The following is a 54,715-nucleotide window of genomic DNA, read 5'->3' as shown; positions in this document are numbered from 1 at the left end:
GGCAATTTCTGTCGCGAGTGTTGCGCCTTCGATACGATAACGCTCTTCGGCGGTCCTTGCTGCATCCGTGCAGGATGTATGCACGGCGGCAAACGATCGATACCCCCGGTTGAAGGCCGCCGTCAACCTCTCGCGTCGCTTCGGCTCAGTGCCGGTATCGGCATCCAGCAACTGCTGCATCGAGGCCCGCCATTCGGATGTCGGGACGCCGCACAGCGTGCGAAGATACTGGATCGAGCCGAGCACTTCCGCAAGCCGCGTCAGTTGCACGTCATAGGGCGCCGGCTTTTCCTCGGCCGGGGGAGGCGTGGGCGGTGTGGTCGGCTGCTGCCTTGTAGACTGGGCGGCAAGCGGGGTGGCCGCAGAAAGTGCCAGCAGCGTCAGGCAGCCAAGTCGCGGAATGAGCTTCATGAACGGGTCTCGAGAGGGCGCGATTGTTTTCGTCTTAGCGGGCATTCATCTCCGCCGCCAGCCTCTCGGCGCATTCGAGCACACTTGCCGGAACCGGCAGACTGCGGATCTCCTCCACCGTATACCAGCCCGCATCCGCCGCATCGTCGGCGGCGGTCGCTTCGAGATCCGCATCCGCCTCCACCCGAAAGACCGACAGAAAGAAATGCCGCCTGTCCTCTTTCTCGCTCTTCAGGTCGTAGGTCGCGAAGAGGACGGGATTGCGCACCGGAATGCCCGTCTCCTCCAGGAATTCCCGCACTGCCGTCTGGTCCGGCGTCTCGCCGGGCTCCGCCCGCCCACCCGGAAAGGCAAACAGATCCATCGACGGCGGATTCATCCGGCGAATCAGCAGAAACCGGCCGTCCCGTTCGAGAATGGCTGAGGACGCGGCTTGGGGGGAAGGGGGCATGTTGACGTAACCATTGGCCGGATCGTGACATCCCCGAAGGCTTTCAGGGCGGCGAGCCGATATTGTAAAAGTATTGTATTTCATCGTATGCTTCAAGCAACGGAGCTTGCCATGGCGCGTGCGAAAACATTCTCCCTCGGCGATGCCTATGACGGCATTTTTGGCCGATCTCGTCAAGAAAGGCCGCTTTGGCACCGAGACCGAAGCCGTTCGTGCAGGTATCCGCATGCTTGCGGACTATGAGATGCGCATTCAGTCGCTCCGGCATGCGATCAGTGCGGCGGATGCGCAAATCGAGGCGGGGCTCGGCAAGGAATATGCCTCGGGTGTCGACCTGCTGGCCGACGTCATGAACGAGGGAGAAGGCCATTAGTCCCAAGTGCCTCATCATCGCGCCTCTGGCACGTGAGGACTTGCGCGGCATTCGTCGCTTCATCGCAGAAAGCAGCCCCTTCTACGCGGGAATTCCTGGCGGACATCACTGAAAGGATCGCCTGATCGCCGAGTCTGATTTCACCGGCTCGCCGCGCGACCATATTTCACCGGGCTTCGCGGTTTCCCCTATCGGCAGCGCTGCATCTACTACCGGTCCTATCCCGACCGGATCGTGATTCTCCGGGTCATGCATGGGGCGCAGGATGTGAAACTGCACGATTTCGAATAGGCAATTGATGAAAACCTACACCCTCTACGCCGTCGCCGCGCTTGCCGAGATCGCTGGCTGTTTCGCCTTCTGGGCTTGGCTCAGGCTGGAAAAGCCTGTCTGGTGGCTGGCGCCGGGCATAATATCGCTGGTCGTCTTCGCCTGGCTGCTGGCGCTGGTGCCGAGCGAGGCGGCGGGACGTACCTATGCGGCCTACGGCGCCATCTATATCCTCGCCTCGATCCTCTGGCTCTGGGCTGTCGAAGCCCGGGTGCCGGACCGCTGGGACATTCTCGGCGTCACGGTGTGCCTGGTCGGCGGCGCAATCATCCTATTCGGCCCCAGAAGCGCGTGAGATCAGCACCTGATCGAAGCTTGACCCTTCCCAAGCCCGATGCCACATAGTTCGCATGTGCGGACGCTACGCCCTGACGGCGACTCCCAAGGATATTTCGGAATTCTTCAGCCTGGCGGATCTCGATGATTTCCCGGCCCGCTACAATATCGCGCCGACCCAGCCGATCCTCGTCGTCATGTCGTCGGAAAAGCGTGAGCCGGGCAGCAACCTGCCGGAGCGCCGTGCCTTCCTCGCGCGCTGGGGCCTGATCCCCGGCTGGGTGAAGGACATGAAGGAGTTTCCGCTGCTGATCAACGCGCGCTCGGAGACGGCGATCGGCAAGGCCTCCTTCCGTGCCGCCATGCGCCATCGCCGCATTCTGATCCCCGCCACCGGCTTTTACGAATGGCGCCGGCCGCCGAAGGAAAGCGGCGTCAAGCCGCAGGCCTACTGGATCCGCCCGAAGCGCGGCGGCGTCATCGCCTTTGCCGGCCTGATGGAGACGTGGTCCTCTGCCGACGGTTCCGAAGTCGATACCGCCGCGATCATGACCACGGCGGCAAGCGGCGGCATCCGCCACATCCACGACCGCATGCCGGTCGTCATCGAGCCGGAGGACTTTTCCCGCTGGCTCGACTGCAGGACGCAGGAACCGCGCGCAGTGGCCGACCTGATGCGGCCGGTGCAGGAGGATTTCTTTGAGGCGCTGCCGGTCTCCGACCTCGTCAACAAGGTCGCCAACATGGGGCCGGACCTGCAGAAGCCAGTCGCGGTCGCCCCGCCGGAAGAGGAGCCGCCGAAGAAGCCGAAACCCGACTCCACCCAGATGTCGCTTTTCTGATCCTTCGGCTTTCTTCCTTGAGACGGACAATCCCATGAACCTGCTTTCCGCCGGACTTTCCGGCCTCGCACTCGGGGCTTCGCTGATCATCGCAATCGGCGCCCAGAACGCCTTCATCCTGCGCCAGGGGCTTATCCGGTCCCATGTCTTCATCCTCTGCCTGATCTGCGCCCTGTCGGATGCGACGCTGATCGCAGCCGGCGTTGGCGGGCTCGGCACGGTCGTCTCGCAATCCCCGGTGCTGATCTTGGCGGTCACGCTGGGCGGCGCGGTGTTTCTCGGGCTTTATGCCTTCATGGCCTTCCGCCGGGCGGTCAAACCGGCCGCGATGGTCGCCGGCGCGCCGGAGCCGATGGGGCTGAAGGCGGCTGTTCTGACCTGCCTGGCCTTCACCTTCCTCAATCCGCATGTCTATCTGGATACGGTCGTGCTGCTCGGCAGCCTGTCTGCGGCCTTCGAAGGGGCTGAACGGGTGGCCTATGGCGCCGGTGCGGTGATAGCCTCGTTCGTCTGGTTCTTCGGGCTCGGCTACGGCGCCCGTTTTCTGGCGCCCCTGTTTGCCAGACCCGCCGCCTGGCGGGTGCTGGATGTCGTCATCGGCATCGTCATGAGCCTTCTCGCGCTGGGGCTGCTGTGGAGTTTTCTCAGCGGCGAATGACCGGCCGGGTTCGCCTGGTCCTTAAGACCTAAATCAGCCGGCAGGGGTAAGCTTCGGCTTGCGGTTCAGCATCAGGGCGGCGGCAACTACGGCCTTCAAGCCCAGGGGACGATAGGGCGTGGTCATTTCCGGTTTGGATTCAATCTTCTTCTCGGTGCTCATGGCTGTCTCCTCAACACGCGAATCTCTTGTTTGCATTTTGCGATCGCGGCTTTTCCCATAAAAGCGGGCGGAATCGTGGCCGGCAAGCCGGCACTGCCGCCCGGTATTCGTAGAACTGTCATCTTGCGGGAAACTGTTGCGCGGAAGTTGCAACTTACCGAGTGCGCCTGCCCTCAGACGTTCGCACTTTCATCCTCGATGGTGATCGTGCCGTAGCGGCGATGCCAGGCACGCGCGCTGAACGGCAGGACGAGGAGGTATCCGACGACGGTGATCGACAGCACTTCCCACGTATAGCTCATCAGCAGCGCCACATAGAGCACCACGCCGAGCATGATCGGCAGCATCAGGTCGCGGCGGATGCGGCTCGACTTGCCGGACCAGACCGGCAGGCGGGAGACCAGCAGGTAGCCGATCAGCAGCGTATAGGCGACGCTCGCATAAACGAAGATCGGCGTGGCCTCGAGCCCGAGGAAGCCGAGATAGACCGGCAGCAGCACCAGCATGGCGCCCATCGGCGCCGGCACGCCGACGAAGAATTCCGATTGCCAGTCGGCCTTGATATTTCGGTCTTCCATCACGTTGAACCGCGCGAGGCGCAGGCCGGCCGCGATCGCATAAAGCAGGGCTGCGATCCAGCCCATCGAATGTGCCTGATCGAGCAGGAAGGCGTAGGAGACCAATGCCGGCGCCACGCCGAAATTGATGATGTCGGCAAGCGAATCCATCTGCACGCCGAATTTCGAGGTGGCCTTCAGGAGCCGTGCAACGCGCCCGTCAATGCCGTCGAGGAAGGCGGCCAGCAGCACCATGGCGACGGCCAGCTCGTAACGCCCCTCGAAAGCGAGCCTTATCCCGGTCAGGCCGGCGCAGATGGCAAGCACGGTGATGAGGTTCGGCACCAGCAGCCGGAGCGGGATTTCGCGCAGGCGAGGCCCGCGGGCCTCGTCGTTGGGGCGATGAGGCTCCCGGTGAAACTCGCCCTGCGAAGAGGGGGGCTGGGAAGAGGGTGGCGAGGCGGGCGTCTCCATGAGGCTTTGTCTTCCCTTTACGTGCGGCGGCTGATGATCGGGCCCTTGGTCGAGCCGAATTCCGCAAGCACGGTTTCGCCGCCGATGGCGAGCTGGCCGACGGTCACGCGCGCCTGGCCGCCGGCCGGCACGAAGACGTCGAGCCGCGAGCCGAAGCGGATCAGGCCGAATCGCTCTCCGGCATTGACCGGTTCGCTCGGCTTCACCCAGCAGACGATGCGCCGCGCCACCAGGCCGGCGATCTGCACGACGCCGACCTTGCCGTGGCGGGTTTCGATGACGAGGCCGTTGCGCTCGTTGTCCTCGGAAGCCTTGTCGAGTTCGGCATTGATGAACTGGCCGGGGCGGTATTCGATGCGCGACACCTGGCCGCGCACCGGCGAGCGGTTGATGTGGCAGTCGAACACGTTCATGAACACCGAGATGCGCAGCATGGGTTCCGAGCCCAGCTGCAGCTCGGTGGGCGGCACGACCATGGCGACATGGCTGATGCGGCCGTCGGCAGGGCTGAGGATGAGGTCGTCGTCCTGCGGCACCGCCCGTTCCGGATCGCGGAAGAAGTAGGCGCACCACAAAGTCAGCACCAGGCCGATCCAGAACAGCGGCTCGGCGATATAACCGAGGATCAGCGAGGCGATGAAGAAGGCGGCGACGAAGATGTAACCTTCCTTATGGATCGGCACGAGCGTGTTGCGGATGGTGTCGAAGAGGTTGATCAACGTTTTCTCCCGTATGTCAGTGCCATCTGACTACAGCGAAACCGTTTTTGCGGCAATGCGGTTCCGTATCGCCGCAACCGCAGCGCGGATATGCCGGAAAAAATGCCGATCCTCATTTCCGCCCGGCCTGCAGATGCAATGCGTATTCGCTCGGCGGACAGCCGACCCGGTGGCTGAAGGCAGTGCTGAAGGCGCTGGCTGACTTGTAGCCGACCGTCTCGGCGATCTCCTCCAGCGAGCCGCGGCCGCGCAGCAGCACGTCTTTCGCCAACGCCATCCGCCAGCTGAGCAGATATTCGACCGGCGCGACGCCGACGGTCTCGGAAAAACGGCGGGCGAAGACCGAGCGCGACATGCCGACCCGTCTTGCCAGTTCGCCGACCGTCCAGCCGCGGGCGACATCGGCATGGATATGGCCGAGCGCTTGGGCGAGCTGCGGATCGGCAAGTCCTCCCAGCAGGCCCGCATGCGGCGCCCAGGCCGCCTCGCGCCGCAGGGTCTCGATCAGCATCACCTCGATCAGGCGGCAGAGGACAGCCTCGCGCCCGGGCCGGCTGTCGGCGGCCTCCTCCAGGATGATCGAGACCAGCGCCCGCAACCGTGCGGCCGTCTTCTCGGTGGCCGGCACATGGACGAGGCGCGGCAGCAATCCGATCAGCAGGTCGGCATTGGCGGGATCGCATTGGATGAGCCCGCCGAGAACGCGTGTCACCGGCCCCGATCCCTCATAGCCGACCCGGATTTCCCCATCCACGGTGTGGCGGGCCTTGAAGGCATCGTCCGACAGTTCGGTCTGCGCATTGATTTCGCTCAGGAACGAGTCGGAAAGCGGCTTTGCTGAGAGGAGATAATCGCCCTCCTCGAGCTCGACGGGTTCGGCGTCATTGGTCCTGAACCAGCAGCGGCCCTCCGTGACGAAGTAGAAGGTCGGTCCCGGCTGTTCCGGAACGCGAACGCCCCACCGTCCCCTGGCCGACATGCTGCCGAGCAGAACGGTGGCGGGGCGAAGCAGCTTGATGAGGTCGGCAAGAGCATCCATCGGGACGATCCATAATGAATAACGGAGTTTCTATTATAGAGTGTTCCGCTTGGCCGAGCTAGTGAGCGCTCATCAGCAATTTGGAGCCAAGCACATGACCAAGACTATTCTCATCACCGGCTGCTCGTCGGGCCTCGGAAAGATGACCGCCCGCCATTTCGCGGAAGAGGGCTGGAACGTTGTTGCGACGATGCGCAGGCCCGAGCCGGAACTTGCCAATCAGTATCCCGACCGCATTCTGGTCGCAGCCCTCGACGTCGCCGATCCGGCGAGCATAGAGGCCGCCATACAGGCCGGCGTCGAGCGCTTCGGCGGTCTCGACGCGGTCGTCAACAACGCGGGTGTCACGATGGTCTCGATCTTCGAGGCAACACCGGCGGAGGCCATCCGCCATATCTTCGAGACCAATGTCTTCGGCATGATGAATGTCATCCGGGCGGCCCTGGCGCATTTGCGCCGGCGCGGCGGCGGCACGGTCATCAATGTCGGCTCGGGGGTCGGCATCGCGGCCATGCCGCTGCTGTCGCTCTACAGCGCCTCGAAACAGGCTGTCGAAGGCCTCTCGGAATCGCTCTCCTACGAACTGTCGTCGCAGAACATCAAGGTCCGGCTGATCCAGCCCGGCGCGATGCGCAGCACCAATTTCACTGCCACCGGCATGGCGGCTTCGCAGGCAGCACCGGTGCCGGAAAGCTACAAGCCCTATTTCGACCACATGCTGCAGTCGATGATGAACTACCCCTTCGCCTCGACGGAGGAGCAGTCGGTGGTCGAGGCGATCTACGCCGCCGCCGTCGACCCGACTGATCGCCTTCGCTACCAGGTTGGTCCGGATGTCGAAGAATATGCCCGCCTGCGCTGGTCGACCTCGGAAGATGAATATAGCGCCGGCATGCACCGGCTAACCGGACACACGGCCTGGCACGACATGGCAAAGTGATCGCCGAGGCAACCCGGCTCATCCGAGCCTGGTCCCACAACTACCCGTCTGCGGTTTCATTGACATCCCGCAAGGCGCAATCGTCGAGCGTTCTGCTCCCGCATTTTCCGGATGCGGGTTGCTCTACCGCCACCCCAGCCCCGGCGCCACATGCTTCAGGATGCTCTCCAGCACATGGGCGTTGTAGTCGACGCCGAGCTGGTTCGGCACGGTGAGCAGCAGCGTATCCGCCTCGGCAATCGCCTCGTCGGCCTTCAACTGGTCGATCAGCCTGTCCGGCTCCGCGGCATAGGAGCGGCCGAAGATCGCCTGGGTCTGCGGGTCGATATTGCCGATCTGGTCCTGGCTGTCGCCGCTGCCGCCGAAATAGGCGCGGTCCGTGTCGTTCATCAGCGCAAAAATGCTGCGGCTGACGGAGACGCGCGGTTCATGGGCGTGGCCGGCTTCCTTCCAGGCTTCGCGATAGATGCGGATCTGCTCGGCCTGCTGGATGTGGAACGGCTTGCCGCTCTCATCGGTCTTGAGCGTCGAGCTCTGCAGGTTCATGCCGAGCTTGGCGGCCCAGACGGCAGTTGCGTTGGAGCTGGAACCCCACCAGATGCGGTCGCGCAAGCCCGCGGAATGCGGCTCCAGGCGCAGCAGGCCGGGCGGGTTCGGGAACATCGGCCGCGGATTGGGCTTGGCGAAACCTTCGCCGCGCAGCACGTCGAAAAAAACTTCCGCATGGCGCCGGCCCATCTCGGCGTCGGTCTCGCCTTCCGCCGGCTGGTAGCCGAAATAGCGGAACCCGTCGATCACCTGTTCCGGCGAGCCGCGGCTGATACCGAGCTGCAGGCGGCCGCCGGCAATCAGGTCGGCGGCACCGGCGTCTTCCGCCATGTAGAGCGGGTTTTCATACCGCATGTCGATGACGGCGGTGCCGATCTCGATCCGCTTCGTGCGGGCGCCGACGGCGGCAAGCAGCGGGAAGGGCGAGGCAAGCTGCCGGGCAAAATGGTGGACACGGAAATAGGCGCCATCGGCACCGAGTTCTTCGGCGGCCACCGCGAGATCAATGGATTGCAGGAGGACATCGGATGCCGACCGCGCCTGCGACTGCGTCGAGGGCGTCCAGTGCCCGAAGGAAAGAAAGCCGATCTTTTTCATTGCGTTACCACCGTGAATTTACTGTGTCTGAAGTTACACATTAGATGGCATCTCAACCGCGATACGAACAGTCGCCGCCCTGTGAACAGTGCGTCCGCTTACCGCGCCGCCTGAGGATCGACCCAGCCCATCCAGGTGGTAAAGGCGAGCAGCGGCGAGCCGAAGAAGACCAGCACCAGCATATAGGCGATGGCAATGCTGCCAAGGAGGAGCATGCGGGGAGTGAGGTAGCGTTTCACGTTGAGATCTGTCTTGTCCTGGAGTTCGTTCCGCCGCCGGCCTATTCCGCCGCCGGCACGCCGCGCAGCACCACGCCGAGATCGTCGCTCTCGCGCACCTTGCGCAGCTGCTCCTCGGCCTGCACCGCCTCGCGCTGGCGGTTCCACATCGAGGCATAGAGCCCGTTCTGTTCGAGCAGTGAACTGTGCGTGCCGCGTTCGGCGATCAGCCCGTCGCGCAGGACGATGATCTCGTCGGCGCCGATGACGGTCGAAAGCCGGTGGGCGATCACCAGCGTCGTGCGGTTCTTCGAGACCACGTCGAGCGCCGACTGGATCTCGTGCTCGGTCGTGGTGTCGAGCGCCGAAGTCGCCTCGTCGAGGATCAGGATCGGCGGGGCTTTGAGGACGGTGCGGGCAATCGCCACGCGCTGCTTCTCGCCGCCCGAAAGCTTCAGGCCCCGTTCGCCGACCTTGGTGTCGAAACCGTCGGGCAGGGCGCTGATGAAATGGCCGATCTGTGCCACTTCAGCGGCGGCCAGCACCTCTTCTTCGCTGGCCGTTGGCCGGCCGTAGCGGATGTTGTAGGCGATTGTGTCGTTGAACAGGACGGTATCCTGCGGCACCATGCCGATCGCCGCGCGCAGCGAATGCTGCGTGATGTCGCGCACGTCCTGCCCGTCGATGGTGATCGAGCCGTCCTGGATGTCGTAGAACCGGTAGAGCAGGCGGGAAATGGTCGATTTGCCGGCGCCCGAAGGGCCGACGATCGCCACCGTCTTGCCGGCCGGCACGTCGAAGGAGACGCCCTTCAGGATGGGCCGGGCCGGATCGTAGGAAAAATGCACGTCCTTGAAGGAAATCGTGCCTTGCGCGATGTCGAGGGGCTTCGCATCCGGCCGGTCGACGACCTCGGGCTGCACTTCCAGCAGTTCGAACATCTGCTCGATATCGGTCAGGCCCTGGCGGATTTCGCGGTAGACGAAACCGATGAAGTTGAGCGGTACGGAAAGCTGCAGCAGCAGCGCGTTGACGAACACGAAATCGCCGATCGTCTGCTCGCCGCGCTGTACGGCCAGCGCCGACATCACCATCATCACGGTCGTGCCGAGGCCGAAGATCACGCCCTGGCCGAAGTTCAGCCAGCCGAGCGAGGTCCAGACGTCGGTCGCCGCCTTTTCGTAACGCGCCATGGAGCTGTCGAAGCGCTTGGCTTCCATCTCCTCGTTGCCGAAATATTTGACCGTCTCGAAATTGAGGAGCGAATCGATCGCCTTGGTATTGGCGTCGGTGTCGCTGTCGTTCATCGAGCGGCGGATGGAGATGCGCCAGTCGCTGGCCTTCACCGTGAACCAGATATAGAGCGCCACCGTGACGGCGGTGACGAGAACGTACCAGAAGCCGTAGCTGACCCAGAAGATGATGGCCGTCAGCAGGAATTCGAGCAGAGTCGGTACGGTGTTGAGAATGGTGAAGCGGACGATCGTCTCGATGCCCTTGGTGCCGCGCTCGATGATCCGCGACAGGCCGCCGGTCTTGCGTTCAAGGTGGAAGCGCAGCGACAGCTGGTGCATATGCACGAAGGTGCGGTAGGCGAGCTGGCGCACCGCGTATTGGCCGACGGAGGCAAACAGCGCGTCGCGAAGCTGGTTCAGTCCCACCTGCAGGATGCGGGTGAAATTGAGCGCGATGACCAGCACCACGGCGCCGAGCAGGAAGGCGGGCAGGAGGCCTGCCATATCCAGCTTGCCGTTCAGCGCGTCCGTCGCCCATTTGAAGAAATAGGGCACGGTCAGGAGCACGAACTTGGCGAGGAAGAGGTAGAAGGTCGCCCAGACGACGCGGGCCTTCAGATCGGCGCGCCCTTCCGGCCACATATAGGGCCACAGGTTGACGAGCGTGCCGAGCGGATTGCTGGCATCCGCCGAAATGGTCTTCTTGTTATTCGCCATCAATGTCTCCGGAGCGGGCGCGTCGAAACGCCACCCGGCACATAAGGTCCGGCGCGGAATGTTGCAATGACGGTTTGATGAAAGATGCCCGAAGCGGCACCTCGTGGGGGAGGGCCCGCCTTTTTGGTGCTGGCCTAAGGCGGCATCCTCTCAACGCGCCAAAGGTCTGATATGCTCGTAGGTGACTATGGCCTGGTTGCCGGTGCCTTCGTCATAGATCTTGGCAAGGGTCACGTGAAGATCGGGTGAATAAAGCACGCTCAGGTTTTCGGTCGTCTTGCCGTTCTGCTTTGTTTCCTGTTTTACACGAAACACGTCGTATTTGCAGCGACCGACGCTGACGGTCTCCTCTGCAGTAACGGTGAGTTCCAGAACCCAGTCATCCGCCGATCTCTTCGCATCAAAGGGCACGAAATTGATGGTGTGACGATCGCCCTTCTTAAGGGGAAGGATGTTGCTCAGATCCGATAGAGGATATCTTGCATACTTTTCTTTTCGATCCTCACGGGAAAGATCGAACAGCCCCTCGAACGAATAAACGACCTGCTTGTCCGGCCCACCGAAAGAGGTGATTACCTGAACAAGTGGTCCTTTGGCTTTGCGAAATTCGCTCAGCGCTTCAAGCCGTCCGAGGACGAAGCCGTTCTTTGCCGTCTTGGACGACGGGCAGTCGGCTGCTTGGGCGATGGCTGGCAATAACGCGGCGGCCAGAAGAGTACGCCTGAAGAGGCTCATCATTGTGCTCATAGGTTGTAAGAATAGCAGACTGATACATGCTCACCCGTGTCAATGTCCAGTCGTGCCATTGCTTTAACTGCAAATTCAAGCGCCCAGGAACGGCAATGCGAAGCCTGCTTGGACGCCGGCTTTGGTGGAGGTTCAGGCTCTGCCGTCGGCGAACTCGACCAGGTCCCACAGGTTGATAGGGGTGCCGAGCGGATTGCTGGCATCCGCCGAAATGGTTTTCTTGGTATTCGCCATCGATGTCTCCGGAGGGCGTGAGGGCTGCCGGGTATGGAATTGCCCCTCGCACCAGCCGCTGCCCGCAGCGGGGCCAAGGGCCGGGAGCCGACGACCTGCGTCCATCCCCCGTGCGAACCGGGAGACGATGCCGACAGGCGGATCAGGGACATTTCCATAAACGAGGCCCCCTGGAAAGGGCGCGTTAAAATGCCTCCCGCACATAAGGTCCGGCGGCGGATGCGATGAGGTTTCGTGAAAGTTCAAGGCGGCCGCGGAATGGAGCAACGCGGGGCGGGATGTTACCCGCCCTGGCTGATCGCCTTACTTGGTATTGGTGGAGGAGGCGGGCGTGAGGCCCGCGGCCGGCTTGGTGGCTGCCGACGCGGCCCAGGAAATGTAGTAATAGGCCTCGCCGACCATGCCGAAATAGGAGCTGGCCCCGGTCGCCTTCTCGATATAGCTGCCGTCGGCGTTGCGCACGAACTTGCCGCTTTCGTCCCGCGTCAGGCGGTCCTTGAGGAACTGGGTCCAGTCCGATTTGTCGACGGAGGTAACACCGGCCGAGGTCTGCTTGCCGTCGGTAATATCCCAGGCGGTGATCTGGTTGCCAGCGACCGCGTCGGTCATCTTCAGCGTGCGGGCATCGAGCGCCTTCTGCATAGCCTCGGCCATCGCCTTGCTGTCCGGGCTCGCCTTCAGCGCGTCCAGCTTTGCCTGCAGCGCCTTCATGAACGCCTTGCTGGACATGTCACCGACCGATCCGTCGTTTGCGGTGTCCGGGGCGTTGCTGTTCATGGTCTGCTGCAGCGAGGCAATCAGCGCCGCGATCCTGTCGTCCTCATAGTCGTCGTCACCGCCGCTGGAAAACAGCACGTCGGCAAGCGACGAGGAGGACGAGCCCGGCGCCGAGTTGCCGGGCGCCCTGTTGTTGGAGACATCATTGAATGCATTGAGGGCCGCCTGAGAGGACCAAGTCCGAATGGAATTAATGCTGGAAACCATTTTTTCTCCTGTCCGTGCGGCATGGATCAGAGCCGGAGATAATATGCGAGCACGCCGCCTGATCACCGCGGTATTCCTCCTAACCTGCGCGAAGCTGGCCGAACCGGATCCGGCGCGGCCATTGGCCGCCCAAAGGCATTTGGGACGGTGGAATTGAGATGGCGGCGGTTTCGGACAGACGGGATGGACGGGGAAATGAATATGGCTAAGGGGTTGGGGGGGCTGGATGCGTTTTTTCTAACCAGATGAAATTATCCCCGGCAAAACCCCTCACGGCCTGCGGCCACCCTCCCCACAAGGGGGAGGGAGATATGCCGGACGCTGATCGTTCTCCGACGAAGCGCTCGTTGTTCAGTGAAGCACTCATCTCTCAACAGACCGGCGAATAGGCGGACATTGACGCGTGGTTGCGCGACATCGCTGCTGGGTTTCCCTCCCCCTTGTGGGGAGGGTGGCCGGCAGGCCGGGAAGGGATCTTCTAACCCACCCCGTAAGCCGGGAAAGCGCCTCGCAGCCCCTTACGACCGGCGCTGTATCATCCGCTGGCGATGGAGTTCCTCAGCGTCGGGCCGCGCCGCGTCCGGCACGCCAAAGATCTGGCCGGGCTGGATGACGTCGGGGTTGCGGATCTGGTCTTCGTTGGCGAGGTAGATCGTCGTGTAGCGCACACCCTGGCCGTAGACGCGCCGGGAGATCTGCCAGAGCGTGTCGCCGCGGCGGATGATCACGGAGCTGCGTTCGCTCTGGGTCAACGGTTCCTGCTGGATGGTACGGGTGCCGCTGGCATCGGTGACCGTCATCGGGGCGGCTGGGGAGACCTGGACGCCGTGCAGTTCGCGGGCGATGGTCGGGCCGACGGCGCGGGCGATCATTTCGCCGATCCGCTTCAGGCCGGCGCCGACGCTTGCGACATCCTTGGGAAGTGCGTCGAGCGCGGCAACCGCCGCCGCGGCGTTCTGGACAGTGGTTTCGGCAAGCACCCGGGTGGAGCCGGCCGCATCGGCCGGCAGCCGGTATTCGGAGAGTGATTTCAGGGCGATCGAGGTGGCGGAGCGGGCGGCTGCCATCTGTTCCGCGGAGGGTACCCGGCCGTCGTCGTAAAGCCCGCGCAGCAGGTTGAAGGCGCGTACCGTTTCGTTGCGCAGCTTGTCGAAGGCGCCGCTATCGGCTGCCGACATGCCGTTATTGGCGGCCTGCGGCGCTGCGACGGCAGCGACCTGGTCGCCGGCCGGGCGGTTGAAGGGCACTTCGACCCGGACCAGAGCCTGTCCGCCGGCCCCGACAACCTCGACGCCGATCCGGTGGTCGCCGACGGCAAGGTCGATCGCCCCTTCGATCACGAAACTGCCGTCCTGGCCCGCCTGGGCGGTGCCGATCGGCCGGCCGTCGGCCTGGCCGCGCAGCATGGTACCGGCCTTGGTGTTGCCGGCGACGAAGATCTTGTTGCCCTCGATTTCGACAGCGGTGATGCGCAGCTCAGGCGCAGCGGATGTCGCCGCCGGAGAGGCGGGCGTCGAGACCGGTATGCTCGGCGCGGAAGACGCGAGATTGGACGAACCGGACGGCGGCGCCGGCAGGGCAACGGATGTATTGGCCGATGGCGCGGCCGAGGGAGCGGCAAGCGCGGGGCTGGCCGGAGCAGGATTGGTCGCGGGCGAAGCTGCCGCGGCCTGGGCCGCCGGCTGCGCAGCGCTCGCGCCAGACGAAGTTGCGACCTCCGGGGTCGGCGTAGCGATCAGGCGGCTTGCCTTGCCGGGCTTGGTGACCATGGCGAGCAGCTTGCCGTTCTTGTCGGCGGGCACCGAGACGGTCGCCGTTTCTTCCGAGAGGATGGTCTTGCCATCCTTGCCGATCGCCTTGAGCACGAGCTGGTGGTCGCCGGGCGGCAGCGGCTTGTCGAGGATGGCCGCGAAATCACCGGTCGGCCCGACATCGACCTTGGCGACAATTGCGGCGCCATCGCTGACTTCGAGCTTGGAATGGGGGGCGGCGCGGCCGGCGATCACGGTCGATCCGTCCGGCTCGACGCGCAGCACGTCGAAGGAGGGCGGCGTCATTCCCGCGGCCTGAGGCGTGGTCTGGCCTGCTGCGGGGGGAGTCGTCTGCGGCGCCGTGGCAGTTGCCTGGTCGGCCGGCTTTGCGGCATCGGGCGCTCTGGCCGTCGGCTGCGGTTCCGTCACCGCGTCCTTGACGGCATTGCCTGCGGCATTGATCGCGTCGCCGATCGGCTTGGAATCCTTGTTTATCGCAGGCATTACCAAGAACACCATCAGCAGCGATGCTATAGCCAATACGATCAGAGCCAGCCAGCCGGCGCGGTTTTTCATCATCAATGCCTCTCCCGACAGCTATAGCCATCGCATATTCGGATTAACCTTTTCCTCCCGCATTCACAAGCTTTTCACACGATAAACCCTTGCTCTTCCGGGCATTTCCCGTCAATTTTGACGACCGGGGCTCGGTTTGGCCCTCCACTTGAAATGCGTTGCGGAGAAAACTGTGCCGATTCGATCCATCTGCGTTTACTGCGGCTCGCAGCCGGGACGCGATCCCGCCTATATTGCAGCCGGCCGTGCGCTCGGAAAATCCATCGCCGCCCATGGGCTTCGGCTTGTCTATGGCGGAGGCACCAAGGGCATCATGGGTGCGGTCGCGGCCGGCGTTCTGTCGAACGGCGGTCAGGTCACCGGCATCATTCCAGAATTCCTGGTCGACATGGAGGCCACGCGCCATTCGCTCGGCCAGCTCGACGAGTTGATTGTGACCGAGGACATGCATGCGCGCAAGCACAAGATGTTCGAGCGCGCTGACGCTTTCGTGACCCTGCCGGGCGGTATCGGCACGCTGGAGGAGATCGTCGAGATCATGACCTGGGCGCAGCTCGGACGGCATGAGAAGCCGATGGTGTTCGCCAATATAGGCGGTTTCTGGGATCCGATGCTCGACCTCATCACCCACATGCGCGAACAGGGTTTTATCCACCGTGCCCATCTGGTCCAGCCGCTGGTCATCGCCGATGTCGAGGACATCGTTCCGGCGATCCTGGAACAGGGTGAGGAGCGCCCGCCGTCGAGCGGCGAGGGCGAGGTGATCTCGAGGCTCTGAGCGCCGGCGCTTGAGCCCTAGTCGACGATGAAGAGTTTTGCGCCGACCGATGTCGAGGAGCGGTGCGGCTCGGCATCGTCGGCCACCTGGTAACTCATGCCGGGCGTAAGCACGAAGATCCGGCCGTCGGCGAGTTCGGTCCTCAACTCGCCTTCGAGGCACAGCAGGATATGGCCTTTGACGCACCAGTGGTCGGCGAGATAGCCCGGGCTATATTCGACCATCCGCACCCTGATCCCGCCGAAATGGCAGGTCTGCCATGTTGCCAGCCCCGTGTCACCCTTGTGCTCCGTCTTGGGAATGGCGCTCCAGTCGGTGGTGCCGAACGGGATATCGCTGATTTTCATGGGAATGCTCCGGGAAAGGCCTATCGGCCGCGCGCCTGCTTCAGAAGCGACCAGGTATAGATTGCCAGCGCCGTCCAGATCAGAATGAAGGCCCCGAGCTTCACGGGGCTGAGCGGCTCGTGGAAGGCGAAGACCGCGATCAGGAAGATCATTGTCGGCGCGATATATTGCATGATGCCGATGGTCGAGAGCTTCAGGAGTTTTGCGCCGTTGGCGTAGATCATCAGCGGTGCGGCGGTGACGATGCCGGCGGCCATCAGGATGAACGTGTCCCAGCCGGTCGAATTGAGGAGATGGCCCTGGCCGGTCGATTCCAGCCAGATGACATAGGGCAGGCAGGGAATGCTGATCAGAAGCACCTCCAGGAAGAAGCCCTGGTTCGGGCCGATCGGCAGGGTTTTCCGGAACAGCGCGTAGAACCCCCAGGTCACGGTGAGCGCCAGAGAAACCCACGGCAATCCGCCCGCGTCATAGGTGAGGATCGCCACCGCCACCACCACAAGGCCGATCGCGGCGAGCTGAACAGGCGCCAGCCTTTCCTTGAGTAGGACCGCCGCCAGGAAGATGCTGAACAGCGGATTGATGAAATAACCGAGCGCCGCATCGAGCGCCCGCCCGGCGGCGACCGCCCACACATAGATGCCCCAGTTCGCCATGATGATCAGGGCGGTCAGGCATGCCATCGCCAGCATGCGCGGGTTCTGCACCGCCACCTTGAGATCGCCGGTGCGGCGCAGGACCAGGAGAATGATCCCCGCGACCGGCACCGACCAGATCGCCCGGTGCGCCAGCACTTCGAGCGAGGGAATATGGGCAACCGCCTTCAGGTAGAACGGCAGGAAGCCCCAGAGGAAATAGGCCGTCAGCCCGAAGGCGAAGCCGCGGGGCGTGTCTTCGTTCTTCACTGGCGCCGGGGCGATGTCGGTGGTCATTGGGGGTGTTTCCGGTATGTTGTTCTGGTTGTTCTTCGGTCTAGACGAAGTGGCCGGGCCGGACCAATTCATTTCGTTGAAGAACCTATCGTTTGTCGCGATTCTGTCGGCTTGGCTTGCGATAGTGAGCCCTTGTCAGAACGGAGGAGTTGGATGGATTTCGAAAACCAGCCGTTGCACCGGCAGATCTACGCCCGCCAGATCCTGGCGAAGGCCGGCGTGAGTGCGGACGCGCGCCTTTTCGCTGCGTTCGCCAAGGTGCCCCGCGAACAATTCGTCGGCCCGGCGCCGTGGGTCTACAACGATTTCCGCAATTATCGCGAGCTCGCCTCGACCGACCCGCTGGTGCTCTACCAGGATGTGCTGGTCGGGCTGGATACGGCGCGCGGCGTCAACAACGGCATGCCGTCGCTGCATGCCGGAGCCTTGCACACGCTCGGCATCCGCGACGGCGAGACGGTCGCCCATCTTGGTGCGGGGACCGGGTATTACACGGCCATCATCGCCGAACTGGTGGGGCCGTCCGGCCGGGTGATCGCCGTCGAATACGACGAGGCTCTCGCGGACAAGGCGCGGCAGAACCTAGCGGGTTACGCGAATGTCGAGCTCGTCCGCGGCGACGCGACCGAATGGCCGAAGCAGGATGCAGACGTGATCTACGCCAATTTCGCGCTCGACCACCCGCCGGCCGCCTGGATCGACAATCTGGCGGTCTCGGGGCGCACGCTCTTCCCGCTCGGCTTCCCGGCGACCGACCACGGCCGGGCGAGCGGCTTTACCCGTTCCGCGGGCTTCCTGATGATCGACCGACGAGCGTTGGGTTTTGGCGCCAGGTTCCTGCAGCCGGTCTCCTTCGTCTGGGCGGAAGGGCAGCAGCCACCTCCGCCGGGTCGTCACGAGGGGCTGGCGGAGGCCTTCCGCTCCCGCCGCGGCTATCAGGTCCGCAGCCTGCGCTGGCGGCAGCCGCCACAGGGCGATGAATGGTACGGCGAGGAGGATTGGGGACTGAGTTTTGAGGAGGTGTGAGGGGGCGGTGCGAGGAGCCCCACAAGGGGGAGGGGTTAGGGATGCCGCACCGCTCACGTCCCGTAAATAATCGCCCTGCCAAGGGTGAGATCATTGAGGGTCTGCTGTGCCGTCCCCCTCCCGTCCCAGCGGTTGTTTCCAACCCGAATCTCTGATCAATCACCCGAGCAACTGTCGGCGGAGGCGAATGTCATGGCGGAGCAGGATCCCATCGAGGTTTCCGAACAGCGGATCGGACGCGCGGACGTGCTTGGCTTTACAGCCGCCGGAAGCACTGTGATCCTGAAGGGTTGCTCGCTGGAGGAAGCGGACCTGTCGGGGCTTGATCTTCAGCGCTGGGAATTCAGAAACTGCAGGATGACGACCGTCAATCTGCGGGCCGCCGACCTCGAAGGAGCGAAGTTCGACGGGTGCCGTGGACCGTTCGCCAATTTTACGGGCGCCAACCTCGCGGAGGTGGAGTTCCGGAATTGCGACTTTAACAACGCCGCTTTCCTGGAAGCCAAAATGAACGACAGTCGGTTCGTCGGCTGCAAGCTGACGGGTGCCAACCTGACGCGGATCACCTCGCTCGGCCTGTCGTTCAAGGAGACCATCCTGGCGCAGGCGAGGCTTCCCGCACTGTCGTTCCGGAAATCCCGGATCGAGCGGGTCGATTTCGGCATGGCCGATCTATCGAAATGCGATTTTCGCGACGTCGTGTTCGACGGCTGCAGCCTGCGTGACACGGGCCTCGTCGATGCCAGGTTCGAAGGGGCCGATCTGCGCGGCGCGGATCTCGGCGGCCTGAAGCTGATCGACGCCAGGAAGTTCAAGGGCGCGACGATCTCCCGGCAGCAGGCCGGAGATATCCTGGCGGAACTGGGACTGAAGGTTCAATAGCCGGGTGCGGCATCCACTCAGTCTCCGGTTCTTTCAGTTGTCTTAGAGGTGAACAGGGTTAGACGGCGACGCGCCGTGCTTCCTTGTCGGCCGACTTCCGGTCTGCGCCGTACTTTTCGATAATGGCCTTCGCATCCTCAACCGATATGCGATGCTTTTTGGCAAAGGGGATGGGTTCGTAAGGCTGGTCCGAGGTGTTTGCTTTCTTGTCAGACATGGGACGTCTCCGATCTCGATGCTCCGGCAGGATGCCGAAGCCTCTTGGATTAATGGATAGTGAGGGGGTTGGTTGCCAGGCGCTGCTGCGTCATAACCGCGAGCGGCTGCCTCAATGTGCCGTCTATATGGTACGAAAGCCCCTGAAAGACAATGGCCCGGATCGGCGCCACGGCATTCGGGGCCGCCTGTTACCCCCGGCAGGGACGGTATTCGCGCGAAATCTTCAGTATTTCTTCTTGCGGACGATCTTGTTGCCCCGTGGCCCGCTCAGCACCGGCGTTCTGTCGCGGTTTTCCGCAAGCAGGCTGCGCCAGCGTTCCAGGCGATCGGCGGAAAGCTCGCCCTTGGCAACGGCTGCCTGCACGGCGCATCCCGGTTCGTGGGCGTGGGTGCAATCGCGAAACCGGCAATTCGGCGCCAGATCGGTGATTTCCGCAAACAGCGTATCGATGCCGTCGGTGACGTCGCTGACATAGAGCGTTCTGATGCCCGGCGTGTCGATCACCCAGCCGCCGCCGGCAATCGCATGCAGCGAGCGTGCCGTGGTGGTGTGACGGCCCTTTGCATCACGTTCGCGGATGCTTCCGGTCTTCTGCATCGTGTCGGACGCGGGCCCGGCCAGGGTGTTTACCAGCGTCGACTTTCCGACGCCGGAGGAGCCGACCAGGGCTACGGTCTGCCCGACGCCGCACCAGGGCTCCAGGAGAGAAACCGCATCGTCGGACCGCGCGTTCAGGACGACCACCGGCAGGTCGCGCTGCAGCGCCTTGGCCTGTTGTTCGAACAGGCTGGCATCTTCGACCGTGTCGGCCTTGGTCAGCACGATCACCGGATTGGTCGCGGCCTGGTTGGCCATGATCAGGTAGCGCTCCAGCCGTCCGGGATTGAAATCGGCATTGCACGAGGTGACGATGAACAGCGTATCGACATTGGCCGCTGCAAGCTGCTGGCCATGCCCGCCTTCGGCACGCCGTTGAAACACGGTTTTCCGTTCGAGACGGCGCACGAACATGCCGGTCAGCGGGTCGGCAAGAACCCAGTCGCCGACCGCAAAATCCGCGGTATTGCTATTGGGCGGAAGATCGATCCCGACCGGTCCGCTGATGTCGATCGCATCGATGCGCGCCCGATGAACCGAGGCAATACGCCGGACCAGGAGTTCCGTTTCGTCCGGCTCGACCTGAGCCGCAAAGAAATCGGACCAGCCAAGCAGTTCGAGCGAGGAGGGCAGGTTGGAGCCGGTCAACGTTCGGTACGAAAATTCGGGGACGCCGTCATGGGCAGGCTTTCCGCAGGTTGCGATTGCGCTCCTCCAGGGAGGAGCCGCAGATCGGGGTGCAAAGGTGCCGGTTCTTGGCTCGACCAAAACCTCTGGCTATTCGTCGCTATACCGGAGCATTAGCCCAGCATGCCGCCGAAGTCGAGGAACGATCGACCCGCGCCCCCCATATGATGGTCTAACCGGGCCGATCGAGCCGCAGCGTTTTGCAAACCTTATTCGGCCGCGATCTTCCCCGCCAGCTCCCGGTTCTTCATCAGCTTGTAGATGACCGAATCCATCAGCGCCTGGAACGAGGCGTCGATGATGTTTTCGGAGACGCCGACCGTCCACCAGCGCACACCATCGCCGTCGGTCGATTCGATCAGCACGCGGGTGATCGCCTCGGTGCCGCCGTTGAGGATACGCACCTTGAAGTCGGCGAGCACCAGGTCGTCGATCTCGTGCTGGTACTTGCCGAAATCCTTGCGCAGCGCCCGGTCGAGCGCGTTGACCGGGCCGTCGCCTTCGGCGACCGACATCAGCGTCTGGCCGTCGACGACGAGTTTGACCACCGCTTCGGAAACGATCTTGATGCGGCCATGGCTGTCGAACCGGCGCTCGACCATCACTCGGAAACCTTCGACCGCGAAGAACTCCGGAATGGTGCCGAGCGTGCGGCGGGCGAGCAGCTCGAAGCTCGCGTCGGCGCCCTCGTAGGCATAACCGGTCGCCTCGCGTTCCTTGACGATCGAGATCAGCTGGTCGAGCTTCGGATCGTCCTTGCCGACCTCGATGCCGCGGCGCTTCAGCGCGTTGATGAAGTTCGACTTGCCGCCCTGGTCGGACACCATAACCTTGCGCAGGTTGCCGACGCTCTCCGGCGTCACGTGTTCGTAGGTGCGCGGGTCCTTCAGCAGCGCCGAAGCATGGATGCCGGCCTTTGTGGCGAAGGCAGACGCGCCGACGTAAGGGCTCTGGTGATTCGGCGAACGGTTGAGCAGCTCGTCGAAGGCGTGGCTGAGGCGGGTCAGCCCGGTCAGCCGCTCCGCATCGATCGCCGTCTCGAACCGGCTGGAGTAAGCGTCCTTCAGGGCGAGCGTCGCGATGATCGTCACGAGGTTGGCGTTGCCGCAGCGTTCGCCGATGCCGTTGAGCGTCCCCTGGATCTGCCGACAGCCCGCCTCGATCGCGGCGAGCGAATTGGCGACCGCCTGGCCGGTATCGTCATGGGCATGGATTCCGAGCGAAGCGCCCGGAATGCCCGACGCGATGACGGCCTCGACGATGGCGCGGATCTCGCCCGGCTGTGTGCCGCCATTGGTGTCGCAGAGAACCACCCAGCGCGCACCGGCCTCATAGGCCGTCCTGGCGCAGGCAAGCGCATATTCCGGGTTCGCCTTGTAGCCGTCGAAGAAATGTTCGCAATCGACGAGTGGCTCCTTGCCCGCGCCGCGGGCGGCCTCGACGCTGTCGCGGATGGATTCGAGGTTCTCCTCGTTCGAACAGCCGAGCGCGACGCGCACGTGATAATCCCAGCTTTTCGCGACGAAACAGGTGGCGTCGCTTTTCGCCTGCAGCAGCACGGCGAGGCCGGGATCGTTGGAGGCGGAAATGCCGGCCCGCTTGGTCATGCCGAAGGCGACGAATTTGGATCTCGACGTCCGCTTCTGCGAGAAAAAGGCGGTGTCGGTGGGGTTGGCGCCGGGATAACCGCCCTCGACGTAATCGAGGCCGAATTCGTCGAGGAGGTTGGAAATGGCGATCTTGTCCTCGACGGAAAAATCGACGCCGGGGGTTTGTTGCCCGTCGCGCAGCGTGGTGTCGAAGAGATAGATGCGTTCGCGTGTCATGGGTGCTCCTCCTGGAGCGGTGGTTCTAATTCTAGGCCCGTCATCCTCGGGCTTGACCCGAGGATCCAAGGCCAAGCTCACGGGTTTAATGGAGGCGACCCGCCGACCGAAGAGATGGATCCTCGGGTCAAGCCCGAGGATGACGGAAGTACGGTTCTAAACCTTCCCCGCAAACCGGTCCGTCGCGCGGATCAACTGGTCGGTAATCCCAGGTTCCGAGACCGCATGTCCCGCACCTTCGATGATGTGGAAATCTGCGTCCGTCCAGACCTTTGAAAGCTGCCAGGCATATTTCAGCGGGCAGGGCATGTCGTAGCGGCCGTGCACGATGACGCCGGGAATGCCCTTGAGCTTCACCGCGTCGCGCAGGAGTTGCCCATCTTCCAGCCAGCCGGCATTCATGAAGAAGTGGTTCTCGATGCGCGAGAATGCGAGCGCGAAATGGTCGTCGTCGTGGTCCGACGCCAATTCCGGGTTCGGCAGAAGCGTGATCGTCGAGCCCTCCCAGACGCTCCAGGCCTTGGCGCAGCGGATCTGCTCGGCCTTGTCGGTGCCGGTGAGGCGGCGGTGATAGGCGGCCATCATTTCGTGGCGCTCGGTTTCCGGAATGGGGGCGACGAAGGCCTCCCACTTGTCCGGGAACATTTCCGAGACGCCGAACTGGTAGTACCAGTCGAGTTCCGGCCGGGTGACGGTGTAGATGCCGCGCACCAGAAGTTCGCTGACGCGCTCCGGATGGGTCTCCGCATAGGCGAGCGCCAGGGTCGAACCCCAGGAGCCGCCGAACACCTGCCATTTGTCGACGCCGACCATTTCGCGCAGCCGCTCGATATCGGCGACCAGGTGCCAGGTCGTGTTGGCCTCGAGGCTTGCGTGTGGCGTGGAGCGACCGCAGCCGCGCTGGTCGAACAGCACCACGTCGTAGAGGTCCGGGTCAAAGAGCCGGCGCTGGTTCGGATTGCAGCCGCCGCCGGGGCCGCCATGCAGGAAGACGGCCGGCTTGGCGCCCGGCTTGCCGACCCGTTCCCAATAGATCACATGGCCGTCGCCGACATCGAGCTGCCCTGTCGCATAGGGTTCGATCTCGGGATAGAGGGTACGCAGAACTTCGGTCATAGATGGAGACCCTTTGCCGGCCAGTTTTCGGTATCGTGATCGGGATGCTGGAAGGAGATGATCTGCTCCTGCTTGACGGCGTCCTCGCCTGAGTCGCGCACCGGCTGGTCGAAGATCGTCGTCACCCACGGGATATGCGAGGCATAGTTCACCTGGATCTTCGGGGCGAGGTCGCTGCGGTCGTCGAAGGCGCCGATCGCCAGTTCAAGCCCGCCGGGATAACGGTAGGTGAGCGGCGTGCCGCAATCCGCACAGAAGCCGCGGTCGATATTGACGGAGGACTGGAAATATTTCGGCTCGCCGCGGGTCCATTCGACGCCGTCCTTCGGGGCCGAGACGAGCGGCCCGAAAAAACCGCCGAAGGCCTTCTGGCACATGCGGCAATGGCAGATCGAGGCGCGGCCGAGTTCGCCGTGGATCCGGAAGCGCACGGCGCCGCATTGGCAGCCGCCTGTTCTAAGGGTTTCGCTCATGGCTTGTTCTCCGGTGGCTGGTTTTCTGGCGGACCGTTCTCCGGCGGCCAAGTTTCGGTGTCGTGGTCGGGATGCTGGTAGGAGACGATATCGGCCAGGAAGGGGGCGGTGTCGATATCGTCCATTGTGTGGCGCGCCGGCAATTCGGACAGCCGGTCGACGAAGGGAAGTTTGCCCTCGACGCCGAACTGCACGACCGGTGGCAGCAGGGCAGGGTCGTCGAAGCTGCCGGCGGAGATCGCGACCCCGTCCGCCGCCTCGTAGGTCATCGGCGTGCCGCAATTTCCGCAGAAGCCGCGCCGGACGTGGTTCGATGACTGGAAATATTTCAGTTCGCCGCGCGTCCAGGTGAGCTTCGCCTCGCCAGTCGCCACCAGCGGCGCGTAATAGGCGCCGAAGGCCTTTTGGCACATTCGGCAATGGCAGACCGAGGAATCGAACGGCTCGCCTTCAAGCCGGAAGCGGATCGCGCCGCACTGGCAGCCGCCGGTTCGGATGGTATCGTTCATGATTGCCCCTCCGCATGTCGATTGCCTCGAGGCCAGACCTCGGTGTCGTGGTCGGGGTGCTGGTTGCTGCTGGCCGAGACAGTCTTTTCCTGTTCCTCGGTCATGTCCATGCCGACGTCGTGCTGCAGGTGGTCGAGCTCGCCGAACCAGGACATCTTATGGGCAAGATTGGTCTGCAGCTCCGGCTTGACCGATTGCGGATCGTCGAGCGAACCGAGCGTGATGCTCATATGATCGCTCGACCCGTCATAAAAGAGCGGCGTGCCGCATTTCTCACAGAACCCGCGCCGCACGGTTTCCGACGACCGGAACCACGCCGGCTCGCCGCGCGTCAGCGTGAAATTTTCATGCGTCACCCCGCCGAGCGGCATGAAGTAATTGCCCGCCGCCTTCTGGCACATGCGACAATGGCACAGATGCGGAAACCCGAGGGCTCCTTCCGCCCGGTATCTCACGGCGCCGCACTGGCACCCGCCGGTGTGGATCTGGGTCATGGGCTGTCTTCCTCCTCAAGCCGGGTCGATGACACCATCGTCTTTCCAGCTGTCGCCGGCTCGACGATGAGCCGATCGCCTTCCTTGCGCATGATCGCGTCATCGCAGGATAGTTCAAACTCCAATGGAATCACTACGTATTGGCCACTATCGTCCCGCAGAAGTGGTACGCGGCATTCCTCAGCCATTTCAACCTCCTACGTACGTTCCGCGACCGTCAAAATGTGCAGGCAGACATTATCGATGTCTTTGAGAACGTCGTCGTTCCAGAAGGGCAGCACCATCCAGCCATCCTTTTCCAGGCGTCGGGTTCGGTCATAGCCATCCTACCGCTCCACAACTATCATGCACCCTCCGGGCTATGACACACCGCCTCGATATTGTTGCCGTCGGGGTCGAAGACGAAAGCGCCGTAATAGTTCGGGTGGTAATGTGTCCGCAGGCCGGGCGGACCGTTGTCGCGGCCGCCCGCGGTGATCGCGGCTTCGTAGAAGGCGTCAACCTCGGCGCGGCTGTTGGCGGTAAACGCGACGTGCTGGGAATGGCCGGGGACCGGCTTATCCTCATGCAGCCAATAGATCGGTCGCTCGCGCCCGTAGCCGCCGACCTTGACCCCACCCGTATACTCGGCCGGAACCATGTAAAGCAGCGAGGCGCCGAGCGGCGCGAAGGCTGCGTCGTAGAATGCCTTAGCCCGGTCGAAATCCGCGACCTTGATGCCCATGTGATCGATCATCGCGTTGCTCCTCGCCTTTGTCGGAGAGGTGAAGCTTACCGCTTCACCTCCCAGGTCGTCACCCTCTCGCCCGTCGCCGGGTCCTTGCCGTCCTTGAGCTGGATGCCCTTGTCCGACAGCTCGTTGCGGATCTTGTCGGCCTCGGCGAAATTTTTCGTCTTGAGCATTTCGAGCCGCAGGGCGACCAGCGCATCGACGGCGGATGCCAGCGCCTCGTCGACCTCGGTTTTCTCAGGCAGCACGCCGAGAAACGCCGCACTGGCGGCAAACACCGCAAGTGCGTCCGGGTCGCCATGGGCCTCCTGCGCCAGAGCGTGCAGCGCCTGCACGGCGGCGACCGTGTTGAGGTCGTCGGCAAGCGCATTGATCACCGTATCGCAAGGCGCGGCACCGGAAGCCTCCGCCGCCGGCCACTTTGCGAGAAGGCGTTCGGCCTCTTCCAGCCGCTTCACCGAAAAGTCGATCGGCTCGCGGTAGTGCGTCATCAGCATGGCAAGCCGCAGCACTTCGCCTGGCCATTTGCGGCCGCCGAATTTTTCGGTGTGCAGCAGGTCATAGATGGTGATGAAATTGCCCTCGGACTTCGACATCTTGCGGCCTTCGACCTGCACGAAGCCGTTATGCATCCAGACATTCGCCATCACCTCCGTGCCGTGAGCGCAGCGCGACTGGGCGATCTCGTTCTCATGGTGCGGGAAGATCAGGTCCAGCCCGCCACCATGGATGTCGAACACTTCGCCGAGATAACGCCGGCTCATCGCGGAGCACTCGATATGCCAGCCCGGACGGCCGCGGCCCCAGGGGCTTTCCCAGCCGGGTTCGTTGTGGGAGGAGAGCTTCCACAGCACGAAATCGCTCGGGCTTTTCTTGTGCGCATCGACCGCGACGCGGGCGCCGGCCTGCTGTTCGTCGAGCGGACGCTTGGAAAGCTGGCCGTAGTCGGCCATCGACTTGGTATCGAAAAGCACTTCCCCTTTTGCCACATAGGCATGACCGTTGCCGATCAGCTTCTCGATGATCTCGATCATCTCGGCAATGGTGTCGGTGGCACGCGGCTCGATCGTCGGTTCCAGATTGCCGAGGAGGGCGACGTCCTGGTGGTACTGCCTCTCGGTCTTTTCGGTGACGAGGCGGATCGCCTCGTTGAGAGGCAGGCCGGGATGGTCGCGCAGCGCCCGTGCATTGATCTTGTCGTCGACGTCGGTGATGTTGCGAGCATAGGTGACGTGGGCCTCGCCATAGACATGGCGGAGCAGCCGGAAGAGCACGTCGAAGACGATGGCCGGTCGGGCATTGCCGATATGGGCGTAATCGTAGACTGTCGGGCCGCAGACATACATGCGTACGTTCTGGGGGTCGATCGGCGCGAACGCCGTCTTTTCACGGGTCAGCGTATTGTAGAACCTGAGCGAAATGCTCATCGAAAAATCTCCCCAAAAGTCTCGCACGGCGAGCATCCGGCCGAGCGGGATGCCGAAAAGTGTACGCGGTTTTCGGACGACATCCCGCTCCCACTATCAACTAGGAGGCGGATGCTCTCGCGTTCACGAAACACGAAAGCATCCGGCTCCGGCCGGGTCGTTTGTCTTCAAGGCTTTTCGAGAGACGAAAACGGCCGGGCCAGCGCGAACGCTAGCGGATAATGATCCCACAAATGGAAATCGCCGTTTTCATGGAGGTGGTTATGGCGCGGGCAAGCCGTTTGGTCAAGTGGGCTTGACCCGCGCGGGATGCCCATAGCCGGCCCTACGCCGTCTTGCGGCCGATGCCGTTCCGGGCGACGGTGAACAGAAAGATCAGCATTGACACGACGGTGAGGATCGAGCCGATCGCGGCAAGCGCCTCGCCGCCCGCGGACACCGCCATCGCGATGCCCGGCACGATACAGAGCACGCCGAGAACCGCAAAGCCGAGATGGACCTTCGACAGCAGGGTGTCGGCAGCCGATGGCGTCACGGTGTAATAGAGGCCGAAAAGCCCCATCGTCGTCCAGCCGACCAGGTTCAGGTGCGCATGCGCCGGCGCCATCAGATGATCGCCGGAGATGGCCATCTGGATACCCCAGAACATGCCAACGGTGACACAGAGCACGGCGGCGCCGAAGAAATAGAAAGCGATGTTTCTCATCCGATTTCTCCTGAAATATGAAGTTCCTGCGCCCTATCGTAGGACCCGCAGCATAACGGGAAATCGATTCTTATCCATGGGGTAGAGGTCACGGCAATTCGGAGGAGGAGGCAGGGTTGGCGGATGTCGGCATTGGCCGATATGGGCGATTGCCGAAGCTGCTGCCGTGATAAACAAAGCTGATCGCCAGGTTCCCAGACGGCGGCGGCAGGCTCCAGGCGGGCAGGGAGGAGGATCTTTCCGCTGCTTCTGACGGATGCCGCCGCGTCAGCGACCTTTCTCGGTCGGTGGATTGCTGTTGTCGAGCAGGGCCTGGGCGATGGACTTGCGCCGCGCGTCGTCGGTCATGGCGGAACTGATCAGCCGCATCGCTTCCATGACGGCCGCTTCGCCATGCTCGCGGTGAAGGCGGGCCATCGCTGCGGCGACCAGATTGGCGGTTGCTGTCGCCTGTTCTCTTTGCTCTTCGGTAAGGTGCGGTTGCATGGACGTCCTTGCATTGCGGTGGCCGTTCTGGGGCGTTTCCTATCGACCTCCAGAATTGACCAATGTCAAATCCAAGTGCGCCCATGCGGCAAGGGGTCGCTTCTATTCTGGCGCGCGGAAATCCACGAACTTGTTATCGCGCACCACGAACAGGCGGCCGGTATCCTGAAGATCGGGGGAGGCGAGGAACAGGATTTTTTCGGCGACCTCCGACGGATGCGGCAGGGTTTCCGGGTCTTCGCCGGGCATGGCCTGGGCGCGCATGGCGGTGCGGGTGGCGCCGGGATTGACGATGTTGACCTTGAGCGGCGTGTGGGCGGTCTCCGCAGCCCAGATGCGGGCCATGTTCTCGACCGCCGCCTTGGAGATCGAATAGGCGCCCCAGAAAGCCGGCGCCTTGGAGGCGACGCCGGACGACAGGATCAGCGCGCGGCCGGCATCGGATTTGGTCAGCAGCGGCTCGACCGAGCGGATCAGCCGCCAGGTGGCGGTGACATTGGTCAGCATCACCTTTTCGAACACCTTTGCCTCGATATGGCCGAGCGGTGAGATGACGCCGAGAATGCCGGCATTCGCCACGAGGATGTCGAGCTTGCCCCAGCGCTCGAAGATCGAGGCGCCGAGCTTGTCGATCGCTGCCATGTCGGTGATGTCGAAGGGAACCAGCGTGGCGGTGCCGCCGGCCGCCTTGATCGCGTCATCGAGATCCTCGAGACCGCCGACGGTGCGCGCGGTGGCGATCACATGCGCGCCGGCCTTCGCGAGTGCCAACGCCGTGAAATAGCCGATGCCCCGCGATGCGCCAGTCACCAGCGCGATCCTGCCCTTCAGATCGATTGTCATGAATTTCCGCCCTCAAAAAGCAATGCGCGCAACGGTCGTTACAGTCGCCGATGGATGTTGGAGGAGGAGGCGACTGCTGCTTTTTGCACGAGTCCTGCCTCGATCTCCGTTGTCCCTGTGCTTGTCACAGCGATCCGGTGCGCGCAAGTCCTTGCGCGCGGGAGCCTTTTCACGGCTCCCGATATGGCTCGACGTTCCATTTCAGCTTCAGGGAAGAAGCTCACCTCACCCGTTGCTGGCCAGTACCGAAACCTTGCGGCCCATCGTCTCGCCGTCCTTGTCGAGTAGGCGGGTGGGGTAGTCGCCGGTGAAATAATGGTCGGTGAACTGCGGGCGGGCGTTGTTGCGGTCTTCGCCGCCGACGGCGCGATAGAGGCCGTTGAGCGACAGGAATGCGAGCGAGTCGGCGCCGATATACTGGCACATGGCTTCCAGGCTGTCGTACTGGTTGGCGAGCAGCTTGTCGCGGTCCGGCGTGTCGATGCCATAGAAGTCCGGATAATAGATCATCGGGCTGGCGACGCGCAGATGCACTTCCTTGGCGCCGGCATCGCGGATCATCCGCACGATCTTCAGCGAGGTGGTGCCACGTACCACCGAATCGTCGACCAGCACGACGCGCTTGCCCTCGATCATCGCCCGGTTGGCGGAATGCTTGAGCTTGACGCCGAAGGCACGGATCTGCTGGGTCGGCTCGATGAAGGTACGGCCGACATAATGGTTGCGGATGATGCCGTATTCGAACGGGATACCGCTTTCCTGCGCATAACCGAGCGCAGCCGGCGTGCCGCCATCCGGAACCGGCACCACGACATCGGCGTCGATCGGGGCTTCCTTGGCGAGGTTGATGCCCATGTTCTTGCGCGCCACATAGACGCTGCGACCGCCGACGACGGAATCGGGGCGGGCGAAATAGACGTATTCGAACAGGCAGAGCCGTTCGGCCTGGCCGTTGCCGGCCTTGCGGGCGTCGATCGAGATCGAACCGTCCGGCTGGATCTCGCAGATGATGACTTCGCCATTCTCCACGTCGCGGATGAACTTGGCGCCGATGATGTCGAGCGCGCAGGTTTCCGACGCGAAGATCGGCTTGCCGTCGAGTTCGCCCATGACCAACGGCCGGATGCCGGTGGGGTCGCGTGCGGCGATCAGCTTGGTGCGGGTGACGGCGAGCATCGAATAGCCGCCTTCCATCTGCCGGATCGCGTCGATGAACCGGTCGGCTGTCGACGAATAGCGGGAGCGGGCGATGAGATGCAGGACGACTTCGGTATCGGAGGTCGACTGACAGATGGCGCCGCCGGCGATCAATTGCCGGCGCAGGGTCAGGCCATTGGTGAAATTGCCGTTATGGGCAACTGCGATGCCGCCGACTTCGAGTTCGGCAAACAGCGGCTGGACGTTGCGCAGCGCCACTTCGCCGGTGGTCGAATAGCGGTTGTGGCCGATCGCGATATTGCCGGGCAGGCGGGCAAGAGTGACGGGATCGGTATAATGGTCGCCGACGAGGCCCATGCGGCGTTCCGAATGGAAGCGCAATCCGTCGAAGGAGACGATGCCGGCCGCTTCCTGACCGCGATGCTGCAGGGCATGCAGCCCGAGCGCCGTCAGCGTCGCAGCCTCGGGATGGCCGAGAATGCCGAACACGCCGCATTCTTCATGCAGCGTATCGCCATCCCACTCGTTGACGCTGTCTTCGGCGAACGTCTCGGAAACCGCCTGATTCATCTTGGCCCCTTATCCCTTTGGACAACCTGTCCCTGTCGGAAAAATGGAAAGGCCGGCCGGGGAGAACCTCCCCGGAAACCAGCCTGTTTTTTACTTGAATGCGAATGATACCACAAATGGTGACGTTTTGCGCTGCATCAAGCGCAAGATCGCGTCAATTATTTGTCGCAGGCGCGTCGTCTGCCGCCGGTTGATCCTGAGCCGGAGCGCCATCGGTCGGCGCTGCTCCGCGGCCGAGGATGCGGGCGCGGATCTGCGGCTCGATATCGGCGGGCAGCACGGCTTCGAGGCGGGCGACGAGCGTGTCGAGGAACGGCTTCGATTTCGCCTGCGTCACCCAGGTCGGCTGGGCGCTGGGGATCACCAGCCAGTTCCAGAACGCGACGGCCACGACGAGCAGCAGGATGCCGCGGGCGGCGCCGAACAGGAAACCCAGCGTCCGGTCGAGCGCGCCGATGCGGCTGTCGATGATGAAATCGGCGATCCGTGTGGTGATGAACGAGATGATGATCAGCGCGATGATGAAGATGGCGCCGGCGGATGCGGCGATCGCGATGCGCTCGTCACTGACGTGGGGCTTCACGTAGGGCAGAACCAGCGGGTAGAGGTAATAGGCTGCGGCAACCGAGCCCGCCCAGCTTGCGATCGACAGCACCTCTCGCGAAAAACCGCGAACCATGGCGAGCACGGCGGAAAACAGCGTCACACCGATGACAATACCGTCGAAAATCGTGATGGGCATAAATGATCTACTCCAGACTTGCCGACTTCAAGACTTGCCGGCTTTAGCCCGGCGCCCCGCCTTACCGCAGCCGTCATACATCAGCGGGCTTGTTAACGGAAGATCAATCATCTTCCGGCGTTTGCCTCAGCTTAGAAGCAGAACCGGCGATGCGTGACACCAGGTCCGGCAGGTCCTCGATCGTCACCCAGCGTCCGTTCGCACCCTTCGGCACCTCTGCGGACGTGGCCGGCAGCATCGCTCCTGCAAAACCAAGTTTCTCAGCTTCCTTAAGGCGTTGCGCAGTCTGCGAAACCGGCCGCACCGCGCCCGAGAGGCTGATTTCGCCGAAATAGACGCAATCGGCCGGCAGGGCAAGACCGGCCAGCGAGGATACCAGTGCGGAAGCGACCGCAAGGTCGGCCGCGGGCTCGGTGATGCGGTAACCGCCCGCGACGTTGAGATATACGTCGTGCTGTCCGAGCTTGACGCCGCAATGGGCCTCCAGCACCGCGAGAATCATCGACAGGCGCGACGAATCCCAGCCGACCACGGCGCGCCGCGGCGTGCCGAGCGAGGTGGGCGCCACCAGCGCCTGCACCTCGACCAGAACCGGCCGCGTACCCTCCATGCCGGCAAAGACGGCGGCGCCTGGCGATTTCGAGTTGCGCTCGCCGAGGAAGAGTTCGGACGGATTGGTGACTTCGCGAAGCCCCTTGTCGGACATTTCGAAGACGCCGATCTCGTCGGTCGGCCCAAATCGGTTCTTGACGGTGCGCAGGATGCGGTAGTGGTGGCCGCGGTCGCCTTCGAAATAGAGGACCGCATCGACCATGTGCTCGACGACGCGCGGGCCGGCGATCTGGCCTTCCTTGGTGACGTGGCCGACAAGGACCATGGCGGCCCCGGTCTGCTTGGCAAACCGGATCATTGCCTGCACGCCGGTGCGCACCTGGGTGACGGTGCCCGGCGCCGAATCGGCGGTATCGCTCCACAGCGTCTGGATCGAGTCGATGATCACGAGGTCCGGGCGCTTGCCTTCGCCGATCGTGGCGAGGATGTCCTCGACATTGGTTTCGGCGGCGAGCAGCACCTCGGTATCGGCCGCATCCAGCCGCTGGGCGCGCAGCCGCACCTGCGCCACCGCCTCTTCGCCCGAGACGTAGATGATCCGGTGGCCGCGGCGGGAGAGGGCGGCGGCCGCCTGCATCAGCAGCGTCGACTTGCCGATGCCCGGATCGCCGCCAACCAGCACCGCCGAACCGCGCACGAAACCGCCGCCGGTCGCCCGGTCCAGCTCGGAAATGCCGGTGAAGATGCGCGGCGCTTCCTCGGTTTCGCCCGACAGCGTGGTGAGCGCCACGGCGCGGCCCTTCTTCGGCACCTTGCCGGGGCCTCCGCCGATGCCGCCCATCATGTCGTCTTCGATAATGGTGTTCCACTCGCCGCAGCCGTCACACTTGCCGGCCCAGCGGTTATGCACCGTGCCGCAGTTCTGGCACACGAATTGGGTCTTTGCTTTTGCCATGGGATCAGTTGCCGCCTTCGATATTCACAAATTCCACCGTGAACAAAAGCGGAACCATTATTCTCTAGTCCGAAAATGCGGCGGATGGCAAGGAGGGAGGCAGCTATTCGGTTTCGATATACCTGCGCTCATAACGCAGGCCGAGGCTGGTGAGCAGCTCGTAGCCGATCGTGCCGGCGGCGCGGGCGACGTCGTCGAGAGCGACGTTCGGCCCGAACAGTTCGACATAGTCGCCGGCCTGGATCTCCGATGCCGGGATGTCGGTAACGTCGAAGATCGTCAGGTCCATGGTGATGCGGCCGATCACCGGCACCTTGCGGCCGGCGACGAAGCCGAAACCGCCATGGGCGACCGTCTGGCGCAGCGGCACGCCGGAGCCGGAGAGCGCCCGGCTGTAGCCGTCCGCATAACCCGCAGACACGATCGCCAGCCGGCTGTCGCGGGAAAGCTGATAGGTTCCGCCGTAGCTTACCGTCTCGCCCTTTTTCCCGTCGCGGATCTGGATGATGCGCGCTTCCGCCTTGGCGACCGGCTTCATCGGGTTCGGCACCCCGACGACCGCCTCGCCGCCATAAAGCGCGATGCCGGGACGGGTGAGATCGAAATGATAGTCCGGCCCCAGAAAGATCCCGGCGGAAGCCGAAAGGCTGGTCTCGATGCCTTCGAAAGCCTCCGCGACCCTCCGGAAAGCCGAAAGCTGTTTCTGGTTGAGGGGCGAGGAGGGCGTATCGCCGCTGTGAAGGTGCGAGAGTACCAGGACCGGCGAAAAACTCGCCGGCCGCGACACGTCGTCGGCAAAGGCGATCGCGTCCTCGAGCGGCAGGCCGAGCCGGTTGAAGCCGGTATCGACCTGCAGCGCGCAGGGGTGGTCACCGTATTCCGCCATCACCGACATCCAGAAGGCAAGCTGTTCTTCCGAGACGAGAACCGGCACCAGATCGTGTTCGAAGAACATCGGCTCCTGGCCGGGCCAGATGCCGGAGAGAACATAGATGCGGGCATCCGGCGCATAGGCGCGCAGCGTTACGCCTTCCTGCACCACCGCCACGAAGAAATCCCGGGCTCCGGCCTCGTAAAGCGCGGTGCCGCAATCCTCCAGCCCGAGGCCATAGGCATCGGCCTTGACGACGGCCGCTGCCCGCGCCGCTCCCGAGCGCCGCGCCATCTCCCGCCAGTTGTCACCAAGCGCACCCAGATCGACTGTCAGCCGGACCGGCGCGATATCGAAATCGTCGGGATAGGAAAGCTCGCTGTCGAAATCGGTCATGTCGGCTCGTAGGCATGAGGATGGTTGCAGCAATCCTACCGGTTTCGAAGGCAGGAAAAAGACCACGCCCGCAAAATCTTTCGCGCTGCACAATCTTTTGGGGGGCTACACGTCAGGCGACGCTGCGCAGATCGAAATCCGCATGAATGACGTCGTAGGGCACGTAGATCCGACCATCCTCGTTCACCTCGACGAGTCCCCATTCGATCAGGACCGCCGTGTCCTCGTGCACCCGCTTCACGTCGCGGGAAAGTGCGGCGGCCAGAGCCCGGTAGGTCGAGGGGCCGAGGCCTTGCAGTGTCTCGATCAAAGTCCAGCGTTTGGGAGCGAGAACGGTGAAAAGCTGTTCGGGTGAGGAGAAGCTGAAGACGTGATCTTGAGTTTTTCCGGTTTTCCACGCGGCGAGAAACCCTCCGGCGGCATTCTGAAGCACGGTCTCATCGTCTCGTTGAATTCGGATCGTGGCTGTCGTCATCGGCCGCGTTGCCTCCTTATGTGCACATCCCCGAGAAAATCGGCGATCAGCTTGTCAACTGTTGAGAATTCGTATGCTTCCTCGTGGCCCTTTATATGCCTGTGGTCACCCTTGCCTCTTTCGTTATCGTAGCCGACAACCCGCTGTCCTTCATAACCGTAGAACAGGCGATATTTGTAGTCGTGCCGGCTCCCGGCTACGGGATGCGGAAGCTTCCAGATGACCATCTCGACGATAGCGCCATCCGACAGGACATTCTTGGAGCGGTAAAGCAATTCCGCCTTCATGTTGGCGACAATGCCAACATGAAGGTGCTCTGTCAAATCAGACCGATCAATGCTCTTCGTACTGCGTGAAGCTCGGGTCGGCCAAATCGGCGAATCGGGTGTATTCCGACTGGAAGGCGAGCTTGACGGTTCCGGTCGGTCCGTGGCGCTGCTTGGCGATGATCACGTCCGCCGTGCCCTTGACCTTGTCCATCAGCACTTCCCATTCGGGATATTTCGGGTCGGCGATGTCGCGGGGTTCCATGTTCTTGACGTAATATTCCTCGCGGAACACGAAGAGCACCACGTCGGCGTCCTGTTCGATCGAGCCCGATTCGCGAAGGTCGGAAAGCTGCGGGCGTTTGTCGTCGCGGCTTTCCACCTGGCGGGACAGCTGCGACAGTGCGATGATCGGCACGTTCAGTTCCTTGCCGAGCGCCTTCAGGCCGGTGGTGATCTGGGTGATTTCCTGGACGCGGTTCTCGCCGGATTTGCCCGACCCGGTCATCAGCTGGATATAGTCGACCACCAGGCAGTCGAGGCCGCGCTGGCGCTTCAGGCGGCGGGCGCGTGCGGAAAGCTGAGCGATCGAGATACCGCCGGTCTGGTCGATGAACAGCGGCACCTTCTGCATCATCTGGCTGCAGGCGACGAGCTTTTCGAAATCCGCCTCGGTAATGTCGCCGCGGCGGATCTTTGACGAGGAGACTTCCGTCTGCTCGGAAATGATACGGGTGGCGAGCTGTTCGGCCGACATTTCGAGCGAATAGAAGCCGACGACGCCGCCATTCTTGGCCTTGAACGAACCGTCCGGCTGCACTTCCGGCTCGTAGGAGGCCGCGATATTGTAGGCGATGTTGGTGGCAAGCGAGGTCTTGCCCATGCCGGGGCGTCCCGCAAGCACGATCAAGTCGGAGCGCTGCAACCCGCCCATCTTGCTGTCGAGCGACATGATGCCGGTCGAGATGCCGGACAGGTGCCCGTCGCGCTCGAAGGCCTGGCCGGCCATGTCGATGGCAAGCGCCACCGCATCGTTGAACGACTGGAAGCCGCCGTCGTAGCGGCCGTTTTCGGCGAGCTCGAACAGCCGGCGTTCGGTATCCTCGATCTGCGTCTGCGGCGGCATGTCGAGCGGCGCGTCGAAGGCGATGTTCACCATGTCCTCGCCGATGGTGATCAGCGCGCGGCGCAGGGCCAGGTCGTAGATCGCCCGGCCGTAGTCTTCCGCGTTGATGATCGACACGGCTTCGGAGGCGAGGCGCGCGAGATATTGCGCCACCGTCAGATCGCCGACCTTGTCGTCGGCGGGCAGGAAGGTCTTGATCGTCACCGGATTGGCGGTCTTGCCCATGCGGATGATGTCGCCGGCGACCTCGAAGATCTTGCGGTGCAGCGGCTCGTAGAGATGGACGGGCTTCAGAAAGTCGGAGACGCGGTAATAGGCGTCGTTATTGACCAGGATTGCGCCGAGAAGCGCCTGTTCGGCCTCGATATTGTTCGGGGCTTCGCGGTAATGCGGCTCTGCCGGCTGGATATTGGCAAGCTTGCGTACTGCGTCGTTCATGGTCTTTTGTCCGTCCTGTCCTGCTGCCAAGCCGTCGGTTCTAACGGGTTGCGAGGCGTCCTGAAATGATTCAGTTCGCTACACACAGTGATTCACAGGCTGCTTACAAAATTACGGAAAACGGCACGAATCCGTTTGACTGTGGCAATCGGCGAATCGTTGGCGCGAGGCTTCATCCTACACGCTGAAAATAGACAAAAAAACGCCCAGGCCTTGTCGGCCCGGGCGCTCTTTGAACAGTCTTTGGAACGACGCTTATTCGTCGTCGCCGGCGCCGTCGGCTTCCGGATCGAAGAAGTCTTCCGGACGGAGCGCATCTTCGTCGACGCCGTAGATGGCGTCGGCGGAGGTGAGGCTTTCGCCCTGGGACTGGCGGCTGGCTTCTTCAGCCGAGCGGGCAACGTTCAGTTCGATCGAAACTTCGACTTCCGCATGCAGGTGCAGCGAGACCTTGTGCAGGCCGATTTCCTTGATCGGCGTGTTGAGGTCGACCTGGTTGCGGCCGATGGTGAAGCCTTCGGCAGCGAGCGCCTCGACGATGTCGCGGGCAGCGACGGAGCCGTAGAGCTGGCCGGTTTCGCCGGCGGCGCGCACGACGATGAAGGACTTGCCGTCGAGAACTTCGGCGACCTTGGCGGCTTCGCCCTTGCGCTCGAGGTTGCGTGCTTCAAGCGTGGCGCGCTCGGATTCGAAGCGCTTCTTGTTGGCTTCGTTGGAGCGGAGAGCCTTGCCGAGCGGCAGGAGGTAGTTACGGGCAAAGCCGTCGCGAACCTTGACGGTTTCGCCCATCTGGCCAAGCTTCGGTACGCGTTCAAGCAGAATGACTTGCATGGTTGTATTTCCTTTCGATCAGTCAGTTCTTGTTTTTTCAGTTCTTGTTTTCGGTGGTCTTGTTGTCGGGGCTCGCGCCGGTCTTGAGCGGAGTGAGCGCGATCGTCCGCCTCGTATCGGAAAGCCCCAGGATGAGGATCGCGATCGCCGGCAGGACGAGCATTGAAGAGAGGTAGCAGAGCACGAGGGCTGGGATGCGCCAGTCCTTGCCAAGGCTGCGGAAATGCAGGGAGGCGAAACCGGCCATCAGGAAGCCGGCGCCGAACGTGCCGCAGATCGTCGCGCCGATCATCGCCGGAACGCCACCCAGGAATGCGAGCACGATGCCGCCGAGGAAGATGAAGATCGCGTGCCGGTTCATCCGCAGTGCCGACGGCATGTCCTCGCGCGGACGCAGCGCCCGGCCGGAGCGCGACACGATGCGCACGGCGATGTAGAAGGCGGCAAACAGCAGTGTCACCCAGACGCCGCCCTGGACGAGCGGCAGCATCAGCACCAGCAGCGACTTGGTCTGCGCCAAGCCCGCCGGTTCCGGCGTGAAGGCTGGTTCCTGGGCCTGCAGAGCCGCGATCATCGCGTCGACCATCCGGTCCGTGAGCTCCGGGCCGTAGCCGATTGCGACCCCGAGCGCGATGACGGCGAGCGTCACCAGGCCGCAGAGATGCAGGAGGATATCTGAGATCGGGTACCAGGCCATCAGGTTGTCCGGGCCGCCGAGTTCGGAGGCGGGACGCGCGAGGTTGGCGAGATGCGAAAGCCAGCCCGCCGGGATCAGCGTGAATACCGCCATCGCGACGGCGAACATCGGCGAGACGAGGATGGCGCCGAGGATGCCGGCGGTCACGATGCCGATCGCGGCGGCGCGATTGCCCCAGCCGAGGCCGGCAATGAAGATCGGCAGCGAGGAGGCGGCGTAGAGCACGGACGCAAACGACAGCTGCGCATTCGCACCCAGCACGAGCAGGGTGGCGGCAATGCCGGCAAGAATGCCGGTCGGGAGCACTGTCTGAATCTTGTTCGTCACGGTCTCGCTGTCCTGCTTTTTGAAGCAGTTAGGGGACAAGTCCTGAATCGATCTCTCAGGCGCTTCATCCCCAACATGGGGTTTGGGAGGTTCCGATCCGCGCCCATCGCGGAAGGGATGAACCCGCTGACTTTTGATCAGCGGGTCCGGTGTTCTGAATTACGCTACGACGTAGGGCAGCAGGCCGAGGAAGCGGGCGCGCTTGATCGCCTGGGCGAGTTCGCGCTGCTTCTTCTGGGAAACGGCCGTGATGCGCGACGGAACGATCTTGCCGCGCTCGGAAATGTAGCGCTGCAGGAGGCGTACGTCCTTGTAGTCGATCTTCGGCGCATTGGCACCCGAGAACGGGCAGGTCTTGCGGCGGCGATGGAACGGACGGCGTGCCTGGGAGGAGGATGATGATACGTCAGCCATGGTCTTTTCTCCTTAGCCTCTATTACGCACGGTCTTCGCGCGGACGGCGCTCGAAGCCGCCTTCACGCGGACCACGGTCCGGACGGTCGCCGAAGCCGCCTTCGCGGCGCGGCGGGCGGTCGCCAAATTCGCGGCGCGGACCACGGTCGTCGCCATCACGGCGCGGGCGGTCGTCACGGTCGCGCTTCTGCATCATCGCCGACGGACCTTCTTCATGCTTCTCGACGGCGATCGTCATGTAGCGAAGAATGTCTTCGTTGATGCGCATCTGGCGTTCCATCTCGTGCACGGCCGGAGCCGGTGCGTCGATGTCCATCAGGGCGTAATGAGCCTTGCGGTTCTTGCTGATGCGGTAGGTGAGGGACTTGAGGCCCCAGTTTTCAATGCGCCCGACTTTGCCGCCGTTAGCTTCGATGACGCCCTTGTACTGTTCGACGAGGGCATCAACCTGCTGAGCGGACATATCCTGCCGGGCAAGGAATACGTGTTCGTAAAGAGCCATGTAAGCTTTGCCTTTTCTTGCGGTTGTCTACCCGGACCTCGGCGGCTAAGCCTCAACGACTGCTCCTGAACGGGGAAACCCCAGGCAAGAAAAGTGTTGTATCGAGACGGTCGAGAGCGGAGACACGGGAGGCTTGGACCCTGTGGTCCCTGCGGCGTCCTTTTCGAGGAAGCCTGCCCTCCGTTCAGCCACCAGCCAGAAGACCGGGTGTTGCGAACAGCGCGCTTATACGGATTTTTGGAGAGAAGGCAAGGGTGGTTCCTGGAATGTAATCAATTAGCGGCGCCTAAATTATACTTAAGGTAGAGTTAACAGGTATGCAGGTTGAAAATTCGAGTAATTGGAGTATAGTCCGCCGCGGGAAAAGTGCTGGAGGGTATTCAGTCAAAGTGGAGGGGAATTTGTCATGCATCATGGAGAGAAGAACTTTGAAGTAACCGCACCACGTTCTCGATTTTACCAAGGGGGTTTCGGGCGGTTGTTTCCAGAACTTCCAGGCTGGGAGCCGGATACAACCGGTTTTACAGGTGCAGGGATAGGTAGTGCTGCGGCACTTGAAGCCTATTTCATGAATTTCGTCGCGACCAAGATGGTCGATACGACGGCGCCGCCTGCGGGCGACTCCAAACTTCCGTCCGGTTACGTCTATTTCGGTCAGTTCATCGACCATGACCTGACGCTGGACACGACGCCGCTCAGCGAGGCGGAACTCGATCCGAACCGGCTTCATAACTTCCGGACGCCGCGGCTCGATCTCGATTGCATCTACGGGCAGGGGCCGGATGCGCAGCCCTATCTCTACGACAAGGCTGCGCCGGGCTGTTTTCGGATCGGGGAGATCGCGGGCACGGCGTTCAAGGATCTGCCGCGCGCCGCAGGCCAGGATACCGCTCTGATCGGCGACCCGCGCAATGACGAGAACGCCATTGTCGCTCAGCTGCACCTGGCTTTCCTCTTGGCCCATAACACGCTCGTCAAGGCGGCGATCAAGAAGGGCATGCCGTCCAGGAGGGCTTTCGAGGCGGCACGGAAGACGCTGCGGCGTCTCTACCAGTGGATTATCTGGCATGACTACATGGCCCGCATCTGCGATCCCTCCGTCCACAAGCGGGCGCTTCGCAAGGACCGCGACGCCGGCAACGGGCGAACCTCCTGGGAGCTCGGCTACGAAGATGTCTATGACTGGAAGAACAATCCGTTCATGCCGCTGGAGTTTTCGGTCGCCGCCTACCGGTTCGGGCATTCGCTGGTCCGCAACGGCTACCAGACGAATTTCGCCAAGGGCGTCGGCGTCTTCACGCCGACCTTCAAGTTCAATGCCGAGGATCTGCGAGGGTTTCGCGCGCTGCACGCGGACCGGGTCGTGCAGTGGGACTGGTTCCTCAGGATGTCGTCCTCCGTTCGGCCGACATTCCCGCAGGTGGCCCGAAAATTCGACAGCGTGCTGGCGAATGCGCTGCGTGAACTGCCGGAGGATCCCGACAAGCCGGGTGACAACACCAGGATCCTCAACGTGCTTGCGGCCCGCAATCTGGTGCGCGGCGTCAGGATGCAACTGCCGTCGGCCATCGAGATCGCCAAGCTTTTGGACATCCCGATCATCAATATCGCCGAAACCGAGCGGGAAGCCCTCTGGTATTATATTCTGAAGGAGGCCGAATTCGACGCTCAGGTCGAAGGCTCGACGCTGACCGTCGGCGGCGCCGGCGATCGCCTGGGAACGCTCGGCTCGATCATCGTCGCGGCGACGTTCGCAGGTCTCCTGAAGGGCGATCCACTGTCGTTCTTCAATCTGGAGCCCGGATGGACGCCCGACAAGGACGAGCTGCTCGACAGCGTCGAGGCGGACCTGATCGCCGCCGGCAAGCCCGGCCTCAATGCCGATGAACAGGTCAATGGCCGCAAATGGGGGCTGCCGACCATCATCCGCCTCTCGGGCCTGCCGGTCGACGCGGCGCCGTTCCGGCCGACGCCGGTACCGGTTCCCGAGCCCGTCGTCGAGCCCGCGGCACCGCCGACGGAATGATAACCATCGGGGATATCGCCGGGAGAACCGGCGATATCCCCGATCATGTCCCGGGAGGGCATGCTTTTGCTTGGCGGGTTGGATCAGCCGATCTTGAGGACCGTCTGTCCCTTTTCGAAAGCGAAACCATAGGTGAGGGCACCATTCTTCAGCGCCTTGCCGTCGAGCGTCACGGTGATCTTGTCTTCGGAGCCCTTGAACGAGGCGGTCAGCACATTGTCCTTGACGGAAATGCCGACATCCTTCTCGAAATAGCCGTCGAACCGCAGCGAGATCGGGCCGTCGGTGGCAATCGTATCCTCGCCGCCATTCTTGCCGAACGTGTATTCGACGACGCCCTGGCCGGACGGTTTGCCGGTCTGGTGGATGGTAACGGTGTCATTGCCTGCGCCGCCCGAGGCAAAGATGCGGCGTCCTTCGAGGTAGAGCGTATCGTCGCCGTCGCCGCCATCGATGCCGGTCATCGTCTCGGCCGAGATCCGGATGCTGTCGGCACCGTCGCCGCCCGAAATCTCCATCGCCAGCTTGCCCGCAAGCCGGATGTCGTCCTTGCCGGCGCCGCCGTTTATGGCGCGCAAGAGGGTGGCCTTTGCCTCGATCTTGTCGGCGCCGTCGCCGGCCTCGACACCGGAGACGGAAGCTGTCTTGATCTTCAACGTATCGTCGCCGGCACCGCTATCGACATTGTAGACGGCACGGCCGGTCATCGTCAGGCTATCGTCGCCTTCGCTGCCGGAAGCGTGGGTAATGTAGCCGAGGCTCTCGCTGACGTTCACCTCGGACGTATCGTCGGCCTTGCCGAGTGCGAGGATCTCGACGATCCGCGCAAGCGCCCGCTGCGCCGGCCCCTGCGTGTCGGGCTCGATGCCGCCCGCGCTGCCCGAAGTGAAACCCTGGGCATTGCCGGATGTGTGGCTTGCCGAAACGGACGGACCGGAAAACAGCAGCGATGCGTAGCTCGCCGCATTGGAGTTCCGGTAGAAGGCGTTGGTGATGCTGGTGATGGCTCTGTCCTCCGGCACGCGGCCCGTCAGAGGCCGCAAGTCCCGTCTTTCACATGCCGCCATCATACCGGACATTGATTGAGAACAGCTTATAGAAGCTGAGGGCCGCGAGACAGCGGCATCGCTTTGCGCGGTAAGCGCTTCGTAAAGAAAAAGGAGCGGTTTTCGCAACGGCGGACTATTGCCCGATTAAGCCGGGAGGAGGCGTTGCCGCATCATGCCGAAAGGCCTCCGCCAGCGGACGTAACCTTACCGGTGGAAGGAGCCGACGTGATTGTCTTCACTCCGGTCGAAGACCGGCGGGGCTGGCGTGTTCTCCGCAATATACCGGTCGTCGGCAATCAGCAGCGACTGTGTTTCCGGCCTGTAGACCAGATGGATGTTGCCGGCATCGGCCATCCGCCCGCCGAGCTTCACGGTGATGCTGTCCGTGGTGCCGGCAAAGCCGATCGTCATGGTGTCGCCGTCCACGGTGATGCTGGCCTTGCTCATGTCGAGCCGCCGGGTGCCGTCCTCGCTGAAGCCGTTGATTTCGAGCGGGCCCTTGGTGACGATCACATCGCGGCCATCGCCGGCGCTGAAATAGTAGCTGGCCTCAGTCCGGCCCTTGTTGTCGAGCACGACATGGTCATCGCCCTTGCCGCCCGAAATATTTCTGAGGAAGCCTTCTGTCGTGACGATGATCGTATCGTTGCCGTCACCGCCATCGATGTCGCTCGCATGGGAGGCATTGACGACGATCATGTCGTCACCGGCGCCTCCGTCGAGAACTGACATGTCTTTTGCCTGCGCGGTGATCGTGTCGTTGCCGTCGCCGCCGTGGATCCCGTCAGCCCTCCCGTTGGCCTTGATGTCGATGATATCATTGCCGGCGTCACCATCGACATTGCTGACCCAGCCGCCGGCCTTGATGTCGACGATATCATTGCCGTCGCCGCCGCCGATCCGGCCGATGCCCGCGGAACTGACGAGTTCCAGCGTATCGTTGCCGGCTCCGCCGTAGATATTGTCTACACCCTGGTTCATCGGATTGTAGTATCCGGAGCCGCCGCCCGTGCCGGAAATCGTCACAATGTCGTCGCCGGCACCGCCATAGACGCGGGTGACTGGCCCCTGGGCGTCGATCAGGACCTGATCGTTGCCGTCGCCACTGTCGACGTTGTCCACCGCCGAGTAGAGATCACTGGGTTTTTTGAATTCGGTATTCGTCGCCACGATGTCAATGAGGTCGTTGCCGCCGCCGCTCGATACGCCATAGGCGGCTCCGGCGCGGATTTGGATCGTGTCGTCGCCATCGCCGGTCTTGGCCGTCGCCATCCCGCCCTCGGCATCGATCTCGACCTGACTCTTGCCCTGGGCATCCATGATGATGCGGATCAAGAGGTCGACCGCCGCGCTGGCGGTGTGGTTGGACGTGAGGGCCAGACCCGCGGAGGCGGTATAGGATGAGCCGTCGGTGCCGGTCTGACCCATCGATACGGATTGGAGAAGCAGCAGCGCGGAGCTGCCCGAATAGGCGGCGCTCAAAGACGATACGGCGCTGAGCATGCTCGTTCTCCCAAGTCGAGAATGGCAGGAGGCGACCGAGATCCTCGAATGTGATCGCCTGTAAGATTGCGATCGAAAGTGTGGGAGGAGCGTTAAGAAAGTCTTAATCCGGGTTGCAAGATATGTTATTTCTTCATCCCTGGATTGCAATTCCGTGGGGTCTTTAGGTCCGTTCAGCCGGGCATGGTTGCAAGCGTCAGCACGACGCTCAAGAGCGATTTCTGGTATTCGGCCAGCGACGAGCGGAAATGCCGGTCAAGCCAGGGAGCGATGCTCGCCTTATGCCCGATCTAAGTCGTTCCGGCTCGTGACATGGCTGCGCTCCCTGATGTGATGCCGCGATCTTACAGCGGCATCGGCCACTGCCGATGAACCTCGGCGATATCCGCAAACACCTCGTCCGAGAGTGTCAGGTCGGCAGCCGCCATGTCGTGCTTCAGCTGGGCCATCGACGTCGCGCCGATGATGGCTGCGGCCATGAAGGGGCGCGACAGGCAGAAGGCGAGTGCCATCTGGGCGAGGTCGAGGCCGTGCTTTTCGGCGACCCCGATATAGGCCTTCACCGCCGGCTCCTGATAGGGCGTCAGGCGGCCGCCGAGATCCGTGTTGATCGTCGCCCGCGACCCTTCCGGCCTCGCGCCGTTCTGGTACTTGCCCGTGAGGAGGCCGGCGGCGAGCGGCGAATAGGCCATCAGCCCGACATCCTCGTGATGGGCGACTTCTGCGAGGTCGAGATCGAAGTGGCGATAGAGGAGATTGTATTCGTTCTGCAGCGAGGCGATGCGCGGCAGGGCCTTCTTCTCCGACAGGCGGAGATATTTCATCGCGCCCCAGGCGCTTTCATTGGAAAGGCCGACAGCGCGCAGCTTGCCGTCCTTCACCAGCTCGCCGAGCGTTTCGAGGATTTCGGCGATTTCTGCGGCGGCCTTGTCGCGATCCTGCTTCGAAACGTCGAAGGTCCAGGAATTGCGGAAATGGAAGGTGCCTCGGTTCGGCCAGTGGATCTGGTAGAGGTCGAGATAATCGGTCTGCAGGCGCTTGAGACTGGCATCGACTGCCTGGCGGATGGTGGCCGCTTCGATCTCGCGGCCCTCGCGGATATGCGGGCGGCCGCTGCCTGCGATCTTCGTGGCGAGGACGAGGTCCTTGCGCTTGGCCGCGTTCTTCTTCAGCCACGTGCCGATATATTCCTCGGTGCGGCCATAGGTGGCGGGAGTGACCGGCGTGGTCGGATAGAGTTCGGCGGTGTCGAAGAAGTTGATGCCGTTCTCGAACGCGTAGTCCATCTGTTCATGGGCTTCGGTTTCCGAATTCTGGGTGCCCCAGGTCATCGTGCCGAGGCAGATTTCCGACACGGAGAGGTCCGTGCGCCCAAGTTTCCTGTATTTCATGCCAACAGATCCCGTCCTTAAAAAGTCGGCGGCACTCTAAGCGCGATTTGACGAAGCGCAAGGGGACAAGAGGCCGGAAAAGGCCCCGAAAACCGCGCCGCCCTTGACTCTCCGGGCCGGAATGTGAATGGAGAGGGCAAAACATAAGGGAAGGAAATCATCCCCATGAGCACGATCGCATTCACGTTCCCCGGCCAGGGCAGCCAGGCTGTCGGCATGGGCAAGGATCTGGCGGAGGCTTTTCCCGAAGCTCGTGCCGTCTTCGATGAAGTCGACGAGGCGCTCGGCCAGAAGCTCTCCGACGTTATGTGGAACGGGCCGGAAGAAACCCTGACGCTGACCGCCAATGCGCAGCCGGCACTGATGGCCGTTTCTGTCGCGGCGATCAGGGTCATGGAAGCGCGAGGCCTGAAGCTCGCCGACAAGGTGGCGTTCGTCGCCGGCCATTCGCTCGGCGAATATTCGGCGCTGTGTGCCGCCGGCACCTTCTCGCTCGCCGATACGGCGCGGCTGCTGCGCATCCGCGGCGACGCGATGCAGTCGGCAGTTCCGGTCGGGCAGGGCGCCATGGCGGCGATCATCGGTCTCGAACACGGTGACGTCGATGCGATCTGCGCTGAAGCGCGCGATGCCGGCGTCTGCCAGATCGCCAACGACAATGGCGGCGGCCAGCTGGTCATCTCCGGCTCCAAGGCGGCGGTCGAAAAGGCTGCGGCGCTTGCGACCGAGAAGGGCGCCAAGCGCGCCATCATGCTGCCGGTCTCCGCACCCTTCCACAGCGACCTGATGGCGCCGGCGGCCGACGCCATGCGCCACGCGCTCGACAAGGTGGAGAAGAACAACCCGGTCGTGCCGGTCGTCGCAAACGTGCGTGCCATGCCGGTCTACGATGCCGACGAGATCGCCAGGCTGCTGGTCACCCAGGTGACGGGCCAGGTGCGCTGGCGCGAGACGGTGGAATGGTTCGGCGCCAACGGCGTCATCACGCTCTACGAGATCGGCTCGGGAAAAGTGCTGACCGGTCTTGCCCGCCGCATCGACAAGAATATCTCCGGCATTGCCGTCAACACGCCGGCCGATATCGAAGCCGCGCTCGCAGCCATTCTCGGCTGAAACCAAAGACACGCGAAGGAACACGATCATGTTTGATTTGACCGGCCGCAAGGCATTGGTGACGGGCGCAACCGGCGGGCTCGGCGAAGAGATCGCCCGGATGCTCCATAAGCAGGGCGCCACCGTCGGCCTGCACGGCACGCGCGTCGAGAAGCTCGAGGCACTCGCCGCCGAACTCGGCGACCGGGTCAAGATCTTTCCGGCCAACCTCTCGGACCGCGCCGAAGTGAAGGCGCTCGGCGAAAAGGCCGAGGCCGAGCTCGAAGGCGTCGACATCCTCGTCAACAATGCCGGCATTACCAAGGACGGCCTCTTCGTGCGCATGAGCGACGATGACTGGGATGCGGTGCTCGAAGTCAACCTCACGGCGGTCTTCCGCCTGACCCGCGAACTCACCCATCCGATGATGCGCCGCCGCTACGGCCGCATCATCAACATCACCTCCGTGGTCGGCGTCACCGGCAATCCGGGCCAGACCAACTACTGCGCCTCCAAGGCCGGCATGATCGGGTTTTCGAAGTCGCTCGCCCAGGAAATCGCCACCCGCAACGTGACGGTCAACTGCGTCGCGCCGGGCTTCATCGACAGCGCCATGACCGGCAAGCTGAATGACAAGCAGAAGGAAGCGATCCTCGGCGCCATTCCGATGAAGCGCATGGGCGCCGGATCGGACATCGCGTCTGCGGTCCTTTATCTCGCCTCCAGCGAGGCGGGTTACGTCACCGGCCAGACCCTGCATGTCAACGGCGGCATGGCGATGATCTGATTGAGTGCCGCCTTCGAGAAAACACGTTACAATCGGTTGTTGGCGGCTGTGCAATGGAACAAATTCTGGCTTTGCTGAACACGGAAACCATGTTAAGCGGGCCATGACTGTGAATGGTCACCCTGAAATGCAGGCCGTCATATTGCGTGAGTGCAATAGGATCGGAACCTGAAAAGGGGAGAACGGGTTTGCCCGCATCGGCGCTGAACAAGCGGCGGTCGCAGGTTTTTAACAGGGTGCGGATGCCGATCGGGCATTCGATAAAGACAAAGGTCGAGGAAACCGACATGAGCGATATCGCAGAACGCGTTAAGAAAATTGTTATTGACCACCTCGGCGTTGACGCCGACAAAGTCGTCGAAGGCGCAAGCTTCATCGACGACCTCGGTGCGGACTCGCTCGACACCGTCGAACTGGTCATGGCTTTCGAGGAAGAATTCGGCGTTGAAATCCCTGACGACGCTGCCGATTCCATCCTGACCGTCGGCGACGCTGTGAAGTTCATCGAGAAGGCCCAGGCCTGATCAACCCGACATAGTGGGGATGAGCCGCAAGGCAGATCCCGAAAACGGCCCGCTTGTTCGGGCCGTTTCAGCAATTGGGGCTTGGGCCCTGAAAATCGAGAAAAATTATAGGGTAGGGCACTGGCGATGAGACGGGTCGTTATCACCGGTACCGGCATGGTATCTCCTCTCGGATGCGGAACGGAAATCAGCTGGTCGCGCTTGCTGGCCGGCGAGAACTCCGCTCGCGTCGTCACTGAATTCGAGGTCGAAGACCTTCCCGCAAAGATCGCCTGCCGTATTCCTGTCGGCGACGGTTCCGATGGCACGTTCAACGTGGACCAGTGGATGGAGCCGAAGGAACAGCGCAAGGTCGATCCCTTCATCATCTACGGTGTGGCCGCCGCCGACATGGCGCTCGAAGATGCCGGCTGGCATCCGAAGACCGACGAGGACCAGATCGCCACCGGCGTGCTGATCGGCTCGGGCATCGGCGGCCTCGAAGGCATTGTCGAGGCAGGCTATACGCTGCGCGACAAGGGCCCGCGCCGCATCTCGCCCTTCTTCATTCCCGGCCGGCTGATCAACCTCGTCTCCGGGCAGGTGTCGATCCGCCACAAGCTGCGCGGTCCGAACCACGCCGTCGTCACGGCCTGTTCCACCGGGGCGCACGCGATCGGCGACGCGGCCCGGATGATCGCCTTCGGCGATGCCGAGGTGATGGTCGCCGGCGGTGCGGAATCGCCGATCTGCCGCATTTCGCTGGCCGGTTTCGCCGCCTGCAAGGCGCTTTCGACCCAGCACAACGACGATCCGCAGAAGGCCTCGCGCCCCTATGACCGTGACCGCGACGGTTTCGTCATGGGCGAAGGCGCCGGCATCGTGGTTCTGGAAGAGCTGGAACATGCCAAGGCCCGCGGCGCCAAGATCTATGCGGAAGTGGTCGGCTACGGCATGTCCGGCGACGCATTCCACATCACCGCGCCTTCGGAAGACGGCGACGGTGCGTTCCGCTGCATGACGGCGGCGCTGAAACGTGCGGGTCTCTCGGCGTCGGACCTCGACTACATCAATGCCCACGGCACTTCGACCATGGCCGACACGATCGAGCTCGGCGCGGTCGAGCGTCTGGTCGGCAACGCAGCTTCGAAGATCTCCATGTCGTCGACCAAGTCGGCGATCGGCCATCTTCTCGGGGCTGCCGGCGCGGTCGAAGCGATCTTCTCGGCGCTCGCCATTCGCGACAACATCGCGCCGCCGACGCTCAACCTCGACAATCCCGATGTCGAGACGGCGATCGACCTCGTGCCGTACAAGGCGCGCAAGCGCGAGATCAACGTCGCGCTGTCGAACTCCTTCGGTTTCGGCGGCACCAACGCATCTCTCGTGCTGCGCCGCTACGAAGCCTGATCCTTTGGGGCCTGAGCTTTCGGGGCCGGATTTTCAGGGCCTCGATTGTTTCTGGCGCTGAAACATATGCCGGCTGGACTCGCGAGCCGGCTCGTATCATCTTCTGGACCTGTTTTTCGCCGCATTGGTTGGCCAAACAGCGGGTTGCAAGTCTTTGAGTCTGTAGGGGGCGTTAACCCCGGGGGGCGCGGTTGAACGATACGAATCATGTCACTGAGTTGCCGCCCGGCAATGGCAGAGGGCCGATTATTCCGAAATCGCCGAATGAGGCCCTGAAGCCCGAGCGCGTTCCGGAACCGCCCCGCCGTTCCAAGAAGGCGCGCAGCCAGGTCGTCATCTTCCTGAATTTCGTGATGACCATGGTCGTCGTTCTCTGCGTGATCGGGGTAGCCGGCTTCTACTACATGATCTCGGCCTTCCAGCGGCCGGGTCCGCTCGAAGCCAACGCCCATTTCATGGTCCGGCCCGGCAACGGGCTTGCGGAAATCGCCACCAATCTCGAACGCAACGGCATCATCTCCGACGCACGCGTCTTCCGCTACGTGACGGCGACCTACCTGCGCAAGGGCGAGACGCTGAAGGCCGGCGAATACGAGATCAAGGCGCGCGCCTCCATGAAGGACATCATGGGCATCCTGGAATCGGGCAAGTCGATCCTCTATTCGGTCGTCATGCCGGAGGGCCTGACGGTGCGGCAGATGATGCTGCGTCTCGCCGAGGATGCGGTGCTCGAAGGCGACCTCCCGTCCGAACTGCCGGCTGAGGGAAGCTTGAGGCCGGATACCTACAAGTTCTCGCGCGGCAGCAAGCGCGCCGACATCATCCAGCAGATGCGGGTTGCGCAGCAGAAGATGGTCGACCAGATCTGGGAGCGTCGCGACCCGGACCTGCCGATCAAGACCAAGGAAGAATTCGTCGTACTCGCCTCGATCGTCGAGAAGGAGACCGGCAAGGAAGACGAGCGCGCCCATGTGGCCTCCGTCTTCATCAACCGGCTGCAGCGCGGCATGCGCCTGCAATCGGATCCGACGATCGTCTACGGCATTTTTGGCGGCGAGGGAAAACCCTCCGACCGGCCGATCTTCAAGTCCGACCTCGTCAAGCCGACGCCGTACAACACCTATCAGATCAAGGGCCTGCCGCCGACGCCGATCTCCAATCCCGGCCGTGCCGCACTCGAAGCCGTTGCCAATCCCTGGCGAACCAAGGACCTCTATTTCGTGGCCGACGGCACGGGCGGGCATGTGTTCGCAGCGACGCTCGAGGAACACAATGCCAACGTCCGTCGTTGGCGCAGAATGGAATCCGAGCGCGCCGCCAACCCGGAAGTGGTGGACGGCCAGCCGGACGGCGACGAAGCGGAAAAGCCGCCGAAGAGCAACTGACCGCTTCTCGAAAGCATGATCTGGAGACGTCGATGACATTGCAGTCCATGACCGGTTTTGCCCGCAGCGAAGGCACGAGCGGGCGCAACCGTTATGCATGGGAACTGCGCTCGGTGAACGGCAAAGGCCTCGATATAAGGCTGCGCCTGCCGCCCGGCCTCGAACGGCTGGAGCCGGACGTCCGCCGGCTGATCACTGAGAAATTTTCGCGCGGAAATCTGCAGGCGACCCTGACCCTCACCGTTGCCGAGACCAAGGTGGAAGCGGTGCTGAACCGCGATGCGCTGGCAGCGGTTCTGGCGCTGCGCGCCGAACTCGGCGATCTCGTCGATCCGTCGCCGCTGAGGCTCGACACGCTGATGGGCATTCGCGGCCTGGTCGATATCCGCGAGGCGGAAGAGGACGAGGAGACGGTCGCAGCCCGCGATACCGCGATCCTCGGCAGCCTCGACGAGGCGATCGGCCGTCTGCAGCGGATGCGCGAGGGCGAGGGCACGGCGCTTGCGGCCGTTCTCAAAGGCCAGGTCGCCCGTATCGCGGAGCTTGCCCAGGTCGTCGAGACCGATCCGTCCCGCACGCCGGAAGAGATCGCCCGCAAGCTGTCCTTCCAGCTCGCAGCGCTTCTCCAGGAGGCGCCGACGCTCGACCGCGACCGGCTGCATGCGGAAGCGGCCCTGCTTGCCACCAAGGCCGATCTGCGCGAAGAGATCGACCGGCTGAAGGCCCATGTGGCGGCGGCCAACGAGCTTATCGACAAGGGCGGCCCTGTGGGTCGCCGGCTCGATTTCCTTGCACAGGAATTTAACCGGGAATCGAATACGATCTGTTCGAAGTCCAATTCGGCCGCAGTCACATCCGCCGGCATCGAGTTGAAAGTCGTCATCGACCAGTTCCGTGAACAGGTCCAGAATCTGGAGTAAGACATGAGCCCGGCCCCATCGTCTCAGGGCAAGCCGTCCCCGGCCGTGAAGATCGCCCGGCGCGGACTGATGCTGGTTCTTTCCTCGCCGTCTGGCGCCGGCAAGTCGACGATCGCCCGCAATCTTCTGGATGCGGATCGCAGCCTCGAAATCTCGATCAGCGTCACAACCCGGGCCAAGCGGCCGAGCGAGATCGCCGACAAGCACTATCATTTCATCACCGTGCAGCAGTTCGAGAAGATGCGCGACGCCGGCGACCTGCTCGAATGGGCAGAGGTGCACGGCAATTTCTACGGCACCCCGCGCGAGCCCGTGGAACTGGCGATGAGCGAGGGTCGCGACATGCTGTTCGACATCGACTGGCAGGGCGCCCGCCAGCTGCAGGAAAAGATGGCCGCCGACGTCGTCTCGATCTTCGTGCTGCCGCCGACCATGACCGAACTGCAGTCGCGCCTGCACCGCCGCGCCGAGGACAGCGAGGAGGTGATCCGCACCAGGCTCCTGAACTCGCGCGCCGAGATCGAGCATTGGCGGGAATACGACTACGTCATCGTCAACGACGATCTCGACGAGGCGTTCGGGCATGTCAGCTGCATCGTCAACGCCGAACGCATCCGCCGCGACCGGCGGCATGGTTTGTTCGACTTTGTGAGCGAGTTGCTGACGGAAGAACCGAAGCTTTAAGCTAGGGGCTGGTGGCGCGCGGATAGCGTGCTGCCCCATTCATCTCCGGCACTTGCGGTTTGCGGCCTTTGAGAGATCGATTGCCTCACTGACCCTGTTCCGTTTCTAACCGACAGTCTTTCCGACAAAGCCGTAGAAATACGCCTTTGAGGCGGGCTACATCTATGGGTAGAAATTAAGAAAATATTGGGGATTCGTGCCCCACGGTGCGGCCAAGCATGACGCTTCCGATCGAGGTAGCCCGAATGAAGCGGGCGATCAAAAACGATGAGGAAGCCCTATGCTACTCCCCATAAATGCGATGTCTGCCGGTTCCGTATCCCTGCTTTTCGGTGCGTCGAGCGCGCCGCAGCCAACCGCGCGCCTTCTGCGGCGGGCGCCCTGCTTGGTGAGGTTGACGGCAGTTTCGACAGCGCGCTGCGGACCGGCAATGCGATCGGGACGATCATCGAGATCGCCGCAAGGATGAGCAGCGACGATACGGCTTCCAAGGCCGCCGATGCTCTTCAGATCTATGGCGCCAAAGGGACGTATACTAAGGAGGAAGCTGATGACGGCAGCGTGACCGAAACCTTTACTGGATCGGCGTCGCAAATCGCCACCATGAACTTCTACGACGCCGAAGGAACCTATACAAAGCACAAGGATGCCGATGGAAACGTCCGAGAAACATTTACGGGTATAGCCGCCGGCTACAATGACGCGGATTGGCAGCAGGTCTGGCTGGAGACAATGGAATCGGCTTTGGAGCGGGGGGTCGATCCTGCCTCCCTTGATGACACCCGCGCCTTCGCCACCGCGCTAAAAGATGGGATCGTTGAGAAATATGATATGGCCAAAATGGGCGTAAACTCCTGGATGGAGGCCTATTCGGGCCCATCTGGCAGCGGCGCAATCTTCAAGGTGGAAGGCATGGACGCTTTTCTAGAGAAATACACCGAGACCCGGGACGGCGTCATGTATGACAAAGCAACCGGGAAGCATGCCACGTGGGGCGTTAGCGGCTCGAAGTACTCATATTTCGTCTGGTAATTCTATACGAGAGTGATCACTTCTGAGAGCGCGGGACCGGCCGCATCGGGCGTCTCTCATAGCAAGTTATAGCGTAACCACTCAGAGGCAATTCGCCAGCCGCACAAACTCTTCCACCGACAGCGTTTCCGCCCGCCTCGCCGGGTCGATCCCGGCTTTCACCAGAAGCGCCTCGCCGCCGAGCGACTTGACGCTCTGGCGCAGCATCTTGCGGCGCTGGCCGAAGGCGGCGTGGGTGACGCGCTCGAGTTTGGTGACGTCGCAAGGCACGGGATTTGTCCGGGGCGTCAGGTGGACGACGGTCGAGGTCACCTTCGGCGGCGGCGTGAAGGCCTGCGGCGGCACGTCGAAGACCATGTGTGCGTCGGTGCGCCAGCCGGCGAGCACGCCGAGGCGGCCGTAGTGGTCGTCCTCCTCATCGGCGACGATCCGCTGGCCGACTTCCTTCTGGAACATTAGCGTCAGGCTTTCCCAGAAGGGCGGCCACTGGTCCGGCGCGGGCAGCAGCCAGTTGATGAGCAGCTGCGTGCCGACATTGTAGGGCAGGTTGGCGATGATCTTGATAGGGCCTTCCGGCGCCAGCGCCGCGAAGTCGGTCTTCAGCGCGTCGCCTTCGATCACCTCCAGCCGGCCGGGATAATGGTCGCCGATTTCGGCGAGTGCCGGCAGGCAGCGGCTGTCGCGTTCGACCGCGATCACCTTTTTCGCGCCGAGCGACAGGATGGCGCGTGTCAGGCCGCCGGGTCCGGGTCCGACCTCGAAGACGGTCGCATCGCCGAGCGGTCCGGCACTGCGGGCGATTTTCTGGGTGAGGTTGAGGTCGAGAAGGAAATTCTGGCCGAGCGCCTTTTTGGCGTCGAGCCCGTGACGCTGGATCACGTCCCGCAGCGGCGGCAAGCCGTCCAGAGTGGCCATCAGGCAGCTTTCGAGGTGAGAGCGAGATTGCCGGCGAGCTTGATCGCCTCGACAAGGCTGGTTTCGCGGGCGACACCCTGGCCGGCAATGCCGAACGCCGTGCCGTGATCCGGCGAGGTGCGGATGAAGGGCAGGCCGAGCGTGACGTTAACGGAGGTGTCGAACCCGAGCGCCTTGGCAGGGATCAGCGCCTGGTCGTGATACATGCAGATCGCCACGTCGTAACGGGCGCGCGCCTCGTCATGGAACATCGTGTCGGCCGGCAGCGGCCCGAAGACATGCAGGCCCTCGGCCCGCAGCTTGAAGATCGCCGGATGGATGACGTCCTGGTCCTCGCGGCCGATTGCACCATCCTCGCCCGCATGCGGGTTGAGGCCGGCAACCGCAAGCCGCGGCCTGTCGATGCCGAAGCGGGTCTTGAGATCGTGATGGGCGATACGGCAGGTCTCGGCGATGAGGTCCGTGTTCAGCGCCGCTGGCACGTCTTTCAGCGGGATATGGATGGTCACCGGAATGGCCCGGAGTTTCGGCCCCGCCAGCATCATCACCGGCAGGATCTTCTTGCCGGTCGCGCGCTCGGCGAGGGCGGCGAGGAACTCCGTGTGGCCGGGAAACCCGAAGCCGGCCTGGTAGAGAATGGATTTGGCGATCGGGTTGGTGACTGCGCCGGCGGCCTTGCCTGCAAGCGAGAGCGAAACGGCGGTCTCGATCGCCTGGATCGTCCCCTTGGCGGTCGCCACATGCGGTTGTCCGGCGGCGATCTCTGCGCCGGCGGCAAT

General features: G+C 62.9%; 60 protein-coding genes and 1 pseudogene (2 of these 61 only partly in view). 17 read left to right on the top strand and 44 right to left on the bottom strand.

From position 1 onward, the window contains the following. Positions 1-411: the 5' portion of a TIGR02301 family protein gene (locus GQ59_RS10480; protein WP_037080871.1), read on the bottom strand. 18 nt of this gene lie to the left of the window's left edge; 411 of the gene's 429 nt are visible here — the first part of the coding sequence; its start codon is at positions 409-411; its stop codon lies beyond the left edge, outside the window. 34 nt (positions 412-445) lie between these two features. Then, on the bottom strand, positions 446-862 hold the full coding sequence (locus tag GQ59_RS10475) for an NUDIX hydrolase (RefSeq protein WP_037080869.1): 417 nt from the start codon (positions 860-862) through the stop codon (positions 446-448). Between the two features lie 148 nt (positions 863-1,010). Between GQ59_RS10475 and GQ59_RS10470 the strand changes: the two genes are divergently transcribed. From GQ59_RS10470 to GQ59_RS10455, 4 genes are all read left to right on the top strand, one after another. Next, positions 1,011-1,235 carry a ribbon-helix-helix domain-containing protein gene (locus GQ59_RS10470; RefSeq protein ID WP_244447945.1) on the top strand — a complete coding sequence of 75 codons (225 nt, stop codon included), beginning with the start codon at positions 1,011-1,013 and terminating at the stop codon, positions 1,233-1,235. Positions 1,236-1,533: 298 nt separating this feature from the next. Continuing rightward, positions 1,534-1,860, top strand: coding sequence for a YnfA family protein (locus GQ59_RS10465; protein ID WP_037080866.1), 327 nt, complete (start codon positions 1,534-1,536; stop codon positions 1,858-1,860). Positions 1,861-1,915: 55 nt separating this feature from the next. Next, positions 1,916-2,683 (top strand): SOS response-associated peptidase, encoded by a 768-nt coding sequence (locus GQ59_RS10460; RefSeq protein WP_037080864.1) that lies wholly within the window; start codon positions 1,916-1,918, stop codon positions 2,681-2,683. A gap of 40 nt (positions 2,684-2,723) precedes the next feature. Further along, positions 2,724-3,341 (top strand): LysE/ArgO family amino acid transporter, encoded by a 618-nt coding sequence (locus GQ59_RS10455; RefSeq protein WP_174459612.1) that lies wholly within the window; start codon positions 2,724-2,726, stop codon positions 3,339-3,341. Positions 3,342-3,374: 33 nt separating this feature from the next. Here the strand turns inward: GQ59_RS10455 and GQ59_RS33310 are convergent, their stop codons facing one another. From GQ59_RS33310 to GQ59_RS10440, 4 genes are all read right to left on the bottom strand, one after another. Beyond that, on the bottom strand, positions 3,375-3,503 hold the full coding sequence (locus GQ59_RS33310; RefSeq protein WP_255759033.1) for a hypothetical protein: 129 nt from the start codon (positions 3,501-3,503) through the stop codon (positions 3,375-3,377). 173 nt (positions 3,504-3,676) lie between these two features. Next, a complete protein-coding gene (locus tag GQ59_RS10450; RefSeq protein WP_037080860.1) occupies positions 3,677-4,534 on the bottom strand; it encodes a CDP-alcohol phosphatidyltransferase family protein in 858 nt (285 codons plus the stop codon). 17 nt (positions 4,535-4,551) lie between these two features. Next, entirely contained in the window at positions 4,552-5,250 is a 699-nt protein-coding gene (locus GQ59_RS10445) for a phosphatidylserine decarboxylase (RefSeq protein WP_037081144.1), read from the bottom strand. 115 nt (positions 5,251-5,365) lie between these two features. Then, a complete protein-coding gene (locus tag GQ59_RS10440; protein WP_037080857.1) occupies positions 5,366-6,292 on the bottom strand; it encodes an AraC family transcriptional regulator in 927 nt (308 codons plus the stop codon). A gap of 94 nt (positions 6,293-6,386) precedes the next feature. Between GQ59_RS10440 and GQ59_RS10435 the strand changes: the two genes are divergently transcribed. Further along, entirely contained in the window at positions 6,387-7,232 is an 846-nt protein-coding gene (locus tag GQ59_RS10435) for an SDR family oxidoreductase (RefSeq protein ID WP_037080855.1), read from the top strand. Between the two features lie 123 nt (positions 7,233-7,355). Here GQ59_RS10435 and GQ59_RS10430 read toward each other — a convergent pair whose 3' ends face one another. The 6 genes from GQ59_RS10430 to GQ59_RS10410 form a co-directional block, all read right to left on the bottom strand. Further along, positions 7,356-8,378 carry an LLM class flavin-dependent oxidoreductase gene (locus GQ59_RS10430; RefSeq protein WP_037080853.1) on the bottom strand — a complete coding sequence of 341 codons (1,023 nt, stop codon included), beginning with the start codon at positions 8,376-8,378 and terminating at the stop codon, positions 7,356-7,358. 98 nt (positions 8,379-8,476) lie between these two features. Beyond that, the gene (locus GQ59_RS32325) at positions 8,477-8,617 is read right to left on the bottom strand and encodes a hypothetical protein (RefSeq protein WP_156376347.1); all 141 of its coding nucleotides are present in this window, start codon (positions 8,615-8,617) and stop codon (positions 8,477-8,479) included. A gap of 41 nt (positions 8,618-8,658) precedes the next feature. Then, complete coding sequence (locus GQ59_RS10425) at positions 8,659-10,548, bottom strand: ABCB family ABC transporter ATP-binding protein/permease (protein ID WP_037080851.1); 1,890 nt, start codon at positions 10,546-10,548, stop codon at positions 8,659-8,661. 150 nt (positions 10,549-10,698) lie between these two features. Further along, positions 10,699-11,283, bottom strand: a complete 585-nt coding sequence (locus GQ59_RS10420) for a PH domain-containing protein (RefSeq protein ID WP_051903896.1) — start codon at positions 11,281-11,283, stop codon at positions 10,699-10,701. 549 nt (positions 11,284-11,832) lie between these two features. After that, complete coding sequence (locus GQ59_RS10415) at positions 11,833-12,513, bottom strand: hypothetical protein (protein ID WP_037080846.1); 681 nt, start codon at positions 12,511-12,513, stop codon at positions 11,833-11,835. Between the two features lie 518 nt (positions 12,514-13,031). Further along, a complete protein-coding gene (locus GQ59_RS10410) occupies positions 13,032-14,843 on the bottom strand; it encodes a LysM peptidoglycan-binding domain-containing protein (protein WP_051903895.1) in 1,812 nt (603 codons plus the stop codon). A gap of 145 nt (positions 14,844-14,988) precedes the next feature. Here GQ59_RS10410 and GQ59_RS10405 point away from each other — a divergent pair, with 145 nt between their 5' ends. After that, positions 14,989-15,618 (top strand): LOG family protein, encoded by a 630-nt coding sequence (locus GQ59_RS10405; protein ID WP_037080844.1) that lies wholly within the window; start codon positions 14,989-14,991, stop codon positions 15,616-15,618. Positions 15,619-15,635: 17 nt separating this feature from the next. Here GQ59_RS10405 and GQ59_RS10400 read toward each other — a convergent pair whose 3' ends face one another. After that, the gene (locus tag GQ59_RS10400) at positions 15,636-15,965 is read right to left on the bottom strand and encodes a DHCW motif cupin fold protein (RefSeq protein WP_037080842.1); all 330 of its coding nucleotides are present in this window, start codon (positions 15,963-15,965) and stop codon (positions 15,636-15,638) included. Between the two features lie 20 nt (positions 15,966-15,985). Beyond that, positions 15,986-16,897 carry an EamA family transporter RarD gene (rarD, locus tag GQ59_RS10395; RefSeq protein ID WP_037080840.1) on the bottom strand — a complete coding sequence of 304 codons (912 nt, stop codon included), beginning with the start codon at positions 16,895-16,897 and terminating at the stop codon, positions 15,986-15,988. Between the two features lie 153 nt (positions 16,898-17,050). On the opposite strand from rarD, the gene GQ59_RS10390 reads away from it, so the two are divergent. Further along, positions 17,051-17,923, top strand: a complete 873-nt coding sequence (locus tag GQ59_RS10390) for a protein-L-isoaspartate O-methyltransferase family protein (RefSeq protein ID WP_037080837.1) — start codon at positions 17,051-17,053, stop codon at positions 17,921-17,923. 192 nt (positions 17,924-18,115) lie between these two features. Beyond that, positions 18,116-18,805, top strand: coding sequence for a pentapeptide repeat-containing protein (locus GQ59_RS10385; RefSeq protein ID WP_037080835.1), 690 nt, complete (start codon positions 18,116-18,118; stop codon positions 18,803-18,805). A gap of 58 nt (positions 18,806-18,863) precedes the next feature. On the opposite strand, the gene GQ59_RS32680 is transcribed toward GQ59_RS10385, so the two are convergent. The 25 genes and pseudogenes from GQ59_RS32680 to rpsF all read right to left on the bottom strand — a co-directional run bounded on the left by GQ59_RS32680 (position 18,864) and on the right by rpsF (position 39,239). After that, positions 18,864-19,022 (bottom strand): hypothetical protein, encoded by a 159-nt coding sequence (locus GQ59_RS32680; protein WP_007775716.1) that lies wholly within the window; start codon positions 19,020-19,022, stop codon positions 18,864-18,866. 225 nt (positions 19,023-19,247) lie between these two features. After that, on the bottom strand, positions 19,248-20,270 hold the full coding sequence (rsgA, locus tag GQ59_RS10380) for a ribosome small subunit-dependent GTPase A (protein ID WP_037080832.1): 1,023 nt from the start codon (positions 20,268-20,270) through the stop codon (positions 19,248-19,250). Positions 20,271-20,518: 248 nt separating this feature from the next. After that, positions 20,519-22,135 (bottom strand): citramalate synthase, encoded by a 1,617-nt coding sequence (cimA, locus tag GQ59_RS10375; protein ID WP_037080830.1) that lies wholly within the window; start codon positions 22,133-22,135, stop codon positions 20,519-20,521. Between the two features lie 156 nt (positions 22,136-22,291). Continuing rightward, positions 22,292-23,251, bottom strand: a complete 960-nt coding sequence (gene pip, locus GQ59_RS10370) for a prolyl aminopeptidase (protein WP_037080827.1) — start codon at positions 23,249-23,251, stop codon at positions 22,292-22,294. Then, positions 23,248-23,724, bottom strand: a complete 477-nt coding sequence (locus GQ59_RS10365) for a GFA family protein (RefSeq protein WP_037080825.1) — start codon at positions 23,722-23,724, stop codon at positions 23,248-23,250. The genes pip and GQ59_RS10365 overlap by 4 nt, the downstream gene beginning before the upstream one ends. Further along, positions 23,721-24,233: a GFA family protein gene (locus GQ59_RS10360; protein WP_037080823.1), complete on the bottom strand. Its 513-nt coding sequence runs from the start codon at positions 24,231-24,233 to the stop codon at positions 23,721-23,723. The genes GQ59_RS10365 and GQ59_RS10360 overlap by 4 nt, the downstream gene beginning before the upstream one ends. After that, the gene (locus tag GQ59_RS10355; protein WP_037080821.1) at positions 24,230-24,727 is read right to left on the bottom strand and encodes a GFA family protein; all 498 of its coding nucleotides are present in this window, start codon (positions 24,725-24,727) and stop codon (positions 24,230-24,232) included. Before GQ59_RS10355 ends, GQ59_RS10360 begins: the two co-directional genes overlap by 4 nt. Further along, on the bottom strand, positions 24,724-24,915 hold the full coding sequence (locus GQ59_RS10350; protein ID WP_051903894.1) for an AbrB/MazE/SpoVT family DNA-binding domain-containing protein: 192 nt from the start codon (positions 24,913-24,915) through the stop codon (positions 24,724-24,726). The genes GQ59_RS10355 and GQ59_RS10350 overlap by 4 nt, the downstream gene beginning before the upstream one ends. A gap of 9 nt (positions 24,916-24,924) precedes the next feature. Then, a pseudogene (locus tag GQ59_RS31030) lies at positions 24,925-25,041 on the bottom strand (DUF559 domain-containing protein); the annotation flags it as partial. 29 nt (positions 25,042-25,070) lie between these two features. Further along, positions 25,071-25,463, bottom strand: a complete 393-nt coding sequence (locus tag GQ59_RS10345; RefSeq protein WP_037080819.1) for a VOC family protein — start codon at positions 25,461-25,463, stop codon at positions 25,071-25,073. Between the two features lie 35 nt (positions 25,464-25,498). After that, the gene (gene cysS / locus GQ59_RS10340; RefSeq protein WP_037080817.1) at positions 25,499-26,884 is read right to left on the bottom strand and encodes a cysteine--tRNA ligase; all 1,386 of its coding nucleotides are present in this window, start codon (positions 26,882-26,884) and stop codon (positions 25,499-25,501) included. Positions 26,885-27,209: 325 nt separating this feature from the next. Continuing rightward, the gene (locus GQ59_RS10335; RefSeq protein WP_037080815.1) at positions 27,210-27,590 is read right to left on the bottom strand and encodes a hypothetical protein; all 381 of its coding nucleotides are present in this window, start codon (positions 27,588-27,590) and stop codon (positions 27,210-27,212) included. Positions 27,591-27,857: 267 nt separating this feature from the next. Beyond that, on the bottom strand, positions 27,858-28,076 hold the full coding sequence (locus GQ59_RS10330; RefSeq protein WP_037080813.1) for a hypothetical protein: 219 nt from the start codon (positions 28,074-28,076) through the stop codon (positions 27,858-27,860). A 102-nt stretch (positions 28,077-28,178) separates the two neighbouring features. Then, on the bottom strand, positions 28,179-28,919 hold the full coding sequence (locus tag GQ59_RS10325; protein WP_037080810.1) for an SDR family NAD(P)-dependent oxidoreductase: 741 nt from the start codon (positions 28,917-28,919) through the stop codon (positions 28,179-28,181). A 225-nt stretch (positions 28,920-29,144) separates the two neighbouring features. Next, a complete protein-coding gene (gene purF / locus GQ59_RS10320; RefSeq protein WP_037080808.1) occupies positions 29,145-30,647 on the bottom strand; it encodes an amidophosphoribosyltransferase in 1,503 nt (500 codons plus the stop codon). Between the two features lie 154 nt (positions 30,648-30,801). Next, complete coding sequence (locus tag GQ59_RS10315; RefSeq protein ID WP_037080806.1) at positions 30,802-31,389, bottom strand: CvpA family protein; 588 nt, start codon at positions 31,387-31,389, stop codon at positions 30,802-30,804. A gap of 103 nt (positions 31,390-31,492) precedes the next feature. Further along, positions 31,493-32,896 (bottom strand): DNA repair protein RadA, encoded by a 1,404-nt coding sequence (gene radA, locus GQ59_RS10310; protein ID WP_037080803.1) that lies wholly within the window; start codon positions 32,894-32,896, stop codon positions 31,493-31,495. A 103-nt stretch (positions 32,897-32,999) separates the two neighbouring features. Further along, positions 33,000-34,163, bottom strand: coding sequence for an alanine racemase (gene alr, locus GQ59_RS10305; RefSeq protein WP_037080800.1), 1,164 nt, complete (start codon positions 34,161-34,163; stop codon positions 33,000-33,002). 112 nt (positions 34,164-34,275) lie between these two features. Next, positions 34,276-34,638 (bottom strand): HVO_A0114 family putative DNA-binding protein, encoded by a 363-nt coding sequence (locus GQ59_RS10300; RefSeq protein ID WP_037080798.1) that lies wholly within the window; start codon positions 34,636-34,638, stop codon positions 34,276-34,278. Further along, positions 34,635-34,925: a toxin-antitoxin system TumE family protein gene (locus tag GQ59_RS10295; RefSeq protein ID WP_037081138.1), complete on the bottom strand. Its 291-nt coding sequence runs from the start codon at positions 34,923-34,925 to the stop codon at positions 34,635-34,637. Before GQ59_RS10295 ends, GQ59_RS10300 begins: the two co-directional genes overlap by 4 nt. Before the next feature lie 46 nt (positions 34,926-34,971). Further along, on the bottom strand, positions 34,972-36,468 hold the full coding sequence (locus GQ59_RS10290) for a replicative DNA helicase (RefSeq protein WP_037080796.1): 1,497 nt from the start codon (positions 36,466-36,468) through the stop codon (positions 34,972-34,974). A 255-nt stretch (positions 36,469-36,723) separates the two neighbouring features. After that, entirely contained in the window at positions 36,724-37,299 is a 576-nt protein-coding gene (rplI, locus tag GQ59_RS10285) for a 50S ribosomal protein L9 (protein WP_037080794.1), read from the bottom strand. Between the two features lie 37 nt (positions 37,300-37,336). Next, entirely contained in the window at positions 37,337-38,323 is a 987-nt protein-coding gene (locus GQ59_RS10280; RefSeq protein WP_037080791.1) for a hypothetical protein, read from the bottom strand. Between the two features lie 159 nt (positions 38,324-38,482). Further along, entirely contained in the window at positions 38,483-38,737 is a 255-nt protein-coding gene (gene rpsR / locus GQ59_RS10275; RefSeq protein WP_007771634.1) for a 30S ribosomal protein S18, read from the bottom strand. 22 nt (positions 38,738-38,759) lie between these two features. Continuing rightward, positions 38,760-39,239, bottom strand: a complete 480-nt coding sequence (gene rpsF, locus GQ59_RS10270; RefSeq protein ID WP_037080787.1) for a 30S ribosomal protein S6 — start codon at positions 39,237-39,239, stop codon at positions 38,760-38,762. Between the two features lie 568 nt (positions 39,240-39,807). On the opposite strand from rpsF, the gene GQ59_RS10265 reads away from it, so the two are divergent. Further along, the gene (locus tag GQ59_RS10265) at positions 39,808-41,265 is read left to right on the top strand and encodes a peroxidase family protein (RefSeq protein ID WP_051903893.1); all 1,458 of its coding nucleotides are present in this window, start codon (positions 39,808-39,810) and stop codon (positions 41,263-41,265) included. An 83-nt stretch (positions 41,266-41,348) separates the two neighbouring features. Here GQ59_RS10265 and GQ59_RS10260 read toward each other — a convergent pair whose 3' ends face one another. From GQ59_RS10260 to GQ59_RS10250, 3 genes are all read right to left on the bottom strand, one after another. Then, positions 41,349-42,308: an RTX toxin gene (locus tag GQ59_RS10260; RefSeq protein WP_244447944.1), complete on the bottom strand. Its 960-nt coding sequence runs from the start codon at positions 42,306-42,308 to the stop codon at positions 41,349-41,351. Positions 42,309-42,518: 210 nt separating this feature from the next. Further along, a complete protein-coding gene (locus GQ59_RS10255; RefSeq protein ID WP_037080782.1) occupies positions 42,519-43,817 on the bottom strand; it encodes an autotransporter outer membrane beta-barrel domain-containing protein in 1,299 nt (432 codons plus the stop codon). A gap of 344 nt (positions 43,818-44,161) precedes the next feature. After that, positions 44,162-45,208, bottom strand: coding sequence for an aldo/keto reductase (locus tag GQ59_RS10250; RefSeq protein ID WP_037080780.1), 1,047 nt, complete (start codon positions 45,206-45,208; stop codon positions 44,162-44,164). A 165-nt stretch (positions 45,209-45,373) separates the two neighbouring features. Between GQ59_RS10250 and fabD the strand changes: the two genes are divergently transcribed. From fabD to GQ59_RS10210, 8 genes are all read left to right on the top strand, one after another. Continuing rightward, complete coding sequence (gene fabD / locus GQ59_RS10245) at positions 45,374-46,321, top strand: ACP S-malonyltransferase (protein ID WP_037080778.1); 948 nt, start codon at positions 45,374-45,376, stop codon at positions 46,319-46,321. 28 nt (positions 46,322-46,349) lie between these two features. Beyond that, the gene (gene fabG / locus GQ59_RS10240; RefSeq protein WP_037080776.1) at positions 46,350-47,087 is read left to right on the top strand and encodes a 3-oxoacyl-[acyl-carrier-protein] reductase; all 738 of its coding nucleotides are present in this window, start codon (positions 46,350-46,352) and stop codon (positions 47,085-47,087) included. A 287-nt stretch (positions 47,088-47,374) separates the two neighbouring features. Continuing rightward, on the top strand, positions 47,375-47,611 hold the full coding sequence (locus GQ59_RS10235; protein WP_003502080.1) for an acyl carrier protein: 237 nt from the start codon (positions 47,375-47,377) through the stop codon (positions 47,609-47,611). Between the two features lie 126 nt (positions 47,612-47,737). Continuing rightward, positions 47,738-49,000: a beta-ketoacyl-ACP synthase II gene (gene fabF / locus GQ59_RS10230; RefSeq protein WP_037080774.1), complete on the top strand. Its 1,263-nt coding sequence runs from the start codon at positions 47,738-47,740 to the stop codon at positions 48,998-49,000. A gap of 191 nt (positions 49,001-49,191) precedes the next feature. Continuing rightward, positions 49,192-50,385 (top strand): endolytic transglycosylase MltG, encoded by a 1,194-nt coding sequence (gene mltG, locus GQ59_RS10225; protein ID WP_037080771.1) that lies wholly within the window; start codon positions 49,192-49,194, stop codon positions 50,383-50,385. Positions 50,386-50,417: 32 nt separating this feature from the next. Next, positions 50,418-51,305 carry a YicC/YloC family endoribonuclease gene (locus tag GQ59_RS10220; RefSeq protein ID WP_037080768.1) on the top strand — a complete coding sequence of 296 codons (888 nt, stop codon included), beginning with the start codon at positions 50,418-50,420 and terminating at the stop codon, positions 51,303-51,305. A gap of 3 nt (positions 51,306-51,308) precedes the next feature. Further along, positions 51,309-51,989, top strand: coding sequence for a guanylate kinase (gene gmk, locus GQ59_RS10215; RefSeq protein WP_037080766.1), 681 nt, complete (start codon positions 51,309-51,311; stop codon positions 51,987-51,989). A 267-nt stretch (positions 51,990-52,256) separates the two neighbouring features. Further along, positions 52,257-53,021: a hypothetical protein gene (locus GQ59_RS10210; RefSeq protein WP_037080764.1), complete on the top strand. Its 765-nt coding sequence runs from the start codon at positions 52,257-52,259 to the stop codon at positions 53,019-53,021. 81 nt (positions 53,022-53,102) lie between these two features. Here the strand turns inward: GQ59_RS10210 and rsmA are convergent, their stop codons facing one another. Beyond that, positions 53,103-53,936: a 16S rRNA (adenine(1518)-N(6)/adenine(1519)-N(6))-dimethyltransferase RsmA gene (rsmA, locus tag GQ59_RS10205; protein WP_037080761.1), complete on the bottom strand. Its 834-nt coding sequence runs from the start codon at positions 53,934-53,936 to the stop codon at positions 53,103-53,105. Beyond that, positions 53,936-54,715 carry the 3' portion of a 4-hydroxythreonine-4-phosphate dehydrogenase PdxA gene (gene pdxA, locus GQ59_RS10200; RefSeq protein ID WP_037080759.1) on the bottom strand. Its footprint extends 237 nt past the window's final position, so only the last 780 of its 1,017 coding nucleotides appear in the window; its start codon lies beyond the right edge, outside the window; its stop codon occupies positions 53,936-53,938. Before pdxA ends, rsmA begins: the two co-directional genes overlap by 1 nt.

This window comes from Neorhizobium vignae (assembly GCF_000732195.1).
Lineage (GTDB): Bacteria > Pseudomonadota > Alphaproteobacteria > Rhizobiales > Rhizobiaceae > Neorhizobium > Neorhizobium vignae.
The sequence above is the reverse complement of the archived record's forward strand: the minus strand, read 5'-3'. Positions and strand labels throughout refer to the sequence as shown.

What these genes read in the sequence shown, in the direction of transcription:
- GQ59_RS10475 (WP_037080869.1), bottom strand. Translation starts at nt 862, where the DNA reads ATGCCCCCTTCCCCCCAAGCCGCGTCCTCAGCCATTCTCGAACGGGAC.
- GQ59_RS10470 (WP_244447945.1), top strand. Translation starts at nt 1,011, where the DNA reads ATGACGGCATTTTTGGCCGATCTCGTCAAGAAAGGCCGCTTTGGCACC.
- GQ59_RS10465 (WP_037080866.1), top strand. Translation starts at nt 1,534, where the DNA reads ATGAAAACCTACACCCTCTACGCCGTCGCCGCGCTTGCCGAGATCGCT.
- GQ59_RS10460 (WP_037080864.1), top strand. Translation starts at nt 1,916, where the DNA reads ATGTGCGGACGCTACGCCCTGACGGCGACTCCCAAGGATATTTCGGAA.
- GQ59_RS33310 (WP_255759033.1), bottom strand. Translation starts at nt 3,503, where the DNA reads ATGAGCACCGAGAAGAAGATTGAATCCAAACCGGAAATGACCACGCCC.
- GQ59_RS10450 (WP_037080860.1), bottom strand. Translation starts at nt 4,534, where the DNA reads ATGGAGACGCCCGCCTCGCCACCCTCTTCCCAGCCCCCCTCTTCGCAG.
- GQ59_RS10440 (WP_037080857.1), bottom strand. Translation starts at nt 6,292, where the DNA reads ATGGATGCTCTTGCCGACCTCATCAAGCTGCTTCGCCCCGCCACCGTT.
- GQ59_RS10435 (WP_037080855.1), top strand. Translation starts at nt 6,387, where the DNA reads ATGACCAAGACTATTCTCATCACCGGCTGCTCGTCGGGCCTCGGAAAG.
- GQ59_RS10430 (WP_037080853.1), bottom strand. Translation starts at nt 8,378, where the DNA reads ATGAAAAAGATCGGCTTTCTTTCCTTCGGGCACTGGACGCCCTCGACG.
- GQ59_RS10425 (WP_037080851.1), bottom strand. Translation starts at nt 10,548, where the DNA reads ATGGCGAATAACAAGAAGACCATTTCGGCGGATGCCAGCAATCCGCTC.
- GQ59_RS10420 (WP_051903896.1), bottom strand. Translation starts at nt 11,283, where the DNA reads ATGAGCCTCTTCAGGCGTACTCTTCTGGCCGCCGCGTTATTGCCAGCC.
- GQ59_RS10415 (WP_037080846.1), bottom strand. Translation starts at nt 12,513, where the DNA reads ATGGTTTCCAGCATTAATTCCATTCGGACTTGGTCCTCTCAGGCGGCC.
- GQ59_RS10410 (WP_051903895.1), bottom strand. Translation starts at nt 14,843, where the DNA reads ATGATGAAAAACCGCGCCGGCTGGCTGGCTCTGATCGTATTGGCTATA.
- GQ59_RS10400 (WP_037080842.1), bottom strand. Translation starts at nt 15,965, where the DNA reads ATGAAAATCAGCGATATCCCGTTCGGCACCACCGACTGGAGCGCCATT.
- rarD (WP_037080840.1), bottom strand. Translation starts at nt 16,897, where the DNA reads ATGACCACCGACATCGCCCCGGCGCCAGTGAAGAACGAAGACACGCCC.
- GQ59_RS10390 (WP_037080837.1), top strand. Translation starts at nt 17,051, where the DNA reads ATGGATTTCGAAAACCAGCCGTTGCACCGGCAGATCTACGCCCGCCAG.
- GQ59_RS10385 (WP_037080835.1), top strand. Translation starts at nt 18,116, where the DNA reads ATGGCGGAGCAGGATCCCATCGAGGTTTCCGAACAGCGGATCGGACGC.
- GQ59_RS32680 (WP_007775716.1), bottom strand. Translation starts at nt 19,022, where the DNA reads ATGTCTGACAAGAAAGCAAACACCTCGGACCAGCCTTACGAACCCATC.
- cimA (WP_037080830.1), bottom strand. Translation starts at nt 22,135, where the DNA reads ATGACACGCGAACGCATCTATCTCTTCGACACCACGCTGCGCGACGGG.
- pip (WP_037080827.1), bottom strand. Translation starts at nt 23,251, where the DNA reads ATGACCGAAGTTCTGCGTACCCTCTATCCCGAGATCGAACCCTATGCG.
- GQ59_RS10365 (WP_037080825.1), bottom strand. Translation starts at nt 23,724, where the DNA reads ATGAGCGAAACCCTTAGAACAGGCGGCTGCCAATGCGGCGCCGTGCGC.
- GQ59_RS10360 (WP_037080823.1), bottom strand. Translation starts at nt 24,233, where the DNA reads ATGAACGATACCATCCGAACCGGCGGCTGCCAGTGCGGCGCGATCCGC.
- GQ59_RS10355 (WP_037080821.1), bottom strand. Translation starts at nt 24,727, where the DNA reads ATGACCCAGATCCACACCGGCGGGTGCCAGTGCGGCGCCGTGAGATAC.
- GQ59_RS10350 (WP_051903894.1), bottom strand. Translation starts at nt 24,915, where the DNA reads ATGGCTGAGGAATGCCGCGTACCACTTCTGCGGGACGATAGTGGCCAA.
- GQ59_RS10345 (WP_037080819.1), bottom strand. Translation starts at nt 25,463, where the DNA reads ATGATCGATCACATGGGCATCAAGGTCGCGGATTTCGACCGGGCTAAG.
- cysS (WP_037080817.1), bottom strand. Translation starts at nt 26,884, where the DNA reads ATGAGCATTTCGCTCAGGTTCTACAATACGCTGACCCGTGAAAAGACG.
- GQ59_RS10335 (WP_037080815.1), bottom strand. Translation starts at nt 27,590, where the DNA reads ATGAGAAACATCGCTTTCTATTTCTTCGGCGCCGCCGTGCTCTGTGTC.
- GQ59_RS10330 (WP_037080813.1), bottom strand. Translation starts at nt 28,076, where the DNA reads ATGCAACCGCACCTTACCGAAGAGCAAAGAGAACAGGCGACAGCAACC.
- GQ59_RS10325 (WP_037080810.1), bottom strand. Translation starts at nt 28,919, where the DNA reads ATGACAATCGATCTGAAGGGCAGGATCGCGCTGGTGACTGGCGCATCG.
- purF (WP_037080808.1), bottom strand. Translation starts at nt 30,647, where the DNA reads ATGAATCAGGCGGTTTCCGAGACGTTCGCCGAAGACAGCGTCAACGAG.
- GQ59_RS10315 (WP_037080806.1), bottom strand. Translation starts at nt 31,389, where the DNA reads ATGCCCATCACGATTTTCGACGGTATTGTCATCGGTGTGACGCTGTTT.
- radA (WP_037080803.1), bottom strand. Translation starts at nt 32,896, where the DNA reads ATGGCAAAAGCAAAGACCCAATTCGTGTGCCAGAACTGCGGCACGGTG.
- alr (WP_037080800.1), bottom strand. Translation starts at nt 34,163, where the DNA reads ATGACCGATTTCGACAGCGAGCTTTCCTATCCCGACGATTTCGATATC.
- GQ59_RS10300 (WP_037080798.1), bottom strand. Translation starts at nt 34,638, where the DNA reads ATGACGACAGCCACGATCCGAATTCAACGAGACGATGAGACCGTGCTT.
- GQ59_RS10295 (WP_037081138.1), bottom strand. Translation starts at nt 34,925, where the DNA reads ATGAAGGCGGAATTGCTTTACCGCTCCAAGAATGTCCTGTCGGATGGC.
- GQ59_RS10290 (WP_037080796.1), bottom strand. Translation starts at nt 36,468, where the DNA reads ATGAACGACGCAGTACGCAAGCTTGCCAATATCCAGCCGGCAGAGCCG.
- rplI (WP_037080794.1), bottom strand. Translation starts at nt 37,299, where the DNA reads ATGCAAGTCATTCTGCTTGAACGCGTACCGAAGCTTGGCCAGATGGGC.
- rpsR (WP_007771634.1), bottom strand. Translation starts at nt 38,737, where the DNA reads ATGGCTGACGTATCATCATCCTCCTCCCAGGCACGCCGTCCGTTCCAT.
- rpsF (WP_037080787.1), bottom strand. Translation starts at nt 39,239, where the DNA reads ATGGCTCTTTACGAACACGTATTCCTTGCCCGGCAGGATATGTCCGCT.
- GQ59_RS10265 (WP_051903893.1), top strand. Translation starts at nt 39,808, where the DNA reads ATGAATTTCGTCGCGACCAAGATGGTCGATACGACGGCGCCGCCTGCG.
- GQ59_RS10255 (WP_037080782.1), bottom strand. Translation starts at nt 43,817, where the DNA reads ATGCTCAGCGCCGTATCGTCTTTGAGCGCCGCCTATTCGGGCAGCTCC.
- GQ59_RS10250 (WP_037080780.1), bottom strand. Translation starts at nt 45,208, where the DNA reads ATGAAATACAGGAAACTTGGGCGCACGGACCTCTCCGTGTCGGAAATC.
- fabD (WP_037080778.1), top strand. Translation starts at nt 45,374, where the DNA reads ATGAGCACGATCGCATTCACGTTCCCCGGCCAGGGCAGCCAGGCTGTC.
- fabG (WP_037080776.1), top strand. Translation starts at nt 46,350, where the DNA reads ATGTTTGATTTGACCGGCCGCAAGGCATTGGTGACGGGCGCAACCGGC.
- GQ59_RS10235 (WP_003502080.1), top strand. Translation starts at nt 47,375, where the DNA reads ATGAGCGATATCGCAGAACGCGTTAAGAAAATTGTTATTGACCACCTC.
- fabF (WP_037080774.1), top strand. Translation starts at nt 47,738, where the DNA reads ATGAGACGGGTCGTTATCACCGGTACCGGCATGGTATCTCCTCTCGGA.
- GQ59_RS10220 (WP_037080768.1), top strand. Translation starts at nt 50,418, where the DNA reads ATGACATTGCAGTCCATGACCGGTTTTGCCCGCAGCGAAGGCACGAGC.
- gmk (WP_037080766.1), top strand. Translation starts at nt 51,309, where the DNA reads ATGAGCCCGGCCCCATCGTCTCAGGGCAAGCCGTCCCCGGCCGTGAAG.
- GQ59_RS10210 (WP_037080764.1), top strand. Translation starts at nt 52,257, where the DNA reads ATGAGGAAGCCCTATGCTACTCCCCATAAATGCGATGTCTGCCGGTTC.
- rsmA (WP_037080761.1), bottom strand. Translation starts at nt 53,936, where the DNA reads ATGGCCACTCTGGACGGCTTGCCGCCGCTGCGGGACGTGATCCAGCGT.